Origin of the sequence: Thauera mechernichensis, from assembly GCF_029588855.1 — a bacterium.
GTDB classification, from domain to species: Bacteria; Pseudomonadota; Gammaproteobacteria; order Burkholderiales; family Rhodocyclaceae; genus Thauera; species Thauera mechernichensis.
In genome coordinates, this window is the sequence record NZ_JARQZE010000002.1 from 224668 (window position 1) to 282338 (window position 57671).

Here is a 57671-nt window from a genome sequence, read left to right on the forward strand (position 1 = left end):
TGGAACGGACAGGCGTCACCCTGTAGGCGAATCTCGAGCCGGGCGCGTGGGCGGACGGTTTGCCGGGCTGCGTCGTCGGTCATCTTCAGATAGCCGTGTCGCATGACATTATCCCAAGCGTTGCCTTCTGCGAGTTGCCAGCTATCCTGAAGTGCGGAGGTTAGGCGTCCATGCTCGGGAACTGCGCTCACACGCTCCCCCTTCATCCTATAGAGGCGCTGGCGACCGATGACGGTCGTATGCATGCGCCATGTGTGGGTGGCGAAGTTGGCTAACACGTCGAGATCGTCGGTTTCGTGGAAGGCGTCGAGGGCAAGCTCTACGGCGATGGGCCGGATGGTGAGGGGCTGATGCTTGGCTGCCAGCTCAGTAAGGCGGTTGTCCAGATCGCGCGGGCTGCTGATGTCGTGTTCATCGCGACAAATAACCGTTCCATCGGGTAGGTTCAGCTCGAACCGGATGAAGTCGAGCCATGCGCGCAGTTTGACGGGGTTTTCGGTATAATTCACGTTGTTGTGTTTGTGTTGTCTAACGCCCTTCTCTCCAGCCCTGGAAAAGAGAAGGGCGTTTCCTTTTGTGCGGTCAGTGGGCGGGTTCAGTCACGGCTGAGTGATGCAGCCTCTTCGGCTTGATCCGCTGGCCGGTCCGGTCGTGGCGCTGGTCCCGCCATGCCCACGCCTTACGCCTGCCGTCGAGATCGAGCGCGACGACGTCGATAGCGGTCGGGTCGGCGCTGGCTGCGCCGGCTGCTTTCAACTTGTTGATAAATTCCCACACGGCATCGAGACTGTATCGAGGACGAAACGCCGTGCCGTCGTGCATGCGGCAGGACGGCAAGAGGGTGTAGCCCGCAACGAATGCATCCCTGCGCCGGGCGTCGTGCAAGAACTCATACCAGTTGTTGCGCGGCCCGAGTTCGCGACGCAGCAGGAATGCAGCATCAGCCGCTGAGATGGTGTTAATGGTCGTCATTCTCTGGTCTCACGCAAAGAGATCGTCGTCATCGTCATAGCCGGCACCCTTCGGGCGCGCGATCAGATCGTCATCGGGGTACAGCGCGGCGGCAAGGTTTCGGGCCTGGGTGTTCTTTGCGGCTTGGTCGCGATTAATCCCGCTCGTTGCCGCAGCGTGAATTTGCAGGGCGCGGCAAGTGCGCTGAATCCGGCTTGTGATGTCGCTCATGACGCGCTGCTGCCGGGCGTCGTCGCTGTTCGGCTTGGCGCGGGCTGCCTCCAGCGCGGCGAAGTCGGCGGCAAGGTGCGCGGCGGTCACGTAGTCGAGCGGTGTCCATGCGTCCGGGCGCTTGGCCTTGATGATCATCGGCCAGTACCTGCGGGCGGCCTCGTCAAGTTCGATAGGCGGCTCAGGCAGGGGCTTGGCGAGCGCGGCGGCTGTGGCCTTGTCGAATTCAAGGCTCGTCGCCTTCGGTTTGCGGGGCGTCTTCGTCATTGCTGAGCCGCCCACGTGGATTGGGCCGGAATGCCCCATTTTTCGCGTCCGTCGCCGTCCCTTTCGGCAAAGTGGGCTGCGCGCTCTTCGGGCGAGAAACGCGAAGCGGTGTAAATGATGAAGTCATCAGCGAGGGCGTAGCCGGTGGCAAGGGATGCGATGGCTTCAACGGGCAGCACGTCAAGCCACGTATTGCCCGACTGCATCATGACGCGCCAATATCTGTATGCGCGCTTATCGTGGGCGTGGTGCTCGTGGTCAGCGGCTTTGCAGATCGATTGCCAGCGCTCGAAGCTAGTGTCGAGATTGGCGCTAGCCGGGATGGCGCAGGGCAGGGCGGGCGCGCTCATTGCACACCCCCAGCCATCTTTTCAAGCCAAGCGGCAACGTCCGTGCTGCGCCATGCGGAACGGCGGGCGCTGATTTTGATAGGGGGCGGGAGTGTTCCCGCTGCGACTGCGCGATAAACGGAACTGCGGCTAAGGGTGGTGGCCGCAATCACGGCTTTAAGATCAAGCAGTTGAAATGCTGCGTTCGTCATTTTTGGTGCTCCACGTTGCGCCGTGGCTTTCCAAAAACGCGAAAGCCCACGGCACCGATTAAGGGACGTGGGCTAGCTGCACCATTGCGCGGGTACCTTCGCAGCGTTTATTTCTCGGCTCGTCAGCCGTGCGCCTGTGGTACGGGCGCTAGTTGCTCATGTAGTTGATCAGCCGTGAAGCGCTGTTTGTGTTGCCGCTTTCGCCAGCCCGACGAAAGTCCCGCAGCACCATCAACTTGTGCCCTAAATCAGCACGGCCCCAATCGTATCACGATGATTCATCGAAATGCAAGTCACTGATGACTTGAGGCTATCAGGCGGCGCGGTTCAGCGTTACCACGTTCCCCGCATCGGTCCGCGTCAGCAGTTCCAGCCGTTCCCCGAGCAGGCGCCATGCCTCGCGCATTTCGTTTTCATAGCTGTGCCGCTGATAAATGCGCTTGACCTTGTTTTGTTCGGTGTGGTTCAAGCATCGCTCAGCAACTTCGGGAAGCACGCCTAGCTGAACCATCAGCGTTGCGCCTGTTCGGCGAAGGTCATGCGGCCCCCACTTGCCGCCCGGCAGGACCAGTGCATCGGCCTTGTCTTGCTTGGCGCGGCCTTTCATAGGGGCCATGCCAGGGCGCTGGCGGTCCCCGAGTTGCTTTGTAACGGTCTTGGGGCACACCGGACCATCACCTTTCCGATTGGGATACACCCACGGCATAGCGGACGCGCCGGGCTCCTTCTTGCGGCGCTCGATCAGGTCGGCATCGGCTTCGTCCTTCAGTGCGTGGAGTTGTGTCAGTGCGAAGTCGGACAGGCTGATGGTGTGCGCCTTGCCGTTCTTCGAATGATCGGCCGGGATAAGCCATGTCCCCTTGTCGAGGTCGATATGCTCCCAGCGTGCCGCCATCAGTTCCCCGATCCGGCAGCAGGTGGCCAGCGCGATCCATACGGCCGATTGCGCAGAATCCGACATGCCGGCCTTCGGTAGTTGGCGGACAAGCGCCTTAATTTCGTCTTCGCTCAGTACGCGATCCCGTTCGGTGTCCTTGCCCCCTACTGCCGCCTTGCGCAGTGGCGCAGTTGGCTCGAACTCGATCATGTCGCGATCCACGGCGAACCGGAACATCTGGCGCATCAGGCTGAAAATCACCTTCGCCATGCGGGGCACGCCACGAGCAAGCAATTTGTCAGTCACGCCAGTTACATGACCCTTGCGCACGTCCTCAACAGGCAAGGCGCCGATTATGGGCAACACATCCTTTGCGAACATTCGGCGCACTTCGGCCCCTTCGTCCTTGCGCCGGACAAGATCAACGGATGCCCAGCGCTCGAAAAGTTGGGTAACGGTGATGCGGCGGGCCGTTTCGGCTTCCAGCGCTGCGGCTGCGGCCTTTCGCTCGGCTTCCAGCGCTGCCGCTGCGGCTTCCCGTTCCGCTACCGGGTCGATACCTCGCTTCGTCAGTGCGGCGAGCTTTAGCGCTTCCTCGCGCGCACCGGCCAGCGTCATCAGCGGGAACGTACCGAGTTGCATCTTTCGAGTCTTGCCGTTCAGGGTGTAGCGAAAAAGCCACACTTTCGGGGCGTCGCCAGGGCGGACACGCAGATACAGGCCGTTACCGTCGGCAAGCATTTTCTCCTTGGTTTGCGGCTCGACCTTTGCCGCGCGAACTGTCCGGTCCGTCAGTGTTCCCATGTCTTCACCCCCCCCCGTTCAAGTTGTCCGGATTGTGCCCTTTTCGGTCAATGGGTACAAGATTGGGTACAAGGAAAAACGGGATGTCGTGGGATATTATGAAACATCAAGGAATGATGTAAAGGTGGTAAAGTGCTGTATATAAAGGTGAAAAATTGAAATCACGAGACCTTCATTGTTGTTTCGAAAGCTGTTTTTTCAATAAAAAACTTGCATGGGGTGCAAGGGGTAGCGAGTTCGAATCCCGCCGCCCCGACCAATCAAACAAACCGGCCTTTGCCGGTTTTTTTGTTTTCACCGCTCGCTGCCCGGCAGTGGCAGCACGCTGTGCTAACATTTCTTCCCCTGCCGCATCAGACGGCACTCTGCTCCGATTTCAGATGCGTATCCTGGTCAGCAACGACGACGGTTATTTCGCCCCCGGGATTGCGGCGCTCGCCGAAGCCCTCGGCACCCTCGGTGAGGTCACGGTGGTCGCGCCAGAGCGCGATCGCAGCGGGGCCAGCAACTCGCTCACGCTCGATCGTCCGCTTTCGCTGAAGCGTACGGCCAACGGGTTTTATCATGTCAACGGCACGCCGACCGACTGCGTACACCTGGCTGTCACGGGCATGCTCGAGCATCTCCCGGACATGGTTGTCTCGGGTGTCAATCATGGCGCCAACATGGGTGACGATACGGTCTATTCCGGAACCGTCGCCGCCGCCACCGAGGGCTTCCTGCTCGGCGTACCCTCGATCGCAGTGTCCCTGGTGAGCAAGTCGGCAAGCGATTTCACATCGGCTGCGCGTGTCGCGCGTGACCTCGCCGAACGCTTCATGCGTAACCCGTTTCCGCATCCTGTCCTGCTCAACGTGAATGTGCCCGATGTGGCGTACGACCGTCTGCAAGGTGTCAAGGTCACCCGCCTGGGCAAGCGCCACAAGGCCGAGCCCGTGGTGCGTAGCGTGACCCCGCGCGGCGACACGGTTTACTGGGTGGGCGCTGCGGGCGGCGCGGCCGACGCTGGTGAGGGCACGGATTTTCATGCGGTCGCCAATGGCTTTGTCTCGGTGACGCCGCTGCAGATCGATCTCACCCACACCGGCCTCATTTCGCCGGTATTCGACTGGTTGAAGCAGTGATCGCAAGGACTGGCGACGCTGGGCAGGCGACACGCGCGCGTGCGCGCATGGTGGAGCGGCTGCGCAGCCAGGGTATCCGTGACGAGCGCGTGCTCGCTGCCATGCAGGCCATACCGCGTCACGCCTTTGTCGACGAGGGTCTGGCGTTCAGCGCCTACGACGATACGCCGTTGCCGATCGGCTACCAGCAGACCATCTCGCAACCCTTCGTGGTCGCCAGGATGATCGAGTTGTTGCAGGCTGGGCGTTCGCTGGGGCGTGTGCTCGAAGTGGGGGCGGGCTGTGGCTATCAGGCTGCGGTGTTGTCCCGACTCGCGACCGAGGTTTACGCTGTCGAGCGCATACGGCCCTTGCTCGATCGTGCGCGCGCGAACCTGCGGCCCTTGCGGCTTCCCAACGTACGCCTGAAACTTGCTGACGGTAGTCTGGGTCTTCCAGAGGCGGCACCGTTCGACACCATCATCGTTGCGGCGGCGGCTCTGGGCCTGCCCCCTGCGCTGAAGGAACAATTGGCGCCCGGTGGGCGTCTGATCGTGCCGGTCGGGGGCGGCGAACAACGCTTGCTCCTGGTAGAGCGACAAGGCAACCTATTCCGGGAAACGTGGCACGAGGCAGTCCGCTTCGTTCCGCTTCTCGGAGGTACAGAATGAGAGACGGTATTTTCGGATGCAAACACGTTCAAGCTCGATAGCGATTTTGCTGGCGGTTGGCCTTCTCGCCGGCTGCGCCTCCAAGGTGACGGCGCCGGTTCGCGACGGCAGTGGTGTAGTGGCGCCGGCTGCGCCTGTCGGGGGCGTGCCGGCCCAGCCTCAGGGGCTGCATACCGTGCGCCAGGGTGAGACCCTGCTCGCGATCGCGCGCCAGTATGGGGTGACGCTCCCCGAGTTGGTGTCGTGGAATGGCATCACCGATCCCAATCAGCTTCGGGTCGGCCAGACCCTGCTCGTCGCGCCGCCGGGCACGGTGACCGCGGCCGTCACGCCCGTGCCCTCGCCTACGACCGGTGCGATCGCCACCCCTGTTCCGCCCAGCGGCGCGGACGCTGGCGTGGTGCCGCTCAAGCAGGAGCCGGTGGGTGGCCGTGTGACCATCGCCGAGCCGGTCGTGCCGCCGCCCGCGCCGACTGTTGCACCGCCCGCTGGGCCCGCGGTCAGTGGGCAATGGCGATGGCCGGCCAATGGGGCGATCCTCGCCGGATTCAACGAGGCGACCAACAAGGGTGTGGATATCGCCGGTCGTGTTGGCGATCCGGTCCATGCCGCGGCCTCGGGCAAGGTGGTGTACGCAGGCAGCGGTCTGCGTGGTTATGGCAAGCTGATCGTCATCAAGCATAATCAGGAGTACAACTCCGTGTATGCTCACAACGACAAGCTGCTCGTCAAGGAAGACGACGAGGTGGTGCAGGGACAGAAGATCGCCGAGCTGGGCAGTTCGGAAGCCGATCGACCCAAGCTGCACTTCGAGATTCGCAAGCAGGGCAAGGCCGTCGATCCGATGGGATACTTGCCCGCACGATAAGGGGGACGCATGGAGGAGCCGGCAAGTCTTGACGACCTGGAGAGTCATGAACCGGATCTTCCGCCCGAAGTGGAGGTGTTTGCCAGTCACCCCACGCCGGTCGTCGAGAACGATTTTTTCAGTGACGTCACGCAGCTCTATCTGAACGAGATCGGTGCCAACCCGCTGCTCTCGGCAGAAGATGAGTTGCGCTTGGCTCGCTGCGTGCGCAGCGGCGACTTCGAGGCGCGCCAGACCATGATCGAGCGCAATCTGCGCCTGGTCGTCAATATCGCCAAGCATTACCTCAACCGCGGCATTCCCTTGCTCGATCTGGTCGAGGAAGGCAATCTCGGGCTCATGCACGCGCTGGAGAAGTTCGACCCCGAGCGTGGCTTCCGCTTCTCGACATACGCGACGTGGTGGATCCGCCAGAATATCGAGCGCGCGATCATGAACCAGTCGCGCACGATCCGTCTGCCGGTACATGTGGTCAAGGAGCTCAACCAGGTCCTGCGTGCGCAGCGCAGTATCGAGGCCGCCTCGAATGGCATTTCGACGCTCGAGGATATCGCGGCACGGCTGGGGAAGACGGTCGAAGAGGTTCGCAGTACCCTCGCGTTGAGCGAACACACGGCCTCGCTCGACGCGCCGCTCGATATCGATCCGAACCTCTCGATCGGCGAATCGCTCGCCGACGAGCACCAGCCTACGCCCGAGATACAGATTCACTGTGCGGAGATCGAGGGTCTGGTACGTGCATGGATCAAGATGCTCAGCGAAAAGCAGCGCATGGTGATCCGGCATCGTTACGGTATCGACGAGTGCGAACTGCTGACCCTGGAAGAGCTCGCCAGCCGGCTCGAGCTTACCCGTGAGCGCGTACGCCAGATCCAGCTCGAAGCGCTGGGTCAGTTGCGTCGCATCCTGAAGCGGCACGGCATCTCGCGCGACGCACTGCTTTAGCGTTTGTCCTGCCGGCGCGGCTCAGCGCGGGAAAGTGCGCAGATAAAGCTCGCGGCTCGCGTAGGCCATGACCGGCAGGCTGACGAGCAGCAGCGGCAGGAACAGGGCGCTGGCGATGATCACCAAGGACAATACGCCGGCCCAGCACATCATCACGGCGAAGCGGCCGAACACCGCGCGTACGCTCGCGACCACGCCGGAAACAAGTTGCGCCCGGCCATCGAAGATGAGCGGTAGCGAGAACGCCGACACGGCGAACAGGATGAATGCCAGCACGGCACCCATGATGGCGCTGTAGCCGGCATAACTGACGACGATCTCCTCTAGGTGGAGCAGGCGCAGGAAGCCGATCGGCTCACGCCCGACCATGAAGCCGTAAAGAATGCCGGCGTCGGTGATCCATATGAGGAACAGCAGCCCGCACACGAACGAGATCACCCACCCGCCGCGTGGCAGTTGCCTGAAGCCGTCCCACACGTCGCCCACGCTTGGCCGTCGGCCAGCGCGGAGCTTGTCCGCCACCGAAAAGAACCCGGCAAGCAGCGCCGGCCCCACGAGCATGAAGCCGCCCGCCAGCGACAAGCTCATCGGTGCGATGGTCGCGAACTCGAGGACGACGTACATGAGCAGGCCCAGCGCGACGAAGACGCCGGCGAAGGCGCTACTGAGTCCTGGTGCAGCGCGATACTGTGCAATACCCGTCGCGATCGCCGCCTTCAGGTCGGCGAGTGTGAGCGGCGCAGGCTGCAGGGTGGCCGCGGATTCGGTGTTCGGCATCGGGCTCATCGCTGTGTTCCTCAGCGCCTCTGGGCGCGGACCTCGTCTACCAGGCGCCGCAGCCTGAGGGCCTCGGCAAGCTCATATACCGACATCGCGTAGAAGCTGCTGCGATTGTAGCGTGTGATGACATAGAAGTTGCGGTAGCCGAACCAGTACTCGGTGTCTGCGCCCGGCGTTTCGAGGTCCACCAGGGTTGCCGTGGCTGCCGCGCTGCCGCCGTCGAGGGTGGACACGCCGGCAGCGCTGAGGGTGGCAGGGTCCAGAGCTGGCTCGATGCCGGCGGCTACGAGCATTGCTGCGTCGGTGGTCGGCGCCAGCCGGGCGCGCTCGGCGACGGGGGCGCCAGTCTGCCAGCCATGCACCTTGAGGTAATTCGCTACGCTGCCGATGGCGTCGATGGCGTCGGATTCGAAGTCGATCCGGCCGTTGCCATCGAAGTCGACCGCGTAGGCAAGCACGCTGCTGGGCAGGAACTGGGGATAGCCGAGAGCTCCCGCGAAGGAGCCGGTGAAGCTGTCCGGTGCGCGGCCCTGCTGGCGTGCGAGCACGAACAGCGACTCCAGTTCGCGGCGGAACAGCTCGGCCCTGGGCGGATAGTCGAACGCCAAGGTGGCAAGGGCCGACAGCGTCTCGAAGTTGCCGGTCTGGCGGCCATACACCGTTTCCACGCCGATGATGGCTACGATGACCTCGGCAGGGACGCCGAAGCTGCGCTCGGCGCGTGCCAGTTCGTGCTCATGCTCGCGCCAGAAGGCGAGGCCGCCCTCGATCCGGGTGCGGTCCAGAAAGCGGCTGCGGTAGTTCTGCCATGACCTGGCGCCGCGGCGCGCAGGCGGGGTGATCAGGCGAATGACGCTGGCCTCGTGGCGGGCGCGGCCGAGCGCATCGTGGAGCTCGGCTGGGTCGAAATCGTGGCGGGCGGCGACCTCGGCTATGAAGCTGCGCGCATCATCGCGGTCGGCGTAGGAGGCAAGCAGGGGGGCAGGCAGGGCAAGTGCAAGCAGTGCTGCGAGCTGGCGCAGCGGCCTGGAGGCTGAGAGGCGGGGCATGGCATTCGGTGGCTACGGGTTGCGAAGGGCATCGATGCGGTGGCGCAGGGCATTGAGCGCGTCCTTGTCGACGTCCCGACCATACCGCAGGCTGGCGTAGCTTGCACAGATCGTACGTAACGCATCTGCCTGCCCGGGGCGCGCGCGAGCGAGCCGGTCGGCGTAGTCGAGCGGTCCTTCCCACGGTTCGCGCCCCAGTCCCTGGCGCGCCATGCGAGTGCAGAAGCGGGCCCACTGTCGCTCCAGAGGGTCCTGCGCACGCCGCTGCCTGATGGCCCACAGATAAAGCACGCCGAACAGTGCCGCGGTGGCCAGGCTCAGGATTGCAGCAAGCGTGGTCGCATCGACGCGCTCGAACCCGATGCGGGCGAGCAGGGCGCGCTGGCGCTCGGTGTCATAACCCAGCACGCGCTGGTTCCAGGCATTCGATACCGCCTCCCACTGATCGCGCAGCGCGCGTAGCCATTCCATGTCGGCGCGCAGCATCAGCGGCAGGCCGTCGAACTCGGCAAGCGCAGCCGCGAGACCGTCGTCGATGCGTTGGGGGGCGGCGAGCGCGGTAGGGTCGACGCGCACCCAGCCGCTGCCGGCGAGCCAGACCTCGTTCCAGGCGTGCGCATCGGACTGACGCACGACGAGGTTGCCGTCGACCGGGTTGATCTCGCCGCCCTGGTAGCCGGTCACCACCCGTGTCGGCACGCCGGCAGCGCGCATCAGCACGGCGAACGCCGAGGCGAAGTGCTCGCAGAAGCCTCTGCGTGTGTCGAACAGGAACTCGTCCGCACTATGGCGACCGAGCAGAGGCGGGCGCAGCGTGTAGATGTAGCGGCCCGAGCGCAGGTAGTCGATCACGCGCGCCAGTGTCTCCCGGTCGGATGCCGCACCCGCGGCCAGTTCGGCCGCAAGGGCGCGGCTGCGCGGGTTGCTGTCGGCCGGTAGGCGCAAGGCGGCCGACAGCACGTCGGCGTCCTCCTCGAGCCCAGTGAGGGTGTCAGGGTAAGCGGTGAGTGCAAGGCGGCTACGTACGCGCAGCGGGGTCACCGCCAGGGCGTGGTAGTCGCTTGCATGGCGTATCGCCGGACTTGCGCTGCCGGCAAAGTCGAGGGCAAGCAGCCAGCGCCGGTTGTGGGGTTCGAGGGTGAGGGTGTAGTCGAGCCGAGGTCCGGACACCACGTAGAACGGCGTCTCGGCCTCAACGAAGGGGGCTGCGCGCCAGGTGCGGCCGTCGAACTCGGTGAGCACCGGGCCGCGCCAGTAGCGTTGGGTCGGCGCGGGCGGTGCGCCGTCGAACACCGCGCGCATGACGATCGCGCTGGACAGGCTCAGCTCGCTGATCGAGCCCGGGTCCATGGTTTCGGACAGACCCGTGCGCGCGCTGAACGCATCTGCAGGCAAGCCCCAGAGCGGCCCCTGCACGCGCGGGAACAGCACGAAGAACAGCAGCATGAAGGGCAGGCCCTGGGCGACCAGGAGTGTCGCCGTCCGCAGGTGTTCGCGTTGCGGTCCGCCCGGGTCGGCAAGCGCCACCAGCGCGCCCAGGGTGACCAGGCTTGCGCCCAGTGCGAGGGCGGCGACAGGCAAGGATTGATCTTCGAGGAAGATGGCGAGTTGCAGGAACAGGCACAGCAGCACCCCGGCGCGAATGTCGCGCGCTGCACGCGACTCGAGCAGCTTGAGGCCGAGCAGCAGGGCCAGCAGGGTCACGCCTGGTTCGCGGCCGAAAAAATGGCCGAATTCGAGGCGGACCCCCACGGCAACCGCTACCGCGACGGCAAGCAGCAGCAGGCGCGCCGGTGGCCGCTTGCCTCGCCACAGCAGCAGCCCGCGCCAGCACAGCAGCAGGGCTGCAAGAGCGCTCGCCCAGGCCGGCAGCCATAGCGCATGCGGGGCGAGGGTGAGCGCGGCGCCGCCCAACAGCCAGGCGCCCTGACGACGGTCCAGGGCGCGCTCCGGCGGCGCCGTTGAGTGGCGCCGGATGGGAAGGGCGCGCAGCAGCCGGCCGATCATGCCTCCTCCCGTGGCGCGCCAAAGCGGGCAAGCTCGCCGAGGCAGCACTCGAGGTGGGCCTTGCCCTGGCCGCTCGCGACTTCGCATCCGGGCAGTTTGAGAGCGTAGCGCCGGTTGTGTTGTTCTGCCGCGAGCAGCCAGGCTGTCAGGCGCGACAACCGGCGTTCATCGTCGAGCTGCCGTGGTAGCTGCGACCAGTCGAGCACGAGGTCGGGCGAACTCCAGCTGGCGTACGATTTCGTGAGCATCGGCCCGCCGCGCGCCAGTACCTTCCATGCAACGTGGCGCGGCGAGTCCGCGCTGCGGTGGGTGCGCAGGCCGGTGAAATCGTCGTCGCCGTCGCGGCTGCGTCCGCGCATTCCGGCATCGGCACCGGCATCTTCCGGCAGCGCGGGCGGATCCGGCTCGGGCGCAGGGTATACGACGCAGTGCTGCTCGGGCACGAATACGCTCCACGCCCGGATCAGGCCAAGCGGCCAGGTCGTCTGGATGACCGTGCGCCCAGGGCTGAGCAGGCCGCGCCGCGTCGTCGGGCAGGGCAGGCATACCCGGGTGAGCTGTGCGGGGCCGGCGTCGAAGCCGACCTGCTGGCCGTGTGTGCGCAGGCTGAGCGAAGGGCGTCGGCGGTTACGCGTGTTGTCGATGCTGAACACGAAGCCGGCGGTGTCGCCGCAGAACACGGGCTCGCAGCGCTCGGCGCGGATGGACAGGCCAAGTAGGTTGCGAAACGCATGCACCATGCTCGCCATGGCCGTCCCGCCGAGCAGGAACACGAAGCCGTAGCCGAGGCTGAGGTTGTAGTTGATCGAGGCCAGCAACATGGTCGCGAGGGCGGCGGCGAAGGCGAGTCCGGCCGGGGTAGGCAGTACGTAGATGCGTCGCTGCACCAGGCGGATCGGCGCCGGCTCCGGGGTGCCGATACGGAACAGCCAGCGCTCGGCCCGTTCCAGCATGCGCAGCGCGCGGCCTTGCCCTGGCCTCATCATCAGACGAGTTTGACCGCGTGCAGCAGACGCGTCAGCGTTGCCGCCGGTACCGGGCGGCCGTCGCCGGCCAGGTGCAGCCGATGGCCGGCGACGTGGGGGAAGAGGGTCTGCACGTCCTCGGGCAGGACGTGGTCGCGACCTTCGATAAGCGCCCAGGCGCGCGCTGCCGCGAGCAGGCCCAGGCCCGCGCGCGGGCTGAGTCCGCCGGCAAGCTCGGGGTTGCCGCGACTGGCCTCGAGCACAGCCTGAAGGTAATCGACCAGGGCCGCCGAGACATGGACACGCATGGCCGCCTGTTGCAACTCGACGAGCGCCGCCGGGCTGATCACAGCAGCCTGGCGCCCGAGCATGCCGCGCCTGTCTTCGCCCATCAGCAGCGCACGTTCGGCCTCGCGGTCGGGATAGCCCAGCCTGATACGCAGCAAGAAGCGGTCGAGCTGGCTCTCGGGCAGCGGGAAGGTGCCGATCTGGTGTGCCGGGTTCTGCGTTGCGATCACGAAGAAGGGCTCGGGGAGCGCGAAGGTGCCGCCGTCGGCGGTGACCTGGCCCTCCTCCATGGCCTCGAGCAGCGCACTCTGCGTCTTCGGGGTGGCACGGTTGATCTCGTCGGCGAGGATCAGCTGGGCGAACACCGGCCCTGGATGAAAGCGGAACGCGCTCGACTCGCGATCGAACACGGACACGCCCAGGATGTCGGCCGGCAGCAGGTCGCTGGTGAACTGGATGCGCTGGAACTGCAGCCCGGTGAGCCTCGCGAAGACATGCGCGAGCGTGGTCTTGCCCACGCCCGGAACGTCCTCGATCAGCAGGTGGCCGCGGGCAACGAGGCAGGCAAGGGCGAGACGCAGCTCCCGGTCCTTGCCGAGGATGATCCGGCCTGCTGCTTCGAGCAGGCGATTCGCATGGTGCAGGGGCATCGTGGCGCGTACTGTGAAATTGGCTTGGAAGCGGTGATAATAGACGACAAAGAGCAGCGCTCCCGCGGCCAGGGGTGACGTTGCCAGGTCAATAATGGGCCCGGGCGCGCACGCGCCACTTGAGGCCGAATCATTGTTCTCGAGATGAGAGGGAGGAGTATGACGACGACGGCATTCATCACGCATCGTGACTGCTGGCTGCACGACATGGGATCGATGCACCCCGAATGCGCGGACCGGCTGTCGGCGATCAACGACCGGCTCATCGCGGCTGGTCTGGACATGTACATCTCCTTCTACGACGCGCCCGTTGCCGAGCGCGAGCAGATTCTGCGCGTACATCCGGCCGAGTACCTGGACGACCTCGTGGGCAACGTGCCCGAGCACGGCATTCGCCACCTCGATCCGGATACCGCGATGTCGCCGGGCACGATGAAGGCGGCGCTGCGCTCGGCCGGTGCCGGGGTGTTCGCCACCGACCTGATCATGAAGGGCGAGATCGAGAATGCCTTCTGCGCCGTGCGTCCGCCCGGCCATCATGCCGAGCGTGCGAAGGCGATGGGCTTCTGCTTCATGAACAACGTCGCCATCGCAGCACGGCATGCGCTCGAGGCCCATGGCCTCGAACGCGTCGCAGTTGTCGACTTCGACGTTCACCATGGCAACGGCACCGAGGACATCTTCCGCAACGATCCGCGGGTGATGATGGCGGGGATCTTCCAGCATCCCTTCTACCCCTACAGCGGAACGGACAATCCGCCCGCGCACATGTGCAACGTGCCTTTGCCGGCGGGGACCCGCGGCGATGCGTTCCGCCAGGTCTTCAGCGATGTCGTCGTACCGGCGCTGCGCAGCCACAACCCGCAAATGATCTTCATCTCTGCCGGCTTCGATGCCCACTACGAGGACGACATGGGCTCGCTTGGCCTGGTCGAGGCCGACTACGTGTGGGCGACCGAGCAGATCAAGGGGGTCGCTGCGGACTGTGGGCATACCCGCATCGTGTCCATCCTCGAGGGCGGTTATTCGCTGTCGTCGCTGGCGCGCTCGGTCGTTGCCCACATCAAGGCGCTTGCAGACCTTTGAGCCTGCCGCTGCGGGCCAGCCTCGCGTGCGTGACCTCCACGCGCGCGAGGCTGGCCCGAATCCGGCGATCGGTTAGAATCGAATCTTTTACGCACGCCCCCACGCCATGATTACCGGATCGCTTGTCGCCATCGTCACGCCCATGCATGACGACGGCAGTCTTGATTTCCCGAGCTTGCGCAAGCTCATCGACTGGCACATCACCGAAGGTACGGACGGCATCGTCATCGTCGGCACCACTGGCGAGTCGCCGTCGGTCAGCGTCGATGAACACTGCGAGTTGATCCGCTGCACCGTCGAGCACGTGGCTGGGCGGGTCCCGGTCGTCGCCGGAACAGGTGCCAACTCGACATCCGAGGCGGTCGAACTGGCTCGTTTTGCTGCCCGTGCCGGCGCCGATGCCCACCTGTCGGTCGTCCCCTACTACAACAAGCCGTCGCAGGAAGGCCTTTACCGGCACTTCCGCACCATTGCCGAGGCGGTCGAACTGCCGCTGATCCTCTACAACGTGCCCGGGCGCACGGTTGCAGATCTCGGCAACGACACCACGCTGCGGCTGGCCGAGATCCCCAACGTGGTCGGCCTCAAGGACGCTACCGGTAACCTCGATCGCGCCTGCGACCTCATCGAGCGCGCGCCGGCGGGCTTCGGCCTCTACAGCGGCGACGACATGAGCTCTGCCGCCTTCCTGATGCTGGGCGGCCATGGCGTCATCTCGGTCACCGCAAACGTGGCGCCGCGTGCCATGCACCAGCTGTGCGCAGCGGCCGCTGCGGGTGACATGAAGACCCTGCGTGAAACCAATGCTGCGCTCACGGGTCTGCATCGCGACCTGTTCTGCGAAGCGAATCCCATTCCGGTCAAGTGGGCGGTTGCTCGCATGGGCCTGATCGGCGATGGCATCCGCCTGCCGCTCACGCCCTTGGCCGAGGCGTACCACGAGCGTGTGCGCAAGGCCTTGAGCAAGGCCGGCATCCAGTTCTGAACCGAAACCCTCTGTCCAGGTATTCCATGAATCGTTCCACGCGCACTTCCCTTTCCCTGGTCGCGCTCTCGCTGGCGCTTGGCGGCTGCTCGACTTCGATGTTCGAAGGCAAGCGCATCGACTACAAGAGCGCACGCCAGATCGAGCGGCCGCTCGAGGTTCCGCCCGACCTGACCGCGCCGCGGCGCGACGACCGCTTTGCCGTGCCGGATACCGCGGGCACCGGCATCGCGACCTACTCGGCCTATGAGGCCGACCGTGCGGGACGCTCGACGGTCGCGAGCGGGAGTCCCGAAGTGCTGGCCGGCTCCGACACCATGCGCATCGAGCGCGCAGGCAGCCAGCGTTGGCTCGTGGTCGGTGGCAATGCCGCCGAGTTGTGGCCCAAGGTCAAGGACTTCTGGCTCGAGATGGGGTTCATCCTCAACATCGACAGCCCGGAAATCGGCGTGATGGAAACCGATTGGGCCGAAGACCGTGCCAAGATTCCGCAGGACTTCGTGCGTTCGACCATCGGCCGCGTACTCGACGGCCTGTTCTCGACCCCCGAGCGCGACAAGTTCCGTACCCGCTTCGAACAGGGCAAGGACGCCGGGACGCTGGAGATCTACGTCAGTCACCGCGGCATGATCGAGATCTATCCGACTGAGGCGAAGGACTCGACCATCTGGCAGCCGCGTCCTGCCGACCCCGAGCTCGAGGCCGAGATGTTGCGGCGCCTGATGGTGCACCTCGGGGCCGAGGAGGCGCGTGCCGAGGCTGCACTGGTTGCGCCAGCCGCGCCCGAGCGCGCGCGAGTCGTTTCCGCGGCCGATGGTCAGGCTGCGTTGCAGGTCGAGGAGCCCTTCGACCGCGCTTGGCGCAGGGTTGGCCTCGCACTCGACCGCATCGGCTTCACGGTCGAGGACCGCGACCGCGCACAGGGCCTGTACTACGTCCGCTACGTTGATCCGGATGCGGACAACCGCAGCCCCAACAAGGGCTTCCTGTCCCGTCTCGCGTTCTGGCGCAGTGACGACAAGCCGGCCCAGGCTGGCAGTGAATACCGCCTGCGTGTGGAAGGGCAGGGCGACGCATCGCGCGTCAGCGTGCTCAGCCGCGAGGGCGGCGTCGATAACTCGGACACCGCTCGCCGCATGCTGGGCCTGCTGCAGCAACAACTGCGCTGATCGACACTGCGCACGAAACAAAAAAGCCGGCGCAAGCCGGCTTTTTTGTTGGGTGGCGAGGGCGACTCAGTCCTTCGCCGCCTCCTTGGCAGCGCCGACGGCTGCGCCGGCCGCTTCCTTCGCCGCGTCCACCGCAGCGGCCGCTTCGGCCTTTGCTGCTTCGGCGGCGTCCTTGACCTGTTCGACCGCAGCAGCAGCTTCTTCCTTGACCGCTTCGACTGCGGCGTCGGTTGCCGACTTGGCCTCTTCGGCGCCTTCCTTCGCTTCTTCGACCGCGGCTGCAGCTTCTTCCTTGGCAGCTTCGGTTGCGGCAGCGGCGGCTTCACCCGCAGCAGCTGCGCTTTCCTTGGCGGCCTCTACGGCCTGTGCTGCCGACTCCTTCATCTGTTCCTGAGCCGAAGGCGGAGCCTGGACGGCGGGCTCTTCCTTCTTGCCGCAAGCGGCAACGGCAACGGCGACGAGGGCGGCAACGAGAAGGGGATGCTTCATCACGTGTCTTCCTTTTGTAGAAGGGATTCTTGGTTTGTGTAGGTGTCTGCCAACCTCGAGGGCTGACTGGACGCGGGCATATTAGCATGTATGGCTGCTCGGACTGCTGCAGCGCAATAGCTCTCGGGTTGTTGACAACATGCTTGTAAACAATGGCTTGGCGTTTTGGTTTCGAGCGACTTTGTATCCGGATGTCAGATGCCGGGTGTGCTCGGGTGCTGCACCGGGGTGCCGCGCGCGGTGCTGCGCTCCCGCGGTAGAATCGCCCTCCCGAGTTTCCCGCCCCGCCTGCGCACCGTCATGAGCATCGCCACCATCGAATCACTCGACCACGAAGGCCGTGGCGTTACCCATGTCGGCGGCAAGACCGTCTTCATCGAAGGCGGTCTCCCCGGAGAGCGTGTCGAGTACGAGGTCCAGCGCAGCCGGCCGAACTACGAACAGGCGACTGCGGTGCGAATCCTGCGCTCCAGCGCCCAGCGGGTCGAGCCGCGGTGCGCTCACTTCGGTGTGTGCGGCGGCTGTTCGATGCAGCACCTCGACCCGCTCGCCCAGGCCGCGGCCAAGCAGCGCATCCTGGAAGATGCGCTCTGGCATATCGGCAAACTGCGGCCCGCCATCATCTATCCGGCAGTCAATGGACCGGCCTGGGGCTACCGCTATCGCGCCCGTCTTGGCGTTCGCCTCGTGCCGAGCAAGGGCGGCTTGCGTATCGGCTTTCACGAGCGGCGTTCAAGCTACATCGTTGACATGCGCGAGTGCCCGGTTCTTCCCGCAGGCATCTCGGCCCTGCTGCCGCGCCTGCGCGAGATGATCGCCGGCTTGTCGATCGCCGACCGCCTGCCGCAGGTGGAGATCGCGATCGGTGACGACACTACGGTGTTCGTGTTCCGCAACCTGCAGCCCTTCAGCCGCGCAGACGAGAAGCGCATCGCCGCCTTCGCCGCAGCCGAGGGCATCCAGGCCTGGATGCAGCCGGGCGGGCCAGACACGGCCATACCTTTCGATCCGTCCGCCGAGCGTGCGCTGCATTACACGCTGCCCGAGTTCGACGTGCGCATGGACTTTCGCCCGACCGACTTCACCCAGGTCAACGTACACATCAACCGCCTGCTCATCCGCCGCGCCATGCAACTGCTCGCGCCGCGTGCGGGTGAGCGCATCGCCGACCTGTTCTGCGGCCTGGGTAACTTCAGCCTGCCGATCGCGCGTCTTGGGGCCCGGGTCATTGGCGTCGAGGGCAGCGATGCCTTGGTCGCGCGCGCACTCGACAATGCCCGCCGCAATGGCCTCGACAGCCTCACCGAGTTCCACGCCGCAAACCTCTTCGAGGCCACCGAGGACAGCCTGGCCGCGCTCGGCCCGCTCGACAAGATGCTGATCGATCCGCCGCGCGAAGGTGCGATTGCGGTAGCGAAGGCGCTTGGCGGTGAGCATTCGCCAGCGCGCATCGTGTATGTGTCCTGCAACCCGGCGACGCTGGCACGCGACGCCGCCGTGCTGGTGCGCGAGAAGGGCTACGTGCTGCGTGGGGCGGGCATTGCCAACATGTTCCCGCAGACCTCGCATGTGGAGTCGGTCGCGCTCTTCGAGCGCGGCTGAAAGAGTGGGCCGGGTCGCTGTAGCGAGGGTTCACATTTGCCCCCCGTGCTGGGAGAATGGCGCGCCGTTTGTCCGTAATTATGAATACAAAATGAGCTCGTGGTGAGTCCCGCATCAGACCCTCGATTCCCGTCCACTGCGGGCGAAGCGCCGAACGCTGCCTGGCAGCGCCGCAGCCTCGCCAGCGTATGGCACCCCTGCACCCAGATGCAGCGCGCGCAGACGGTGCCGCCGCTGCCGATCGCGCGCGCGAGCGGGCCGTGGCTGTACGACTACGAGGGCGGGCGCTATTTCGACGCCAACAGCTCGTGGTGGGTGAACCTGTTCGGCCATGCCGACGCCCGCCTCAATGCCGCGCTGCGCGACCAGCTCGATACCTTGCCCCATGTCATGCTGGCCGGTTGCACCCATGCGCCGGCGGTGGAACTGGCCGAGCGCCTGAACGCGCTCACTGGTGGCGTCCTCGGTCATGCCTTCTATGCCAGCGACGGTGCCTCTGCGGTCGAGATTGCGCTCAAGATGAGCTTCCATGCGTGGCGCAACCGCGGACGCGGCAACAAGCGCGAATTCGTCTGCGTGCGCCAGGGCTATCACGGCGAGACCCTGGGCGCGCTGGCCGTCACCGACGTCGCCGTGTTTCGCGACGCCTACGACCCGCTGCTGATGCGCGCCCACCTCGTCGCCTCGCCCGATGCACGGCTTGCTGCCGCGGGCGAGAGCCCGGCCGACGTGGCCGCGCGTGCGCTGGCCGAGGTGCGCGCCCTGTTCGAGTCCCGTCACGAACACATCGCTGCCTTCATCGTCGAGCCACTGGTGCAATGCGCTGCCGGCATGGCGATGCACGACCCGGCCTATCTGCGCGGCTTGCGCGCCCTGTGCGATGACTACGAGGTGCACCTGATCGCCGACGAGATTGCCGTGGGCTGTGGCCGCAGCGGCAGCTTCTTCGCCTTCGAGCAGGCAGCCGCGCCCGCCCAGCCCGCCGCATGGCCGGATTTCGTGTGCCTGTCCAAGGGCATCAGCGGTGGCTACCTGCCCTTGTCGCTGGTGCTCACGCGTGACGAGATCTATCGCGTCTTTCTCGATGACGACATCGCACGCGGCTTCCTGCATTCGCACTCCTATACCGGCAACGCGCTGGCGTGCAGGGCGGCGCTGGCCGTGCTCGACCGCTTTGCCGAGGACGATGTGATCGCGCGTAACCGCGCACCTGCCGCCGCGCTGAGCGCGGCGCTGGCGCCGTTGGCCGAGGATGAACGTATCGAACACCTGCGCCAGCGCGGCATGATCTGGGCCTTCGATGTGCGCGAGCCCCATGCCGGCGAGCGCTTCGCCGAGCGCTTCCACCTTGCCGGCAGGGCCAGGGGGCTGCTGATCCGCCCGATCGGTCGCACCGTGTATCTGATGCCGCCCTACGTGCTCGATGACGAACTTGCGGCCTGGCTGGCCGCCCGCACCCTCGGCACCCTTGAACAGACCCTGGCCGATGCGGCCCGGGCCGCGCCTCATCATGTTGCTCGAACACCTGAACCGCCGACTGCGTGAGCGCGAGGCGGCCGCACTGTGGCGGCAGCGGCGTGTCGCTGACTCAGCGTGCGCGCCCCTCCAGCATCTGGCCGAGGGCGGCGAGGGCACGCGTGCGCTGCTTGCCTTCTGCAGCAACGACTACCTCGGCCTGGCCGCGCATCCGGCGCTGATCGACGCGCTTGCCGCGGGCGCGCGGCGCTGGGGCGTGGGCAGCGGCGCATCGGCACTGGTGAGCGGCCACGCCACGCCCCATGCGGCGCTGGAGGATGAACTCGCGCGCTGGCTGGCGCCGTACATCCCGCAGGCGGCGGTGCTGGGCTTCTGTTCGGGTTACATGGCCAACCTGGCCTTGCTCACCACCCTGGCCGACGCTGAGGCGGTGATCTTCGCCGACAAGCTCAACCACGCCTCCTTGATCGATGGCGGCCTGCTCGCCGAGGCCAGGATGCGGCGCTACCCGCATGCACGGCTCGACCTGCTCGACGCCATGCTTGCCGACAGCACCGCGGCGCTGCGGCTCATCGTCACCGATGCGGTGTTCAGCATGGACGGCGACATTGCGCCGCTGCCCGAACTGCTCGCCCTGGCCGAGCGCCACGATGCCTGGCTGATCGTGGACGACGCCCACGGCTTTGGCGTGCTGGGCGAAGGCGGGCAGGGTGCGCTCGCACATTTCGGCCTGCGCAGCGAACGCATCATCTACATGGGTACGCTGGGCAAGGCTGCGGGCGTGAGCGGTGCCTTCGTCGCCGCTCACCCGCTGGTTGTCGAAGCCCTGGTGCAGGGCGCGCGCAGCTATATCTACACCACGGCGCCGTCGCCGGCGCTCGCCCACACACAGTTGGCAAGCCTGGCGCTGATCGCGGGCGACGAGGGCGCGGCGCGGCGTGGCCACCTGAATGCGCTGGTCGAAGCGCTGCGCACCGGGCTCGCCGCCGTCATCGCCGCACACCCGCACTGCGGCTGGCGGCTCGCCGAGTCCGCGACCGCCATCCAACCGCTCATCGTGGGCGACAATGCCGCCGCGGTCGCACTGTCGGCGGCGCTCGAGGCGCGCGGGCTGCGCGTCCCCGCCATCCGTCCGCCCACCGTGCCGGCAGGCAGCGCGCGCCTGCGCATAACCCTGAGCGCGGCGCACAGCCGCGCCGACGTAGACCGCTTGTGCGCCGCACTGGCGCAACTCGCGAGCGAAGGAGAGCACCCTTGATCGACGCCTCAAAAGGCATCTTCGTCACCGGCACCGACACCGAAATCGGCAAGACCCGGGTCAGCGCGGCCATCGTTGCCCTGCTCGGCAAGTGCGGCCTGCGCGCCGCTGGCCTCAAGCCGATCGCAGCCGGTACCGAGCTTATCGATGGTGAATGCATCAACGAGGATGTGTACGCCTTGCGTGCAGCAGCCTCCATGCCGATCAACGCCGCTGAGATCTGCCCCTATCAGTTCGCCGCTGCCTGCGCACCCCATGTCGCCGCCGCGCTTGAAGGCCGGCGTATCGAGCGTGCCGGCGTGCTTGCAGCGGTCGCGGCCGTGGCGCAGCGTGCCGACCGCGTCGTGGTCGAGGGTGTGGGCGGGTTCCGCGTGCCGTTGGGCGACGCCGCCGGCCCGGACGGGGCGTGGGACTCCGCCGACCTCGCTGTCGAGCTTGGCCTGCCGGTGCTGCTGGTGGTCGGCCTGCGTCTGGGGTGCATCAACCACGCCCTGCTCAGTGCAGAGGCCATCCGTGCCCGCGGCCTGCACCTGTGCGGCTGGGTGGCCAACACTGTCGACCCCGACATGCCGTGGGTTGCCGAGAACCTCGACGCACTTGCCCACGGGCTGGGCAGTGCGCCCTGCCTGGGCCTGATCCCGCGCCTGCCTGCACCGACGCCGGAGGCGATCGCGCCTTACCTCAACGTTCCCGCATTGCACACACTCTTCAAGACTCAAGACCTTACAACGGAGACACCATGAGCACTTTGGCCACCATCTCGCCCGAATCCCTGCGCCGCAGCGCCGCGCCCGCAACCCTGTCGCCCACGGGCCAGGCACGCTGGTCGGTGGAGGCGGTCGAAGCACTGTTCGCGCTGCCCTTCATGGACCTCGTGTTTCGCGCCCAGCAGGTGCATCGCGAACACTTCAACCCGAGCGAGATCCAGCTGTCGACGCTGTTGTCGATCAAGACCGGCGGCTGCGCAGAGGACTGCGGCTACTGCTCGCAGTCCGCGCACTTCGAGACCGACGTCAAGGCCGCCAAGCTGATGCCGGTAGACGAGGTGATCGCCGCCGCGCGCGCCGCCAAGGCCCAGGGCGCCAGTCGCTTCTGCATGGGCGCCGCATGGCGCTCGCCCAAGGCGCGCGACATGGAGCGCGTCACTGCGATGGTGCGCGAGGTGAAGGCGCTCGGCATGGAAACCTGCATGACCCTGGGCATGCTCGACCAGGACCAGGCGCAGTCGCTCAAGGAGGCTGGCCTCGACTACTACAACCACAACCTCGACACCGCGCCCGAGTACTACGGCAAGGTCATCGGCACGCGCACCTACCAGGATCGCCTCGACACCCTCGACAACGTGCGCTCTGCCGGCATCAACGTGTGCAGCGGCGGCATCGTCGGCATGGGCGAGACGCGCAGCCACCGCGCTGGCCTGATCGCCCAGCTGGCCAACCTCGAGCCCTGCCCGGAGTCGGTGCCGATCAACAACCTCGTGCCCATCCCCGGCACCCCGCTGGCCGGCGTCGATCCGATCGACCCGTTCGAGTTCGTACGCACCATCGCCGTCGCCCGCATCACCATGCCCACCAGCTACGTGCGCCTGTCCGCCGGCCGCGAGCAGATGGACGAGGCGCTCCAGGCGCTGTGCCTGATGGCCGGCGCCAACTCGATCTTCTACGGCGACCACCTGCTTACCACCCCCAACCCGCAGACCGGCCGCGACCGCAGTCTGCTCGAGCGCCTGGACATGCGCATCCAGGGCCAGGACGCCTGACAGAGCGTCGCACGGCGCGGCAATGAGCTGCGCCGTGCAGCACCACACCGTCAACGTCCCGCAGCCGCATGAAACCCACTGTAGGAGCGGCGCCAGCCGCGAGGGCGTGCATGAAACCCACTGTAGGAGCGACGCAAGTCGCGAGGGGTTGCGTTTGTTAGCAGCGATCCTGGCAGCCATGCCCAGTACTGCGACCATCTATTTCTGAGCTGCCTACGCGGCAGTGATCTTCAACGCCGGCAACTACGCCACCGGCTACAATTTCTGAGCTGCCTACGCGGCAGTGATCAGTTCTCTAATGTGCTGTTCGGAGAGGGCTCGTTTCTGAGCTGCCTACGCGGCAGTGATCAAGATCCCCGGCACCTACGTCATCAGCGACAATTTCTGAGCTGCCTACGCGGCAGTGATCGGGCGCTCGGCGCTGATGCGCGTCAATATCTCTTTCTGAGCTGCCTACGCGGCAGTGATCGTGTCGTCGGCAGCGCGACCGAGGCCCACGGATTTCTGAGCTGCCTACGCGGCAGTGATCTACGTACCGATCTCAAACGAATACGCGCTGTCTTTCTGAGCTGCCTACGCGGCAGTGATCTCGGAGTGGGTAATCGTGGAAGCGCCCGAGCTTTTCTGAGCTGCCTACGCGGCAGTGATCCGAATGCCCATCACGTCGCCGATCCGCTGGCCTTTCTGAGCTGCCTACGCGGCAGTGATCGATGCTGCAATGCCGGCGCCCGGCGCCGCGTCTTTCTGAGCTGCCTACGCGGCAGTGATCAGGCATGCAGAGCCAGGGTAAAGACCCCGGCAATTTCTGAGCTGCCTACGCGGCAGTGATCCTGATGCAGCGCACGCTGTCTGAAAACCAATTTTTCTGAGCTGCCTACGCGGCAGTGATCGAGTGGGCCGCCGCGGGAATCATCACGCAACTTTTCTGAGCTGCCTACGCGGCAGTGATCGAGCCTGCCGGGTCAGGGGCGCGCCCGTGTTATTTCTGAGCTGCCTACGCGGCAGTGATCCGACAGCAAGCACCAGCATGCAAGCCACCCAATTTCTGAGCTGCCTACGCGGCAGTGATCCGGGACTGCGTCGGTCATATTGTTGAGATGCTTTTCTGAGCTGCCTACGCGGCAGTGATCGCCAAGAACTGCGCAACTACCGCACCGCCGCCTTTCTGAGCTGCCTACGCGGCAGTGATCCGGATCTGCATTTCGCGGGTAAGTTGCATGGCTTTCTGAGCTGCCTACGCGGCAGTGATCTCGACCACGGTGACAGGCGTCACCACGGTCGATTTCTGAGCTGCCTACGCGGCAGTGATCGCCGCTGGTCGATTACACGGAGACGCTGGAGTTTTCTGAGCTGCCTACGCGGCAGTGATCGGCGCGGTGTCTGTGCAGATCGCGTCCGATGATTTCTGAGCTGCCTACGCGGCAGTGATCGCATAGACAACTTGTAGAGCGTGGCGGATTTTTTTCTGAGCTGCCTACGCGGCAGTGATCACGCGGACTTTGGGCAGGAGGTGTCCCGCGAATTTCTGAGCTGCCTACGCGGCAGTGATCGCGTACCCCGAGCTGCGCGAGGCAATCGGGACTTTCTGAGCTGCCTACGCGGCAGTGATCGCCCCGCGGCCGCGACCTGGCGAGACAGCTATTTTCTGAGCTGCCTACGCGGCAGTGATCGTCCTGACCGAAACCGGCAGCATCCGCTACCATTTCTGAGCTGCCTACGCGGCAGTGATCATCTCGCAATGCGAATACGGGCTGCGCGTCCATTTCTGAGCTGCCTACGCGGCAGTGATCATCATCTCGGCATCCCGGAGCCTGCCGGGTCATTTCTGAGCTGCCTACGCGGCAGTGATCAACTCTACAGCGCCGCGCTGGCCTACCTGGGATTTCTGAGCTGCCTACGCGGCAGTGATCATCGGCGCCGCGGGTGACGACCGCGACCAGGGTTTTCTGAGCTGCCTACGCGGCAGTGATCCGCTGCGCGCTTTGCGTGGGAACTTGTTCTCATTTCTGAGCTGCCTACGCGGCAGTGATCCAAAGCGCTAGCAACCCGGAGTGATTCCGGCGTTTCTGAGCTGCCTACGCGGCAGTGATCGCTGGGCTGCCGGCAACGGCCGCATACGCGATTTTCTGAGCTGCCTACGCGGCAGTGATCGCGGTCACCCGCATTCGCATCGGCGACAAAACTTTCTGAGCTGCCTACGCGGCAGTGATCAAAAAACTCGTCCGGGCTCGTGCCGATGTGCATTTCTGAGCTGCCTACGCGGCAGTGATCCGCCCCGAGTACGCATTTGATCCACGCGCGGATTTCTGAGCTGCCTACGCGGCAGTGATCACGATCCAGGCCAACGACATCGCGTTCATCATTTTCTGAGCTGCCTACGCGGCAGTGATCAGTCCGTGTTCGTCACCGCGCCCGAGCGCAAGTTTCTGAGCTGCCTACGCGGCAGTGATCAATCGGGACGGTGCCGGACGGCATCGGGACGTTTTCTGAGCTGCCTACGCGGCAGTGATCTCGGCGCCGCGGGTGACGACCGCGACCAGGGTTTTCTGAGCTGCCTACGCGGCAGTGATCGCATTGTTCGCCGCGGGCGCGCTCGCAGCCCATTTCTGAGCTGCCTACGCGGCAGTGATCGAGCAGTTTATGTGCCATGGCTAGTCCTTTGCTTTCTGAGCTGCCTACGCGGCAGTGATCCCCGGTGGCGCGGGTATCAACACCCGGCCGCATTTCTGAGCTGCCTACGCGGCAGTGATCCGCTCGAGCAGATTGCAGACGTCTGCGAACAGTTTCTGAGCTGCCTACGCGGCAGTGATCGACTACAACGGCACGTACTCGGCCCAGCGCCATTTCTGAGCTGCCTACGCGGCAGTGATCTACAGCAAGCTGGTCGCTGCAAAGCCCATCCATTTCTGAGCTGCCTACGCGGCAGTGATCACGACGACTGACACGGAAGGGCTTCGGTTCAATTTCTGAGCTGCCTACGCGGCAGTGATCGCTTCGACGCTCAGCCTGGGGCGATGCTGTCTTTTCTGAGCTGCCTACGCGGCAGTGATCGCCCGAGAGCATGGACCCTGCGAATGGGGTATTTTCTGAGCTGCCTACGCGGCAGTGATCTGTCCGATTTGCGCAGACATTGTCGTGTTGACTTTCTGAGCTGCCTACGCGGCAGTGATCCCTCACTGCAGCCGCTAGGGCCAGCGCGAACTTTTCTGAGCTGCCTACGCGGCAGTGATCGTCGGGTCGGGAGAGAGGATCAGGGCGATGTTTTTCTGAGCTGCCTACGCGGCAGTGATCGCTACAACAAGCCCGGGCGGGGTAGCGAGTATTTTCTGAGCTGCCTACGCGGCAGTGATCCAGCACGCCGGCCGGGTCGTACCACATCGCGATTTCTGAGCTGCCTACGCGGCAGTGATCCGTTCAAGGACCCGCCCGCATGAGCCTGGATATTTCTGAGCTGCCTACGCGGCAGTGATCCTGGTCGATGCTGCCGCCGGCAGCGGGGTTGATTTCTGAGCTGCCTACGCGGCAGTGATCGGCACGGCCGTACCGTTGTCGCGAATCGTGAGTTTCTGAGCTGCCTACGCGGCAGTGATCCCGCTCGGCAGTATCGACGCGCCCGGCGACCATTTCTGAGCTGCCTACGCGGCAGTGATCCTACAGGCGCCTCTTCTTCCGTTTCCTGTTGCTTTCTGAGCTGCCTACGCGGCAGTGATCAGTCGCCGTTGAGCGACTGATGGACAAGTTCTTTTCTGAGCTGCCTACGCGGCAGTGATCAAACAGGGGGCGTCGCAACATACGCAGCAACATTTCTGAGCTGCCTACGCGGCAGTGATCGGCATCCCGGAGGCGCGCCTTATGTTCCTGGATTTCTGAGCTGCCTACGCGGCAGTGATCATACCGCCCGCGCCGACATTGATGCGCTGGTATTTCTGAGCTGCCTACGCGGCAGTGATCCTGCGATGGGGGTGTCTGCAGTCCCTGATTTGTTTCTGAGCTGCCTACGCGGCAGTGATCGATGAGCCATGCGTCGATGACGGCCACGGTCATTTCTGAGCTGCCTACGCGGCAGTGATCCAACCTGACTCGGCTAAAGCGGGCGCAGGAAGTTTCTGAGCTGCCTACGCGGCAGTGATCCCGCGAGCATCCACAGCGCGCGGCGGCCATCTTTTCTGAGCTGCCTACGCGGCAGTGATCATGTGGGCAATGCTCGCCGACATATCCGCGCATTTCTGAGCTGCCTACGCGGCAGTGATCATATTGTTGTTGGACCGAGCGGCGCCGCGTTTTTTCTGAGCTGCCTACGCGGCAGTGATCGCGGCCCCCTCGACCATGCCCACTGTCGGCCATTTCTGAGCTGCCTACGCGGCAGTGATCCCAACGGGCGCGTTGTAGCAGTCTCGCGCTACTTTCTGAGCTGCCTACGCGGCAGTGATCGTGTAGTCCCGCCGGGCGGGCCTTACGTAGTATTTCTGAGCTGCCTACGCGGCAGTGATCTCCGTGCGGCCCAGCGTCTACAGGCACGTGTTTTTCTGAGCTGCCTACGCGGCAGTGATCCTCGCGCCCGTTTGAGCCGACGGCAGGATCGATTTCTGAGCTGCCTACGCGGCAGTGATCGGCGGTGATGACCGATTTGGCGCCGCCATACATTTCTGAGCTGCCTACGCGGCAGTGATCGAGATCCCGCACACGGGCGCGCAGGGTGGGCATTTCTGAGCTGCCTACGCGGCAGTGATCTCCCCATCGCAGTCCAGCCGGGTTCGTTCCAGTTTCTGAGCTGCCTACGCGGCAGTGATCCTGCAGCTGGCAGACGGCCGCAGCTTCACTGTTTTCTGAGCTGCCTACGCGGCAGTGATCGTTGTGCTTTGTTCATGCTGCGATGCTCCAGTTTTCTGAGCTGCCTACGCGGCAGTGATCCCGAAGCGCAGCCTCGAGGCGCTCGCCCGCCATTTCTGAGCTGCCTACGCGGCAGTGATCGACAAGCCCAGTGTCCGCAAGGGCAAGACGAATTTCTGAGCTGCCTACGCGGCAGTGATCGGTGTCGGCCGACGGGGACCTCGGCATCGATTTTTCTGAGCTGCCTACGCGGCAGTGATCACTCTCACCGGGCGGTTGTGGTTTGACGGACATTTCTGAGCTGCCTACGCGGCAGTGATCGCGTTGCCGCGGTCGTGTCGCGGTAACTGTACTTTCTGAGCTGCCTACGCGGCAGTGATCGCCGACCGGCGAGCGCGTCTGGCGTGTCGGATATTTCTGAGCTGCCTACGCGGCAGTGATCGAAGAGCGGCGCAGTCGCTCGACCCGTGAAGTTTTCTGAGCTGCCTACGCGGCAGTGATCTATGCCATCGAGCCTTCCCCGCTTCACGAAGTTTTCTGAGCTGCCTACGCGGCAGTGATCTAGACGTCTGGAGCAACAAGAGTCTAATTGTTAAAGTGAAATCATGAAACGAGTGTGTCGCACGCAATTCCTGGCAGGGGTCGTAACGCCTTGATTCCAGAGCATCCGTTTCCCGTGCCAGAAAAAGGGTCTAGAACCACGGAATGGTTGCGCTCGAACTGAGGCCGTAACTGCCGTAGGTGCCCTCGCGTGGCGTCGGTACGGGCTCCAGGTGTTCAATGAACAGCCTGAATCGTTGCTCCGTGCTGCGGCTGGCGATCTCGACGTAGGGCAACTCCAGCATCTCCGCCGCGCTGTCAGGTATCGCCGTTCGAGCCGTTTCAGCGTCGATCGACTTGCGGGCCATCAGGCGACGGCGCAGTCGCTCCGGGCTGCTCTTGGCTTGAACGCGGCGCACGACGCGATGCTGCACTCAGGCCGGCACAGGCTGGACTGAGGTGATCGTGACGTGGTCGCGCATGCCTTGCATCCACCCGATCGCCATGAGCCGATCGAGACTTGAACTGTTGCCATGGAGGCGCAGCCGCTGTCCGAGCGTTCGCTTGCCCTGGACGACTTCGGGGAAACTGACGCCGATGTCTTGTCCGCCGTGACCGACCAGCCCGCGGTGCAGTTTGGCGAACAGGGCGTTCATCAGCGTCGTTGCCGGCAACTCCGGGTCCGGTAGCACAGTGATGTCGATGTAGTGGTCCATGCTCAGCCCGCCTCGCCGAAGACCCCGCCACGTACCAGGGTGGCGATGACGAAGTGTTGCTGCTCTACCGGCGGGGTCTGGTCCTTGATGATCCAGTTGTCGAGGAGGTTGTAGAAGTCGAGCTTCTGCTTCGGCTGACGGTAGGCCTTGCCCTGGGTGGTGACGGAGCCGTAGGGTTCGACGGCGATTGGCCCCATTTCGTCGGCGCCTTCGTACCAGGTGTCGATGGTGCGCAGGGCGTTGCCGATCTTCTGCGAATGGATGCCGGCGATGTTGTTGACGTGGTAGAGCGTCTTGCTTTTGTCGCCTCGGCCACGGTCGAGGATGAGCTCTTGCGACGGGAAGACTTCCTGTCCGGCGCCGATGCGGACGAAGGCAGTGACTTGCAGCAGCACGTGTTGCTGCGCAGCCAAGCCATTGGTGATCAGGCTGGCGAGGCCATCGAGTGCGCTAGCGGCTTCTGAGGGGGCGTCGAAGCTGCGCAGTGGGAGCGCCAGGGCGTCGAAGGTCCAGGTTTCCTGCGCGGCTCCGCTCACCAGATGGGCGATCCGCACTTCCACCTGCTCCGCGCCGATGCGGTTGCGCCACAGGAAACGGCCATTGGCGAGGTTGAAGGCATAGCGCCGGCCGAGTTCGCCGAAGCCCTGCGTGTCTGCGTAGCCGCGCACGGTGTCTAGCAGCTTGTTCAGGTAGTCCGCGTCATTGCACGCGGACGGCTTGCCGGTTCCGCCCAGTACGCGCAGCGTGAACACCACCTTCAAGGTGTCGGCGCTACTGGGTAGTGCGGCGACATCGACGGTTTGCAGGTTGGGGTTTTCGATTGCGGCGTCGAGCTTCGCGGGATCCTGATCCTTGGTCTTCAGCCGGTTGGAGATGGTGCCGCGCACGGACTTCTCGCGGATCGACACGGCGTGCCAGTCGTTGGCGGTGTCACGTTGATCCCAGTTGCCGGCGTAGAACAGGGCGTCGGACGGGTCGAGTTTGCGTTCGAAGGCGAGTACGGAAGCGGTCTTGAGTGTCATGGTCTGGATTCCTATTGATATGGGTTCGATGAGTTCAGGCGGATTGCAAGCATGCGAAGTCGTTGCGGCAGCGGTACAGGCCGGCGGCCGGGTCGGTGCTGGCGTACCAAAGGAGTTGCTCGGCGTTGTCCAGCCGGTGCGGGCTGATCCACTGGCCGATGGAGTAAAGGCTTTCGACGAAGCGGAACGGGGTGTCGCGGTCGCGCGCGCTTTGTACTTCACCCGCGGGCAACAGCTCGGACAATGCGCCGAAGCCGACCGGGATTGGCACGATCCAGCCTGGGCGTGACTCGGGTTTCCATTCGACCTTCGCCGTTGACGCGGATGAGTCGTCCGATGCGGACTCGGGTCGAACCGGGTGCCAGTTGAAGCGTGAAAGGTCGAGCAGGGCATCCAGCGCCGTGGTCTCCGGTGCGGCTTCGCGCAGTTGATCGAGCCGCGCGTGCAACAGATCGTCTCGGCACACCAGCGCGAAGCCCGGTAGCCAGCGCCGGCGCAGATGACGGAAGCGGCGGCGAACGTCCTCGGCATCGTCGCCGAAGCGCAGGAGTGCCGGCCGACTGCGCCAGTCGTGGCTGGGCAGCACGCTGCCGCCCGCGATGCGCATGCCGGCGAGCTCGCGGGCGACGGTTTGGGCGATGGCGTCGTGCGCGTGTTCGTCGAGTTCGACAAAGCCGCCGCTGATGCCGAAGATCAGCGTGATCTCCATGTGCATGCGGCCTTCCTCGACGATGGCTGCGCTGCCGCCATCCTTGTCCACCGGGTTGCGCGTCAGGCGAAAAGCCTTCACGTAGCCGCCCTCGGTGACCTGTTCATCGAAGTCATGGCAGATCACGCCGACACTGTCGAAGGCAAGCGGCAAGTCGTGCGCTTCCAGTTTGCGGGCAAGCGCCCACATCAGGCCGAGGAAGGCCGTCATCGAGGGGAAACCGTGGGTCAGCGGGCTGGAGATGGCGTTGGCGTTCTGCACGCGCAGGCGCGGCAGGATCAGCAGGCCGTCGCTATTGGGCAAGGTAGTCATTGCACGGCCTCCCTAACCGGAATGTAGGTCGGCGCATCGCCCTGGATCCGCAGCGCGTGCAACTTGCCAGCCCATGCCGTGTGGAGCAGCAACTCATCGCGCCAGTGGCGGTCCTCGATATCGCCCAGTGGCAAGGCCTGCCCAAGTTCGTGGTTCAGCCAGTTGCCAAAGCGGCGACCGACTTCGGTGGGCCAGTCCATGAGGTGCCAATCTGAGTGGAACTTGGTGCCGGAAGCCTCTTCCTCCACTGCGCGCCCGGGGTCCAACCACAGCCGTTCGGGCTCGACCAGCCGGCAATCCGCATCGCGCGTCCAGCCAGGGGGCAGGGTGGCTTGCAGGGGATGGGCGAAGTCGACCAGTTCGTCAATCAGCCGATCGAGCAGGGCGTCCCGGCGGTTGCGGGTTTCCATGGTGGAGGGTGGGTCGCTCTCGAGGAAATCGCGCAGGATGCGCACCCTGGCCCGCACCTCCCGAATCCCGCCGAATCGGGGGAAAACCGATTCGGTGAACAGCGGTGCTTTCAACGCACGCGTCTTCCACTTTGGGGGACGCGAAGCCAGCAGGTAGTTGTTGCCCCCACGCTCGCTGTTCAACTGGCTGATGTTCTGCGGCTTGGTGCCGCCGAACTTCTGCACGGCAAGGTCGGGATATTCGCGGTAGCCCGTTTCGTGGTCACGTTGTGCGTAGCGTGCCTGTCGCGCGAGCTTGCCGGCCTCGCCGAAGCGGTCCTCGTTGATGGTCTGGAAGACGGCGTGGGCCAGCGCGCTCGAATACAGCGGAGCGAGCAGGTGATACTGAGCGTTGTCGGCGGGGTCTTCACCCGCCAGCCAGTAGAGCTGCTTGGCCAGGGCGTGCGAACTCGGCGTGGCGCTGCGCGGGGCGGTGATGCCGGTGAACGCAGTCAACCAGTCGCTTGCCTGGTCGGCATCGTTACTGAGCGCGGCGAGCAGGTCGGGGTCGCCGTCCTGCATCCAGGCGAGCAGAGGGCGCCCGTCCAGCGGCAGTTTCAGCAGCTTGAAAACGTCCAGCGCGGCGGCGTTGCCGACCACATCACTGCTGAAGTTCTGACCCAGGATGTGGCTGCCGACTTCCCGGTGCGCGGGCAACTCGTGGGGCGCGCGGAAGAGGTTGGTGCCGCGGGCGTCGGGGTGAATGGGCTTGAGGGTGTGGGTGACGATCTGGATCTGCGCCACACGCCGTGCGGCGTCGGCCAGCCAGGTCTCACGAGCGTGCTGAGCAATCAGCTCATCACGTTTCGGGTCGTCGGGCGGAAGCTTGTCCAGCTTGGCGTCGAGGCGCTCCTTCAGGAAGTGCTCGATGGCGTTGCGGAAAGCGGTCCGGCGTTCGGGGGATGTACTCATGAAGAACCCCCCGTATCGTCGTTTCGGATACTTGAACGTGATTGCATTCCAGTCCTCCCCTTGGTCAAATGCGATTGCTGGTCCAATTCATAGGTGACTCATGAAGCCTTCAGACGCACTTCAGTATCGCGAGCAGTCGATCCGCGAAGCAGTCGCACGTTTTCGTGTGCGCAATCCGCGTGTGTTTGGCTCGGTGCTACATGGGACCGACACAGACGGTAGTGATCTCGACCTGCTGGTCGATCCGCAACCCGGAACGACCTTGTTTGACCTGGGCGGTTTGCAGGTGGAGCTTGAAGACATGCTGGGCGTGCGCGTTGATGTGGTAACGCCCCGCGACCTGCCTGCCCGGATTCGTGCACAAGTCATCGGTGAAGCCCGTCCGCTATGAAGAGCGCGGAGCGTCTGACGCTTTGGGTTGAGCAGATGCACGAGGCTGCGGGGGATGCATGCCGCTACGTCGATGGACTCGACTTTGCGGCCTTCGAGCGCGACAAGCGGACTCAGCAGGCGGTCGTCCTGAATCTGCTGTTGATCGGCGAAGTGGCGTCTAGAATCGCCGAGGGTGCTCCGGGCTTCATTGCAGCCCACCCGGAGATTCCGTGGGCGGCGATGCGGGGCATGCGCAACCGGATTGCTCACGGCTACTTCGAGCTTGATATCGAGGTGGTGTGGGATACGGTGTGTGACGCCGTGCCGGAACTTGCCGTGAAGCTGCCGGGACTCTTGCAGGCTGCGGGTGAGTTCGATGCCGAATAGGCAAAGGCCACGGGTTGTCGCGCTCATTACCGATTCCTCGTAAACCCCAGTGCCGGATGAAACCGCCAACCCTGCGGGTTTTCGGGTAGCGTCACCGTGCCGTAGCGCTCGGCGCATGCTTCCAGCGTCATGTCCCGTTCCTCGGCCAGTGCGGCCAGTTCCGTCATGTAGTCGGTAACGCCCCACGGCGTGATGCGTGTGCCAGTTACCTGTACATCGTCGATGCGGTGGTTCCGGCCGTCCTCGATCTTCACGTACAGCTTGCGATAGCGCTCCTCTGCGGGCGCGACGCGGTGGAGGACGTAGTTTTCGTCTTCCTCGTCGGGCAGCAGAACGACGTCAATCTTGGGCTTTGGGTCGTAGCGAAACGGCTGTTGCTGGGGCAGAACCGCGGTCAGTGAGACACCAGGCCGCAGCCAGTGAGTCGTGGCATTGATCGCCGATTTCGGTTTTACCCCTTTCTTCAATCGATGTTCACTGATCACCTCGTTGCTTGATTGCGGGCGCATCTGGAACTGGATGCGGGCGTGTTCGAGATCCACCAGTCTCGCCGTTGGCTGCAGTGTTTCGTCCGGCTTGGGTAGGATGCGCGGGCGGGCGTCGATGACCTCACGTTGTTCGGCTTCGAGCAGGTCTGCGAGCGAATGGGATTGCAGCTTGAAGCGAGGGTCGGGCGTCTCGAAACCGGGCTTGCAATAGGCGGGTTCGCCGGGGTGTTCGAAATGGCGCAGGTTGCTGTCCAGCACCATCATGTTGGGCGTGTCTACTGCACCTGGCCGGTGGCGGCGGATGCGGCCGGCAAGCTGGATCAGCGAGCGCATTGAGGACGGTTCGACCACTGCCCAGTCGTAATCGTGGTCGCGCCCGACTTCAGTGACCGGGCTGCCGAGCACGATGAAGAGGTGGTCGGTCTCCGGGTTGGTATCGAGTCGGCTGCGGATTTCCGGTAGCGCGAAGACCGCGTCGGGTGTGCGGCGGTTGAGTGCGGCGTCCAGCCGGTGCTCGATGGCCGAGCGGATCAGTAGTGGATATTGCGAGTGGTAGGTGCAGAGGTGTATTCGGGTGTTGTCCGGCGCGCCGAGGACGTAGAGGGACAGTGCGACATCGACAAGCGGGTCGATGTTGGCCATGCGGATCAGGCCGAAGCTGACGCGCTTGCCGGACTGGGGGTCGATGGCGTGGTGCGCGGCGTGCAGGCTTATGGCCGCTTCGCGCATGCTCGCCGCCATGGTGGGGCGCAGTACATCGTGCGCCTTGCCTGAGAGCGGAAGGGGCAGGAGTTCGGCACGTCGTCGTGCGGCCTCTTTGGCGAGGCGCGCATGGCGGCGCTGCGCGAACGACAGCTGTTGGCTGGCAAACGCGTCGCCCTCGCCACAGTCATGCCGGGTCTGGTCGAACTCATCCACCCACATGCAGCAGACCTCGGGTGCGGTGCCGGGCCGTTCGCCGCGATTGCGCTGGAACCAGCGCCGCCCGTCGAGATAGGCTTCGAACAGCCCTTGCACCAGTGCCGGCGGCAGGGTGGCGGAGGACAGCAGTACGCGGCTGCCGAGCAGGCCGGCCCAATGCACCAGGCGGCTAAGAGCGGGCAGGTCGTCGATGTCGAAGTCGTCGGGTTCATCCAGCACCAGGTCGCCGCTCATCAGGCGCAGCATCGGCGCGATCTGGCCGCCGCCGCGCTGGCTTTCGGTGGCCGGGGTGAGGTGGTCGATGGTGCAGACGAGCAACGGCGCGGCGATCAGCGCATGGATGCGCGGGTCGTGGGACAGGCGCTGCAGCAAGGGGTGAGCAGTGTTGCCCTCGAACACCACGCCCGCGTCTTCCGGTAGCAAGGCCTGGGTGGAAGCTGACCCGCTCTGCTCGGCGAGTTGTTCGTAGTGCTCGAACAGTTCGCGGTTGGCGGTACCGCCGACGCGGATCGCCAGCGCGTTGTCCGATAGCTGCAGTTCGTCGCGGAAGGCGCGGCCGGTCTGCAGCGTGAGGGTGCGCAGGCCGAGCGCGAAGGCGCAGCGCAGCCCGCGCGACGGGTCGGCCAGCGCGTTCATGATGCGGGCGTTGGCCAGCGTCTTGCCGCAGCCGGTGGAGGCCATGTTGACGATGAATGCGCCATGGCGGGCGGCGGTCTCGCGCATTGCCCCGGCGAGGTCAGTCGCACGGTCCTGCCAGCGGAAGCGGGCGTCGGCGCTGCGTTTGCGCAAGCCCTTGTGGCGGACGAGCCGTGGCAGGTGATGCTCGAAACTGGGGAGCGCATGGGCGACCATGCCGGCGTGCCGCGCGACGCCGAGCAGGTGTTCGTCCAGGGTCTGATTGAAGGTGCCGGTCTTGCGGTCGGTATTGGCGAACAGTGGATAGGCCGGATTGAGGTCGCTGCGCGCGGTCGGGTCGGTGAGGCTGGAGTAGTGGTGGTCTGCCAGCATCAGGCCGAGACGGCCGAGGTGCATCACGTAGGGATCGTGCAGCCAGTCGCGCGCATCGGCGCTTTGCACGATTGCCAGCAGCCGGCATGCCACGCGTGCGCTGCGCTTTCGCCAGGCATCGGTTGTGACTGGAAGGCCGTGGGGGAACGTCCAGTACGGCTTGATCTCGTCCTTGTTCGCTCCATTAGAAAGCTCGTTCCAGTTCGCTTCCACCTTCTCCAGCAGGTTGTCCAGTTGAGCGGCGCTCAGGTCGGTTACACGTGCCCCCAGCCACTTCCATTGCCCATTGGCATCCTTAGTCGGCATGAGCGGCAGACGGTGATGGGTTAGCACCAGCCACGCGACCGTCCGCGCTAGCGGTGGTAGGACGGAGAACGGCTTATTGTCACGGGCCTTGGGGTCGTCACCGTCACGCAATAGCCTTTCGGTCCAGCTCTGGTCATCCTCCGCAGACGGAGCAATGAGCCGCTCCAGCCATTCGGCGTCGGTGCTGTTGCCGACAAAAGCCTGGAACAGACGCAGGGATACCCATTCGTGGCGATACAGGTTGCGTGCGATGGGTCCTTTTGCGGCAAGCCTCTGCTGAAACGCTTGGCAGGCCTTGCCGAGGTCGTGCAGCAGCGCCGCGAGCGAGGCCGACAAGTGGATGACGGTGAGACTGTGCCAGTCGTTCTCCGACTCGGTGCGCAGTACGTTGCGCCGCGTCATGTTGGTCGGCGTCGCCCCCCGCTCATTGAACTGCCGCGCATCGCCCACGATCCACAGCAGCTCGCTGTGATCCTTGCCGCGTATCCAGTGGCAGGCCACGGCGGTGTTCTTGCGCGCGGTCTTGCGCAGCAGACGATAGAGGGTTTCCAGCCCGGCCTGGGTGATGGGCGTCTGCCAGGTGCGATCACCACGGCGTTCGGCGAACTGGTCGAGGATGCGCCGGGTTTCGGTGAGCGCGTTCTTGCTGCATTGGGAGATGAGTAGCACGTTCATGCGGCGTGCTTCCCGGTTTCGGTGGCGATCGCCTTCAGGGTGTCGATCATGAAGTCCAGCGACTCGGCCTGGACCAGGGTCTCAATGCAGTTGTCGCGGAATTCCTGTTCGCTGTCACCGCGCATTGCCGAGACGAAGGCCTGTGGCAGGATCACGGCGTCCTTGACCAGGTCGGCGGCGTCGAACACCAGCCCGCCGCGGCGCGTCTTGCCGTGCAGCACCGCCAGGCCGTGCGGCAGGCCGAGAACCCAGGTGGCAGTGGCGCCCAGCCCGTAGGCGAGGTAGTTGCCATGGTCGAGAAAGCGGTTGGCCGGGTCACCGCCGCTGCCGCCCTTGGCGCGGGTGAATTCACCGTAGTCGGTGGCGTCGCAGGCGAGCTTGAACAAGGTCTTGGTGAGGCGGGCTTCCTCGGTGAGCAGGGCGGTGTTGTCCGGCGCCGCGACGATGGCGCGCCGTGAGGCTTCCAGTGCAGAGTTCAGCCGCTCACGGGGGACGACGAAATCCGCCTCTGAAAGTTGTCGGTTGTTTGTCCAGTGCGCCGCGATGCGCGTGAGCCGGGCCTGCTGGATGGCTTTGGCGGCACTCAGCCGCAGCGAGTCGTCGAACCAGAAGCGCACCCAGGATTGCAGGTATTCGGTCGGGCGGTATTCGCTCTGCGGCGAGAACCACGCGACTTCGAAGTCGACCTCGTTGGCGGTGAACAGCGGCGTGCCGCCTCCGCCACAGAAACCCACCAGCACCCCGGCCTTGGCCAGCTCGCGCATCGCCGCTTGAGTGATCGAGGTGCCGGTGCCGAGCAGCAAAGTGGTGGTGTTGGCGATGGGGATGTTCCAGTACAGCGACTGCTTGCCTTCGTCGGTGACGTACTCGACGCGGCCACCGTTCACAAGGACCCGGCAGTGTTCGAGGTAGTAGAGGTTTGCTCGCTTCGAATGCAGGATGGTCTTGAGATCCGAGGATGTAAGAACATTCATGGCGGCCTCGTGATGTTGGGAAACGCGAGTGGCATTGCTGACGAGTATATGAGCATCAGTGTTGGCTGGTAACGCATCGACAAGGCGGATCTTCTACTGAGGTCTATGGAGGTGAGTGGGCATGCCAGGAAGATCTCACGGCTGGCGCCGCTCCAACAGTGGGGGCAAACGCTGGGGGGGTCGCTAGCATGGCTGCGGGAAATGGGTGACGCTTGCGGCAAATGCGCACCGTCGGCCCTTGCGCTATAATCCGCGGCCTTGCGGAGGCGTGGCAGAGCGGTTGAATGCAACGGTCTTGAAAACCGTCAGGGGTTTACGCCCCTCGTGAGTTCGAATCTCACCGCCTCCGCCACCCCCGTTTGCATGGTTCCGGCTCCTGCGCGCCCTTCTGTCGTGCGCACCTCAATCATCAATCGCCCTCCATCGTGCGGGCGAAAGCCGCCCACATCGAGCCTCCCCCTTGGTCGACCGAGCCCCGCGAAGGGGGTGTCGCCGCTTCGCGGGTGGTGTCTCGCGGCGATCGGTAGCGGACGATCAATCCGGTCGCGCAGTTTGATCTTCGGGTGGGACGCTGCTATATCTTTGTCATGAGCATGGCTGTCGATGCCGCGCAGACCGAATTGATCGTCGGCTTGAGCGTCCGGCCCTTTGCCTCCTGTGCAGCTGCAGATTCCACAACCTGGCAGCTTGTGGGCAAGCGGGTGCGGCAGCTTGCGGAGGGGGTAGGCATGGCAACCGATGCGTGCGGACTTTTTCTCGAAGAGGGTCCCGATGCCGTCCTGGTGGTTGATCCGAGGGGGACGGTGCTGTACTGGGGCAGTCGTGCCGAAGAGATCTTTGGCCACCGCGCGGATGAGGTGGTGGGGCGCGCGCTGAGCGAGATCCTGGTGCCCGCCGACGGTCTCGACGATGAGCGCGGGATGATGCGCGAGGTGCTCGAGAATGGCTACGCCGCGATCGAGTCATTGCGCCGGCGCAAGGATGGTTCGCTCCTTTACGTCTCCATCTTGTGCAGGACGGTGCCGGATGCCTCGGGGCAAGCCGAGCACGTCGTCGTCACCATCAAGGACGTCACCGAGCTCAAGGCCGCCCGCGATGCGAAGCTGATGAATGCGCGCTATCGGAACCTGCTCGAATCCATGCCGGACGGGATCGTGATGATCAATGCGGCCGGGTACATCGTGTTCTCGAACAGTCAGGCCGAGTCCATGTTCGGTTATGCCTCGGGCACGCTACACGGGAGGATGGTCGAGTCGCTGTTGCCCGAGCGCTTCCGTGGCGCGCATGTGAGGCATCGCGTCACTTATTTCGGCCAGCTGCGCACGCGTACGATGGGGAGTGGCCTGGAGTTGTTCGGTCTGCGCCAGGATGGTACGGAGTTTCCGGTCGAGATCAGCTTGAGTCCGCTCGCGACGGATGAGGGCGCCTTCGTCATGAGCGCGATCCGCGATGTCAGCGGGCGAAAGAAGGCGGAGCAGAAGTTCCGGGGCTTGCTCGAGTCGGCTCCTGATGCGATGGTCATCGTCGACCGCGCGGGCCGCATCGTGCTGGTCAACACCCAGGCCGAGAGGCTGTTCGGCTACACGCGCACGGAGCTTGCCGACGAGTCGATCGAGATGCTGCTGCCCGAGCGCTACCGTTCGCAACACCCGGGGCACCGCAAGGCCTTCTTCGCCGATCCGCGCGTGCGGCCGATGGGCGTGGGACTTGAGCTGTATGGTAGGCGCAAGAACGGCGACGAGTTTCCGGTCGAGATCAGTCTGAGCCCGCTCGAGACCGAGGATGGGATGCTGGTCTCCAGTGCCATCCGCGACATCACCGAGCGCAAGCGCTTCGAGTGCGCATTGCAGCAGAAGAACGTCGAACTGGCGCGGGCGAATGCGGCCAAGGACCACTTCCTCGCCAACATGAGCCATGAGCTGCGTACCCCGCTCAATGCGATCATCGGCTTCACCGGCACGCTGCTGATGAAGCTTCCGGGCCCACTCAACGAGGCGCAGCACAAGCAGTTGCGCACCGTGCAATCGAGCGCCCAGCATCTGCTTGCGCTGATCAACGACCTGCTCGACATTGCGAAGATCGAGGCGGGCAAGATCGAACTCAGCCCCGAGATCATCGATTGCCGGGCGCTCATCGACGATATCGTCGGGACCTTGCGCCCCGAGGCCGAGCGGCGGCGCCTGGATCTGAGCGTCGAGGCGCCGCCCGGAGCCTGCCCGCTCAGCACCGACCGGCGTGCGTTCAGCCAGATCGTGATCAACCTCGTGCAGAACGCCATCAAGTTCACCGAGGAAGGCTGCGTGGTCCTGCGCCTGGCGCGGATGCGGGAAGGTGCGGCGGAGGTGGTCGCAGTGACCGTGAGCGACACCGGCATGGGCATCAGCGAGGAGGACCAGACACGCCTGTTCGCGCCCTTCTCGCGCATTGCCGCGAAACGCGGCAAGGGCGCCGAGGGGGCCGAGGGCACCGGACTCGGTCTGCACCTCAGCCAGAAGCTTGCAGAGGCGCTGGGCGGGCGGATCATTGTGCAGAGCGCGCCGGGCCGGGGCAGCAGCTTCACACTCGTGCTGCCGGGAGGATGACCATGGCTGCCCGCATCGTCATCGTCGATGACAACGAGGCCAACCTGGAACTGGTCGGCTACCTGCTGGAGGCGGGCGGCCACACCGTACTGCGTGCCGAGGACGGGGAGCAGGCGCTTGCGCTCGTGCATCAGCTGCCCCGCCCGGATCTGGTCATCAGCGACCTGAGGATGCCGGTGATGGACGGCTTCGAGCTGCTCAGCCGGATCCGTCAGGACGCGACCCTGGACGGGCTCCCCGTGATCGCGGTCACCGCGTTCTCGATGGCGGCCGATCGTACACGCGTGATGGATGCGGGCTTCGACGGCTACTTGTCGAAGCCCATCGTGCCCGAGTCTTTCATCGGCGAGGTTGAGAAGTTCCTGCAGGCCGGGCGGCGCCACGCGGGTTCATCGTCTGGGCCGTAAAGGAGCAGTGAGATGGCGAAGCTTCTGATCATCGATGATCATCCGGCGAATCGCGAGCTGATCGCCACCCTTGCCGGCTACGATGGTCATGAGACCTTCGAGGCTGGCGATGGCGCCGAGGGACTCGCCATCGTGCGGGCCGAGCGCCCGCAACTGGTGATCTGCGACATCCTGATGCCGACGATGGACGGATACGAATTCGTGCGTAGGCTGCGCGCGGAGCCGGCGATTGCCGACACCCAGGTGATGTTCTACACCGCGAACTACCATGAGCGCGAGGCGAGCAAGCTGGCGACGATTCTTGGCGTGTCGCGGATCCTTGCCAAACCCTCCGGCCCCGAGGCGATCCTCGCAGCCATTGACGAGGCTCTCGCGAACGAGCCCAAGGGGGCGGCTGCCGTAGGCACCGACGAGGCGTTCGACCGCGAACACCTGCGGGTGCTGACTGACAAGCTGGCCGAGAAGGCTGCCGAGCTCGAGCGTGCCAACCAGCGCCTCGCGGCGCTCACCGAGCTGAACCTGCAGTTGTCTGCCGAGCGGGATACTTTAGTGCTGCTCAACAAGGTGTGCCAGGGCGCGCGTTCGCTGACGGGAGCGCGCTACGCAATTCTCTGCTTCGAGCACCGCGGCAACGGCCGATCGATTTTCGTGCTCGGTTGCGGCCTGTCGCCGGAGCAGGCACAGGGGCTGCAGGGGCGCAGATTCGACGAGGGGCCGTTTCGGCGCGTGCTCGCCGAGCGCAGGCCCGTGCGCTTCGTCAATGCCGACGGGCGGCCTGAAGGTGTGGGGCTGCCGCGCGATTTCCCGGCCGTGCATTGCGGCGTTGCAGCGCCAATCGCTTCGGCGACCTCGGTGTTCGGCTGGGTCTGCTTGCTGGACAAGCTCGGTGCGTCGGAGTTTACCGCTGAGGACGAATGGATCTCGGGCGCCCATGCTGCGCAGGCAGGCCACATCTACGAAAACTGGAACCTCTACGGCCAGCTCGAGCGGCGGGCCGCAGACCTTGCGGGCGAGGTCGCGACCCGTGAGCGCGCCGAAGGACAATTGCGGCGGGTGCTGCGTGCCCGCAGAGTGATGGCCGAGTGCAACCGCACGCTCGTGCGTGCGACCGACGAGCGCCAGTTGCTTGAGGAAATGTGTGGTTTTCTCGTCGCGCTAGGCAACTACGGCTCGGCCTGGATTGGGATGGCGCGGCATGATCGGGATTGCACGATCGAGACCGTCGCGAGTGCGGGGGACGACACCGGGCAGCTGAACTCGTTCCGCCTCTCGTGGGCCGACAACGAGTTCGGCCGCGGCCCGGCGGGTGAGGCAGTGCGCACCGGCAAGCCTCAGGTGGTGCATGACATCGTCAGCGACCCGCGTGTCGTGCGCTGGCGGGCGGTGGCGCTCGAACGTGGCTTCAATGCTGCGGCCGTGCTTCCGCTGGCCCACGAATCCGACAGCTTTGGCGTGCTGTGCATCGTCGCGGCCGAGAAGGATGCTTTCGACGCCGACGAGGTCGAGCTTCTCGTCGAACTCGCCGACGACATCGCCTACGGCATCCGCACCCTGCGCGCGCGCGCTGCCCAGCAACGCACCGAGGCGACGCTGAGGCTGCACAATCGTGCGATCGAAGAGAGCATCAATGCGATCGTCATCAGCGCGGCCGACCAGGCGGCCGACAATCCGATTCTCTACGTGAATCCCGCTTTCACGCTGATGACCGGTTATGGGCCCGATGAGGCGATCGGTCGCAATGCGCGCCTGCTGATCGGTCGCGACTGGGACCAGGCCGACATCGAGCGGCTGCGCGACGCTGTCCGCTGGGGACGCGATGCCCGCGTCACGCTGCGCTGCTATCGAAAGGACCGCAGCTTGTTCTGGAACGAGATCGCGCTGGCGTCGGTGCGCGATCACGGTGGCCGGGTGACGCACTTCATCGCCATCCTTAATGATCTGACCGAACGCATGCGCTACGAGGAGCAGCTCGAGCAGCAGGCCAATCACGATGCGCTGACCGGCCTTGCGAACCGCAATCTCCTCAACGACCGACTGCAGCAGGCGATTGTCAATGCCGAGCGTAGTGCCTGGGCGGTGGCAGTGATGCTGCTCGACCTGGATCGCTTCAAGCTCGTCAATGACAGTCTCGGCCATACTGTTGGCGACGAGCTGATCTGCGAGGTCGCTCGTCGTCTCGCCGCTTGCGTGCGCCAGGGCGACACGGTGGCGCGGCTGGGTGGGGACGAATTCATGATCGTGCTGCCGGAACTCGGCGCCGAGGATGACGCGGCGACCATCGCGTCCAAGCTGTTGGTGGCCGTGGCGGCGCCGATGAGGCTGTCGGGGCATGACCTGGTTGTCAACGGTAGCCTTGGCGTGTCGCTCTACCCGCGTGATGGTGCGATCGTCCCGACCCTGGTGAAGAATGCCGACGTCGCGATGTACCGCGCCAAGGATCTTGGCGGTAATCGCTTCCAGTTCTACGCCCCCGAGATGAACGCGCGCACGCTCGAGCGGCTCGAGCTCGAAAACGGCTTGCGTTACGCACTTGAGCACGACGAACTGGAACTGCACTACCAGCCCAAGGTCGAGCTGCGCACCGGCTGCGTCGTCGGCGCCGAGGCGCTGATCCGTTGGCGCCACCCGTCCCTCGGGCTGATCCCGCCCGGCGACTTCATTCCGCTTGCGGAGGAGACCGGGCTGATCGTACCCGTCGGTGAGTGGGTGATTGCGACCGCGTGCCGGCAACTGCGCGACTGGCGCGAGCAGGGGCTGTGCGATGTGAGCGTCGCGGTGAATGTGTCGGCCCGCCAGTTCCAGCACGAGAACCTCGTCGGTGTGCTCGGAGCGGCGTTGTGCTCGTCCAAGGTCGCGCCGAAGCAGCTGCATGTCGAGGTCACCGAAAGCGGTGTGATGCGCAGCCCTGCGGCCACCATCGCCACGCTACGGGCTCTCAAGGCGCTCGGTGTGCAGATTTCGCTGGACGACTTCGGCACCGGCTACTCGAGCCTCAATTACCTCAAGCGCTTTCCCATCGACAGCATCAAGATCGACCGGACCTTCGTGACCGACCTCACGACCTCAGCCGAGGATGCCGCAATCGCGCTGATGGTGATCTCGCTCGCCCACAGTCTCGGCCAGACGGTGGTTGCCGAAGGGGTCGAGACACGGGCCCAGCTCGACTTCCTGCGCCGCCACAACTGCGATGAAATGCAGGGTTACCTTTTCAGCGCTCCGCTCGAGGCGGACGCCTTTGCCGCACTTGTGCGCGAGGGCCGCCGGCTGGGCTTCGGGTAGAGGAGGATTGACCTTCAAGGGGAACTCCTTTCGCACGTAAACTAAGGTCCTGCCCCGCGACCCATTGGCCCCGAGCCGCCTCCGTTTCATGCTGCGGCACGGGGCGATCGCGCGATAATCCGCCCTCCCGCACGCCTCGGTCCGCCTGCCATGTCCCGTCTCATCCTGCTCAACAAACCCTACGGCGTGCTGTGCCAGTTCTCTGACGAGGATGGGCGTCGCACGCTGAAGGACTATGTCGCCGTGCCGGGCGTCTATGCGGCGGGCCGGCTCGATACCGACAGCGAGGGCCTGTTGCTGCTGACCGATGACGGCGGGCTGCAGCACCGCATTGCGGATCCTCGCCACAAGCTGCCCAAGACCTACCTCGTACAGGTCGAAGGCGAACCCGACGATGCCGCCCTGGCGCGCTTGCGCGCGGGTGTGGACCTGGGCGACTTCCATACTAGGCCATGTGATGCGCGGCGCGTTGGCGAGCCTGACTGGCTGTGGCCGCGCGAGCCGCCGGTGCGTTTCCGCAAGAGCGTGCCGACAAGCTGGCTCGAGATCGTGCTGCGCGAGGGCAAGAACCGCCAGGTAAGGCGCATGACCGCGAAGGTGGGGTGCCCGACCCTGCGCCTGGTGAGGCTGGCGATCGGGCCGTGGACCCTGGACGGACTGGCGCCGGGGCAGTGGCGCGAGGCGGCTGCCGCCGACCTGCCGCCGCTACCCGGGGCGGGCGGGGGCGCGACGGCGCGGGGCGGGTACGGCAAAGGGGAGCGGGCTGCGGCTCGTCAGCCCATGCAGGGCGCAGGTAAGATGCGGCGCACGATGTCTCGAACGGGGTCCCGAGGATGATGATTCGCCGCCTGCTTGCCCATGCCTGCCTGTCGTTTGTCGCGCTTGTGCCCGGCGCTGCGGCACTGGCGCAGATTGCCATGCCGGTCGCCGAACTGGGCGCGGGCATGTACCGCATCGAGGCCGAGGTTGCGCATACCTTCGAGATGCGCCAGGTCGGCCTGATGAACCGCGAGGCGATGGCCTTGCATCGTGGCATGGTGTTCGTGTTCCCTGAGGATGCGCGGCACTGCATGTGGATGCGCAATACCTTTCTGCCCTTGTCGGTTGCCTTCCTCGACGCCGAGGCCAGGATCATCAACATAGAGGACATGCAGCCACAGACCGAGACCAGCCACTGTGCAGCAGCCCCGGCGCGCTTCGCGCTGGAGATGAACATCGGCTGGTTCGCCGAACGAGGCATCCAGGCGGGCGACGTGCTGCGCGGCTTTGCTGCGCTGCCCCCGGCACGCTGAACAGCGGCCTGCCGAGGCGGGCCAAGACAGGAATTGGCTGGCTTTCCGGGCTTTTATCGGGCGGCAGATATTGCCGCCGTGCGCCGATAATCCGCACACGTCTTCTCGCGTCCAGGTCCATCCGGGCGGAGCGGGGGGCGGACGGAGCCGGCCGTGGCCGAAGAAAGCGACCTCGAGAAGACAGAAGCCCCCTCACCGCGACGTCTGGAACAGGCGCGCGAGGAAGGCCAGGTCCCGCAATCGCGGGAGCTGTCGACCTTTCTCGTCACCGTGACCGGCGCTGCGGCGCTGCTGCTGCTGGGCAACTGGATGGCGACGCGCATCGCAGGGGTCGTGCGCAACGGTTTCGCCTTCGATCGTGCGACGGTGTTCGACCATGTGCTGATGCTCGACGTGCTCAACCGCATGCTCAGCGGTGCCCTGCTGACGTTGATGCCGTTGTTCTTCATCCTGCTGATCGCGGCGGTTGCGGCACCGGTGCTGCTCGGTGGGCTGGTCTTCGCGCCCAAGGCGCTGGGCCCGAACTTCGGGCGCATGAATCCCATCCAGGGCCTGGGCCGCATGTTCTCGGTGCATGGTCTGGCGGAGATGGTGAAAGCCATCCTCAAGTCGCTGGTCGTGGGCGGGGTCGCGTCGCTGGTGCTGTGGATGAACAAGGACCGTCTGTTCGACCTCATGGTCGAGCCGCTCGAGGTCGGCATGGCCGACTTCTCCAGCATCGTGGCCTTCGCGGCGTTGCTGATCGTGCTCAGCCTGGGCCTGCTGGCGCTCATGGACGTGCCTTTCCAGCTCTGGCAGTACCAGAAGAAGCTGCGCATGACCAAGGAAGAGGTCAAGCGCGAGAACAAGGAGCAGGAGGGCGACCCGATGGTCAAGGGGCGCATCCGTGCCTTGCAGCGCGAGATGGCGCGCAGGCGCATGATGGCCGAGGTGCCCAAGGCCGATGTAGTGGTCACCAACCCGACGCACTTCTCGGTTGCGCTGCGTTACGACGCCGAACGCATGGGGGCGCCGGTGGTGGTCGCCAAGGGGCGTGGCGAGCTGGCGCTGAAGATCCGCGAGATTGCCGCCGAACATGGCGTGCCGATGCTCGAGGCGCCGCCGCTGGCACGTGCGCTGTACGCCCATTGCGAACTCGAAGCCTCCATCCCGGCCGCGCTGTACACCGCGGTGGCCGAGGTGATGGCCTATGTGTACCAGCTCGACGCCTGGATCAAGCAGGGTGGCCTGCCGCCGGTCGTGCCGGCTGCGCTGCCGGTTCCGGCCGGCATGGATCCCGGCGTGCCTGGGGAATGAACGCCTGACTTATGCCCATGAACGACATCCTGAATCTGCGCCAGCTGCTGACTTCGGCCAACCTGCGCCAGCTTGCCGCGCCAATCCTCATCGTCATGATCCTGTCGATGATGGTGCTGCCGCTGCCGGTGTTCCTGCTCGACGTGTTCTTCACCTTCAACATCGCGATCTCGGTGATGGTGATGCTGGTGGCGATGTACTCCAAGCGCCCGCTGGACTTCTCGGTATTCCCCACGGTGCTGCTCGTCACCACCTTGCTGCGCCTGGCGCTGAACGTAGCGTCCACCCGCATCGTGCTGCTCGAAGGCCACGGTGGCGGCGACGCGGCAGGCAAGGTGATCGAGGCCTTCGGCAGCTTCCTGGTGGGCGGCAATACGGCGGTTGGCCTGGTGGTGTTCGTGATCCTCACCATCATCAACTTCGTGGTGATCACCAAGGGTGCGGGGCGTATCGCGGAAGTGTCGGCGCGCTTCACCCTGGATGCGATGCCCGGCAAGCAGATGGCGATCGATGCCGATCTCAACGCCGGCCTCATCGACGAAAAGGAGGCCAAGCGCAGGCGCAAGGAGATCGCCCAGGAGGCGGACTTCTATGGTGCGATGGACGGTGCCTCCAAGTTCGTGCGCGGTGACGCCATTGCCGGCATCATCATCCTGGTGATCAACATCCTCGGCGGCCTCTTCGTCGGCGTCATGCAGCACGAGATGGCGGTGGGCGAGGCGGGGCGCACCTACACCCTGCTCACCATCGGCGACGGGCTGGTGGCGCAGATTCCGGCGCTGATCATCTCGGTAGCCGCTGGCCTGGTGGTGTCGCGCGTCGGCGACGAGGGCGACATTGGTGGGCTGGTCATTGCCCAGGTGTTCTCCAACCCCACGGTGATGACCCTGACCGCCATCATCATCGGCGTGCTCGGCCTGATCCCGGGCATGCCCAACCTGGTCTTCCTGCTGATTGCGGCCTGCCTCGGGGCGCTGGCGTGGCTGCGCTGGCAGCGCGTTGCCGAGGAGGTAGCGGCAGCACGGCCCGAGTCCGAGGCGCCCGTGCAGCAGCCCCAGGCCGATGCGATGGAGGCGAGCTGGAACGACGTCTCGCAGGTGGACGTGCTCGGCCTCGAGGTCGGCTACCGCCTGATCCCGATGGTGGACAAGGGCCAGGACGGCGAGCTGCTCAAGCGTATCCGCGGCCTGCGCAAGAAGTTTGCCCAGGAGGTCGGATTCCTGTCCTCGCCCGTGCATATCCGCGACAACCTGGAGCTCAAGCCCAACGGCTACCGCATCGCGCTCAAGGGCGTCGAGGTCGGTGCTGGCGAGGCCTATCCAGGCCAGTTCCTCGCCATCAACCCGGGGCGGGTGTCCGGTCCGTTGGCCGGGCGCGAGACGACCGATCCCGCGTTCGGCCTGCCCGCGGTGTGGATCGACACGGCTACGCGTGACCAGGCGCATGCGCTGGGCTATACGGTGGTCGACGCGAGCACGGTGGTGGCCACCCACCTCAACCATGTCATCCTCAACCATGCTGCCGAACTCCTCGGCCGCCAGGAAACGCAGGCGCTGCTCGATCACGTGGGCAAGGATTCGCCCAAGCTCATCGAGGATCTCGTGCCGAAGACGCTGGCGATCGGCACCCTGCAGCGCGTGCTGCAGAACCTGCTCGAGGAAGGCGTCAACATCCGCGACATGCGCAGCATCATCGAGGTGCTGGCCGAGCATGCACCGCGTACCCAGGACCCGTTGCAGCTCACCACCCGCGTGCGCGAGGCGCTTGGGCGCGCGATCATCCAGAGCCTCTTTCCGGGCAATGGCGAAGTCCAGGTCATGGCGCTGGAGCCTGGGCTGGAGCGCATCCTGCTGCAGGCCATGAGCGTGGGCAGTGAAGGCGGGGCGATCGAACCCGGGCTGGCCGACACCCTGCTGCGCCAGACCGCGCAGATCGCCCAGCGCCAGGAGGACATCGGCCTGCCGCCGGTGCTGCTGGTCCCCTCGCAGTTGCGCACGCTGCTGTCGCGCTTCCTGCGCCGTGCGGTGCCCAGCCTCAAGGTCATCTCCAACTCCGAGGTGCCCGAGAGCCGCACCATCCGCGTCACCGCCATGGTGGGGGCGCAGGGCTGACCGCGGGCGCGCGCCAGGGTATCGCGCGGCGCGCGCAGTGAGGTCCGAATAGACGGGGTAAAGCCGCTTTATTCGGCCCCTGGGCATTGACGGGGTGTGGCGATAATTCCCATCAAGCAGTGGTCGACATCGACCGCCGGGAGAACCGCCATGAACGTCAAACGCTACTTTGCCCCTACCGCCCGTGAAGCCCTTCGCGCTCTGAAGGAGGCGCTCGGTCCCGATGCGATCGTGTTGTCGAACCGTGCGGTCGACGGCGGCGTCGAGATTCTTGCCCTGCCCGGCGACGCCGTCGGTGCGCTGCAGGCAGCCAACCGCGCCACGATGGGTGCGCGCAGCGGTGGCCAGGGCAGGGTGGCGGACGAGTCTGCGTCCGGTTCCCGCCTCCAGGCCGAGGCCGTTCAGCGTGCGTCCGCCCCCTTGGCCGATGAAGGCGATTTCCAGGTCAGTCTGTCTGCCCTGGCGGCGAGCGCAGCGCGCTCGGCGGCGCGCGGCGGACAGCGTGCGGAGCCGAGCGCGGAGAGCGCCGGCCCGGTGGTGCGCCCGTTCAACCCGCCGCGGATCGAGACCGCCGATTACGCCATGCGTGGCCGCGAAGCCGTGCTGCGGTCGGCATCGGCGCGCGGTCGCAGCGATCAGGCGAGTGCGCCGGCGGTCACCCGTGCGGCGGCGCAGGGCGACGAGTTTGGTGGCGCACGTGTGCGCGAATTGCAGGAGACCAACGCCCGGCTGATGTCCGAACTGGCCGGCATTCGCGGCATGATCGAGCGTCAGCTGGCCGGATTCGCCTGGGGTGAGACCCGGCGCCACGCGCCTGCGCGCGCAGCGATGCTGGGCGAGCTGCTCGAGGCGGGGTTCTCGGCGGCCATCGCGCGCAAGCTGGTCGAGGCCGTTCCCGAGGATGCGAGCCGCACCGAAGCGCGCGAGGCCGTGGGCAGCATGCTCGACCGCATGATGCGCGCGCGCTCGTCCGACGAGGATCTGCTCGATCGCGGCGGCGTGTACGCCCTGGTGGGGCCGACCGGGGTGGGCAAGACCACGACCACGGCCAAGCTGGCGGCGCGCTGCGTGGTGCGCCATGGCGCCGGCAAGCTGGCCCTGATCACCACCGACGGCTACCGCATCGGCGCCCAGGAGCAACTCCGCATCTATGGCCGCATCCTCGGGGTGCCGGTGTATTCGGTGCGTGATGGTGCCGACCTGCGCCAGACCCTGGCGGGTCTGCGCAACAAGCACATGGTGCTGATCGATACGATGGGCATGAGCCAGCGCGATCGCCTGGTCGGCGAGCAGGCGGCGATGCTGTCGGCGGCCGGAGACGTGCGCCGTCTGCTGCTGCTCAACGCCACCGCGCGCGGGGATACGCTCGACGACGTCGTCCGCGCCTACGCCGGCAACGACCTCGCCGGCTGCATCTTCACCAAGGTTGATGAGTCCGCTGCGCTGGCGCCGGCGCTCGACGTGGCCGTGCGTCATGAGCTCGACATCCGCTATCTGACCAATGGTCAGCGTGTGCCCGAGGATCTGCACCTGCCCAATCGCGCCTACTTGCTGCACCGCGCGCTGCGCGAGCATGCGGGCGAGTCGCCGTGGCGCCTCGATGGCGACGAGGCGGGCATGCTGCTCGCCGCAGCCGGCATGGGAGCCTGACATGATCGACGGACGCGAAGACCAGGCGGCAGGCCTCAGGCGCCTGTTCCGCCGCGCGCCGCCGGTGGTGGTGGCGCTGTATGCGTGTGGCCGGCAGCGCAGCCACACGGCCGTGCTCGCCGCGCATCGGCTGGCCGGCCGCGCCGAGCGCGTGCTGATTCTGGACGAGGCCCAGGGCCAGGACGCCCTGGGCGGCGTGCTGGGTACGGGCGAGGGTACGGACCTGCTGCAGGTCCTGGACGGACGTACGACCCTTGCCGCGGTGGTGCAGCCGGTGCCCGGTCTGGTGGGGCGGGTGCCCGTGGCGGCGGCCGCACTGGCCTTGCCGCTGCTCGACGATGCACGCCGTGCCTGCCTGGTCGAGGCGCTTCGCTTGCTGCACCGCCATGCGGGCTTCGTCCTCGTGCATGGCGCGGGCGAGGCGGCAGCACAGCCGTCGCCCTTCGTCAATGCGGCGCCATGCCGGCTGGTGGTGGCAGAGGCCTGCGCGAGCGGTGCGACCGAGGCTTATCGGGTGATCAAGGGTCTGGCTTCGGCAGGTGCAGGTTCGGTGCATGTTGCCGTCAGCCGGGCGCGCGACCGCAGCGATGCGCAAGCCTTCTTCGCCACGCTCGAAGCACTCGTGCGCCGACATGTCGGTGTGCCGCTGGCCTGGCTCGGCGAGGTCGAACGCGATGACATCGCCAATGGTCTGCGCCAGCCGCTGCAGTGGAATTCGCGCGACGCAGGCGCTGCATTCATGCGTCGTATCAATGCCATGGCACGCGCACCACGTGTGATGCGTGCCTGAGTCCCGTCATGGCTTTCAATATTCCCGCTGGTAATCCCGCCCCCGCTGCGGGAAAATCACCGCCTCCGGTTAGCGGAGCCAGCGCGGGCAGGGGCTCGCGTCGTCCCAAGATACAGGTTGAATGGATGTACGACGCCAACGGCAACCTCGACAAGAGCAGCCTCATCGAAGCGTATGCGCCGCTCGTCAAGCGCATCGCCTTCCAGCTCATGTCCCGGCTACCGGCCAGCGTGGATGTGGATGACCTCATCCAGAACGGCCTCATGGGGCTGCTCGATGCGCTCGGCCGCTATGAAGAAGGCCTCGGTGCCCAGTTCGAGACCTATGCGGTGCAGCGTATCCGCGGCGCCATGCTCGACGGCTTGCGCGAGAACGACTGGCTGCCGCGCAGTTTGCGCCGCGACATGCGGCGTATCGAGGCGGCGATCCATGCGCTCGAGCAGCAGTTCGGCCGCCAGCCTTCGGAGACGGAGCTTGCCGAGTCGCTCGGGGTCTCGCTCGACGAATACCAGCGCATGCTGCAGGAGGCACGCGGCCACCAGCTCGTCTATCTCGAGGACTTCAACCGCGACGAGGACGACGATTTCCTCGAGCGTCACCTGGCCGCCACGGACAGCAATCCGCTCGACCTGCTCGAGGACAGCGAGATGCGCGAACGCCTGGTCAACGCGATCTGCGCGTTGCCCGAGCGCGAGCAGATGGTGATGGCCCTGTATTATGACGAAGAGCTCAATCTGCGCGAGATCGGTGCGGTTCTCGGCGTGACCGAGTCGCGGGTCTGCCAGTTGCACGGCCAGGCCGTGGCGCGCCTGCGTGCGGGGCTCTTCGAAGGCAGCTCCACGCTGCCACCACAACGCCGACGCGGGCGACCGCCCAAGAAGGCGGCCAACTGAACACAAGCCCTGACAAGGATGCGTGTGCGTATCTTGACGCCTCATCATGGATAAGATCAGCCTCGTCGGCCTGACGCTCGGCATTGCGGCCATCGTGATCGGCCAGGTGCTAGAGGGCGGGCATATATCCTCGCTGGTGCAGCCCACGGCCTTCCTGATCGTGATCGGCGGCACGCTGGGTGCGGTGATGCTGCAGAGCCCGCTGCGCAGCTTCGTCGAAGGCATGCGCATGGCGCGCTGGGTGTTCGTTCCGCCGGCGATGAGCGCCCAGGCGGTCATCGAGCAGGTCGAGAACTGGAGCCATGTTGCGCGCAAGGAGGGGCTGCTGACGCTCGAGAACCAGATCGAGAGGCTGTCCGACCCCTTCATGCGCAAGGGGCTGCAGCTGCTCGTCGACGGTGTCGAGCCCAACCGTCTGCGCGAGATACTGGAAGTCGAGGTCGGCGTCTGGGAAGGGCAGCTGCGCCAATCCGCGCGGGTGTGGGAAGCGGCCGGCGGTTACGCCCCCACCATTGGCATCCTGGGCGCAGTCATGGGCCTGATCCACGTGATGGAGAACCTTTCCGATCCGTCACGGCTCGGCGCCGGCATTGCCGTGGCCTTCGTCGCGACGATCTATGGCGTCGGCTTCGCGAACCTGGTGTTCCTGCCGATTGCGAAGAAGCTCGTGGCCCATATCATCACCCTCACGACCCAGCGCGAGATGTTCATCGACGGGCTGGTCGGCATTGCCAACGGCGACAATCCACGCATCATCGCCAGCCGCATGCAGGGCTACGTCGTCTGAGGGCGGGGCGGCCATGCGGCGCAGGCGCAAGCTCGACGAAGAACATGACAACCACGAGCGCTGGCTGGTCTCCTATGCCGACTTCATCACGCTGCTGTTTGCCTTCTTCGTGGTGATGTATTCGCTGTCCTCGATCAACGAGGGCAAGTATCGTGTGCTGTCCGATTCGCTCGTCCAGGCGTTTCGCAACGTCACCGTCAACGACAGCAGCGAGCAGATCGCGCTGCCCCAGGTCACCGTGGTGCCACCCCGACCGGTCACTGCGCAGGCCGTCCCGGCCGTCGATCCGCAGGCCGAGGTCCGGCGCCGGGAGATGGCGCAGCGCATGCGCAACATGGCGGACGACATCCGGCGCGTGCTCAACCCGTTGACGCAGGCCGGCCAGGTCAACGTCACCGAAGGGGCATTCGGCGTCAGCGTCGAGATCAACGCCAGCCTGTTGTTCGCACCCGGCGATGCAGCGCTCGGCACGCAGGCGGTCAATGCGCTGCGGGCCGTTGCCCAGGTGCTGGCGCCGGCGGGGTTTCCGATCACCGTCGAGGGCCATACCGATGCAGTGCCGATCAGTACGTTCCGCTTTCCGTCCAACTGGGAGCTTTCGGCGGTGCGTGCATCCACGGTGGCGCGGCTCTTCATCGACAGTGGCGTGCAGCCCGATCGCTTGACGGTGGCGGGCTACGCGGACCAGCGCCCTGTCGCCGGCAACAGCACGGAAGAAGAGCGTGGCCGCAATCGGCGGGTGACGATCCTGATCGAGTCGAGGACGGCCGACGTCGCCCCCGATCCGCGGCCGGCCAGCATCCCTGCGGGCGATCCGATTCGCTCGATCCTGCCCGACGGATTCTGAGCCGCCGGGCAACGCCGCACGCCTCAGCTTGCAGGCCGCCTCCAGGGAGCAGGACATGTTCGCAGGCGCCCTCAAGTTGGTCGCTGGCAGGCCGATATGAGCGATGATACGGCCATGCGGCGTATGGCCTGGACCTGCACTCGCAGGCCCTCGCTGCATGCGTTGCGACTGGTTTGCCCGCGTCCTGCTTCCTGGAGTCGTACCTGAATGAAGAGCGGCATTATCCCGGTGGATCGAGAGGTGCGTTTCGATGCGCATGAGATCATCGTCTCCAAGACCGACGTCAAGGGCATCCTCACCTATGCCAACCGCGTCTTCATGCGTGTTGCCAATTTTTCGGAGCGGCAACTGCTTGGCAAGCAGCACAACGTGATCCGTCATCCCGACATGCCGCGTGGCGCGTTCCGCTTGCTCTGGAAAACCCTGGGCGAAGGCCGCGAGTGGTTCGGCTTCGTCAAGAACATCACCGCTGATGGCGCCTACTACTGGGTGTTCGCGAACGTCACGCCCGACCATTCCGACGGCCGGCTGATCGGCTACTACTCGGTGCGCCGGCAGGCGCCGACCGGCGCGATACGGGAGATCGAGCCGCTGTATCGCGAGATGTGCGCAATCGAGGCCCGCGCCGGCGCCAAGGATGCGCCGGATGCCTCGATCGCCTGGCTCACGCGTCAGCTCGAGGCCCGCAGCACGAGCTACGAGGCCTTCGTGCTCGATTGCTACAAGCGCCACCTGAAGAACGGGGAGTGAGTCGATGAGCAGCACGAGAGTTCTCGCACAAACGAGCGGGACCAGCCGCGGGCGGCTATTTGCGTCGCAGCAGTTCACCCTGATGTGTGCAATCTACATCGGCACCGTCTGGATGCTGGCTGGCTTCAATGTATGGACGTCGGGCTGGAACGTCCTCAACACCTTGCTGCCGCTGGGGACGCTGGCCTACGTCGTGTTTTCCTTCGTGCATCACCGCCGTACGCTGGACGCGGTGACCCGCCTCAACGAGGCGATCGTAGCGGCGCGCCAGGGCAATACCCACCATCGCATCACCAATGTCTCGGGTTTGGGCGAGATCGGCCACGTTGCGTGGAACTTCAACGACCTCATGGATGTGGTCGAAACCTATTTCAAGGATGTGTCGAACTGCTTCGAGCGCGCAGCACGGCGCGACTTTACCCGTCCGGCGATGCCGATGGGCATGCCGGGCGATTTCGGCCGCTCCGAACACGAGATCAATCACGCGCTCGAGGCCATGCTCAAGGCGGACGAGTTCTCACGGCGCAACCGCCTGTCGGCCAACCTGCACGAGATGAACGCCGGCTCGCTGTTCAAGAACCTCAGGATCAACCAGAACGACATGCTCAACGTGTCCGAGCTGATGAGCGACGTGCTCGACATTGCGGAGCGCAATGGCCGGGGGGCGCGTGACAGCAGCGAGACGGTGGCCGACCTGCGCGCCACCATGACCTCGATGCATGGCCGGATGCAGCGCATGGGGAGTGCGGCGGGGGAGTTGGGTGCCTCGAGCCGGGAGATCGACCACACGGTGAAGCTCATCTCCGAGATTACCGAGCAGACGAACCTGCTCGCGCTCAATGCAGCCATCGAGGCAGCCCGCGCCGGAGAGGTCGGTCGCGGCTTTGCCGTCGTTGCCGACGAGGTGCGCAAGCTCGCGGATCGTACGCGCCAGGCCACCGAGGAGATCGGCAAGGTCGTACGCAGCCTGCGCGCCTGCGTGGATGAGATGGTCGACCAGACAGGTGGGGTCAGCGGCCAGGTTGCAGAGGTCACCGACCGTGTGAGGCTCTTTGCCGATGGGTTCGCCGACGTGGCCCAGTCAGCCGACGAGACCATCCGCCTGATCGGTACTGCCCGCGAGCGAGTCTTCGGCACGCTGGTCAAGGTCGACCACATCATCTACATGCAGAACGCCCATGTCGCGGTGGAGAGCGGCGGACGCGAGCGCGTCGAGGAGGTCTCGGTGACGGCGCGCACGTGCCGGCTCGGCCACTGGTACTACGAAGGCGACGGGGCACGGGCGTTCGCGGGAGCACCCGCCTATCGCAGCCTGGAGAGGCCGCACCATGCGGTGCATGACGGCGTGCAGCGTGCGGTGGAGGCTTCGCGGGGAGACTGGCTGCACGACGAGGCCGTCTTCAAGCGCATCGTGGACGAGATGCGCGCCGCCGAAGCGGCCAGCAGCGAGGTCATCCGGCTGATTGGCGAGATGATCGAGCACAAGCGGGTGGAGCAGGGGCGCAACGGGAACACCCGGCACTAGCTTGTGTCCGGGCATGCCGGCCGTGCCCGGCCCGAAGGCTGGGGGCACGGGGCGCTGCTTCAGTAGAGCTGTTCCGGCTTCACCTTCGGGGTCAGCGGCACGCCCTTGCGTGCACGCCGGTGGCGCAGGGGTTCGCGCTGCGAGGGCTTCAGTTCGATGCTCACCGCCTTGCCGCCGCGGCCTGAGCCCTTGACCGTGAGCACTGCGTCGTCTGCAGGTACGGCCACGGCGGCGAGCGTCTCGCCCTCGTCCAGTGCCATGACGATCACGCCACGTCCGCCGCTCTGGGTCTTCATTTCGGGGCGGGGGAAGACCAGCAGGCGGCCGTTCTCGGACGCCGCTGCGATCCAGTCGCCGAACACCCTGGCCGGCGCCAATACCTTCTCGCCCTTTTCCAGGCTCATGAAGGCCTTGCCCGCGCGCTGGCGGCTGCTGGCGTCCGCAACGCTGCACAGGAAGCCGTAGCCGCCGCTGTTGGCGAAGAAGTACACCGCGTCCGGCGTGTCGGTGACCACCTGGGCGAGCTTGCCGCCGTCCTGGAACTCGACCAGGGTGGTGATCGGCGCACCGTCGCCACGCCCGCCGGGGAGGTCGGACACCTTTACCGTGTACGCGCGGCCATTGCTGTCGATGACGATCAGCGGCCAGGTGGTGCGCGTCTCGATCACCGCGAAGCCGAAGTCGCCGGCCTTGTAGGCGATGCCTGCGGGGTCGATGCCGTGACCCTGGCGCGAACGCACCCAGCCGTTCTTCGACACGATCACGGTGACCGGCTCGTCCGGCACGCTGATCTCGGCAGGAGCCACCGCGGCCACCGCTTCGACCAGGGTGCGGCGGTCGTCGCCATACTTCTTCGCGTCGTCCTGGATCTCCTTGAGGATCAGCTTGGTCATCGCCGCGCGGTTGTCCAGGATGTGCTGAAGGCCGGCGCGTTCGTCCTTGAGCTCGGCGAGTTCCTTCTCGATCTTGAAGCCTTCGAGGCGGGCCAACTGACGCAGGCGGATCTCGAGGATGTCCTCGGCCTGGGTCTCGGACAGGCCGAAGGCGGCGATCAGCGCCGGCTTGGGCTCGTCCGACTCGCGGATCACGCGGATCACTTCCTCGATGTGCAGGAAGGCGATCATGCGGCCCTCGAGGATATGGATGCGGCGGTCGACCTCGTCCAGGCGGTGGCGGGTGCGGCGCTCGACGGTGACATAGCGGAAGTCGATCCATTCGCGCAGGACCTGCACCAGGTTCTTCTGCTGCGGCCGGCCATCTCGGCCGATCATGGTCATGTTGACCGAGGCCGAGGTCTCCAGGCTGGTGTGGGCGAGCAGCACCGCCATGAACTCGTCGCGGTTCTGGCGGCTGGACTTGGGCTCTAGCACGATGCGCACCGGGGCCTTGTCGCTGGATTCGTCGCGCACGGTGTCGAGCACGCCGAGCACGAGCTGCTTGAGGTTCTTCTGCTCCTGCGAGACCTCCTTCTTGCCCGCGCGCGGCTGCGGGTTGGTCAGGGTCTCGATCTCGGACAGCACCTGCGCGGCGGAGACGCCGTGCGGCAGCTCTTCGACGATCACCCGCCACTGGCCACGGGCGAGTTCCTCGATCTTCCAGCGTGCGCGCAGGCGCAGGCTGCCGCGGCCCGCCGCGTAGGCGTCGCGGATGGTCTCGGGCGTGGAGATGAGCTGGCCGCCGCCGGGGAAGTCGGGGCCGGGGATGATGCCGAGCACGTCCTCGAGCGTCGCCTCGGGGTGGCGGATGAGGTGGCAGGTCGCTTCGGCCACCTCGCGCAGGTTGTGCGGCGGGATCTCGGTCGCCATGCCCACGGCGATGCCCGAGGCGCCGTTGAGCAGCACGAAGGGCAGGCGCGCTGGCAGCAGCTGCGGCTCTTCGAAGGCGCCGTCGTAGTTGGGGATGAAGTCCACCGTGCCGCGGTCGATCTCGGACAGCAGCAGCTCGGCGATCGGCGTCAGCCGGCACTCGGTGTAGCGCATCGCCGCCGCCGAGTCGCCGTCGCGCGAGCCGAAGTTGCCCT

At 65.5% G+C, this 57671-nt stretch carries 46 protein-coding genes, 1 tRNA gene, 1 pseudogene and 1 CRISPR repeat array (2 of these 49 only partly in view); of the genes and pseudogenes, 29 read left to right on the forward strand and 19 right to left on the reverse strand.

Annotated elements, in window-relative coordinates:
* The 6 genes from P7F68_RS03970 to P7F68_RS03990 form a co-directional block, all read right to left on the reverse strand.
* A protein-coding gene (locus P7F68_RS03970; RefSeq protein WP_277830882.1) for a hypothetical protein crosses the window boundary here: on the reverse strand, positions 1 to 509 show its beginning. The gene continues 952 nt to the left of window position 1, outside the view; only the first 509 of its 1461 coding nucleotides appear in the window; it begins with the start codon at positions 507 to 509; the stop codon falls past the left edge of the window.
* Between the two features lie 73 nt (positions 510 to 582).
* The gene (locus P7F68_RS03975; RefSeq protein ID WP_277830883.1) at positions 583 to 972 is read right to left on the reverse strand and encodes a hypothetical protein; all 390 of its coding nucleotides are present in this window, start codon (positions 970 to 972) and stop codon (positions 583 to 585) included.
* 9 nt (positions 973 to 981) lie between these two features.
* Positions 982 to 1449, reverse strand: coding sequence for a hypothetical protein (locus tag P7F68_RS03980; RefSeq protein WP_277830884.1), 468 nt, complete (start codon positions 1447 to 1449; stop codon positions 982 to 984).
* Entirely contained in the window at positions 1446 to 1799 is a 354-nt protein-coding gene (locus P7F68_RS03985) for a hypothetical protein (RefSeq protein ID WP_277830886.1), read from the reverse strand. Before P7F68_RS03985 ends, P7F68_RS03980 begins: the two co-directional genes overlap by 4 nt.
* Positions 1796 to 1990: a helix-turn-helix transcriptional regulator gene (locus tag P7F68_RS19935; protein WP_386041079.1), complete on the reverse strand. Its 195-nt coding sequence runs from the start codon at positions 1988 to 1990 to the stop codon at positions 1796 to 1798. Before P7F68_RS19935 ends, P7F68_RS03985 begins: the two co-directional genes overlap by 4 nt.
* 313 nt (positions 1991 to 2303) lie before the next feature.
* Positions 2304 to 3671, reverse strand: coding sequence for a tyrosine-type recombinase/integrase (locus P7F68_RS03990; RefSeq protein WP_277830887.1), 1368 nt, complete (start codon positions 3669 to 3671; stop codon positions 2304 to 2306).
* A gap of 380 nt (positions 3672 to 4051) precedes the next feature.
* Here P7F68_RS03990 and surE point away from each other — a divergent pair, with 380 nt between their 5' ends.
* The 4 genes from surE to rpoS are packed head-to-tail and all read left to right on the forward strand — an operon-like array spanning position 4052 to position 7258.
* On the forward strand, positions 4052 to 4795 hold the full coding sequence (surE, locus tag P7F68_RS03995; protein WP_002923920.1) for a 5'/3'-nucleotidase SurE: 744 nt from the start codon (positions 4052 to 4054) through the stop codon (positions 4793 to 4795).
* Positions 4792 to 5445 carry a protein-L-isoaspartate(D-aspartate) O-methyltransferase gene (locus P7F68_RS04000; RefSeq protein WP_088178726.1) on the forward strand — a complete coding sequence of 218 codons (654 nt, stop codon included), beginning with the start codon at positions 4792 to 4794 and terminating at the stop codon, positions 5443 to 5445. The genes surE and P7F68_RS04000 overlap by 4 nt, the downstream gene beginning before the upstream one ends.
* A gap of 16 nt (positions 5446 to 5461) precedes the next feature.
* Positions 5462 to 6313, forward strand: a complete 852-nt coding sequence (locus P7F68_RS04005; protein WP_277830888.1) for a peptidoglycan DD-metalloendopeptidase family protein — start codon at positions 5462 to 5464, stop codon at positions 6311 to 6313.
* A 9-nt stretch (positions 6314 to 6322) separates the two neighbouring features.
* Positions 6323 to 7258, forward strand: coding sequence for an RNA polymerase sigma factor RpoS (rpoS, locus tag P7F68_RS04010; RefSeq protein ID WP_277830890.1), 936 nt, complete (start codon positions 6323 to 6325; stop codon positions 7256 to 7258).
* Positions 7259 to 7279: 21 nt separating this feature from the next.
* Here the strand turns inward: rpoS and P7F68_RS04015 are convergent, their stop codons facing one another.
* The 5 genes from P7F68_RS04015 to P7F68_RS04035 are packed head-to-tail and all read right to left on the reverse strand — an operon-like array spanning position 7280 to position 12997.
* Positions 7280 to 8044 carry a DUF2189 domain-containing protein gene (locus tag P7F68_RS04015; protein WP_002923929.1) on the reverse strand — a complete coding sequence of 255 codons (765 nt, stop codon included), beginning with the start codon at positions 8042 to 8044 and terminating at the stop codon, positions 7280 to 7282.
* An 11-nt stretch (positions 8045 to 8055) separates the two neighbouring features.
* Positions 8056 to 9087: a lytic murein transglycosylase B gene (gene mltB, locus P7F68_RS04020; protein WP_277830892.1), complete on the reverse strand. Its 1032-nt coding sequence runs from the start codon at positions 9085 to 9087 to the stop codon at positions 8056 to 8058.
* A gap of 12 nt (positions 9088 to 9099) precedes the next feature.
* Complete coding sequence (locus tag P7F68_RS04025) at positions 9100 to 11094, reverse strand: transglutaminase TgpA family protein (RefSeq protein ID WP_277830894.1); 1995 nt, start codon at positions 11092 to 11094, stop codon at positions 9100 to 9102.
* Positions 11091 to 12080 (reverse strand): DUF58 domain-containing protein, encoded by a 990-nt coding sequence (locus tag P7F68_RS04030; protein ID WP_277830896.1) that lies wholly within the window; start codon positions 12078 to 12080, stop codon positions 11091 to 11093. Before P7F68_RS04030 ends, P7F68_RS04025 begins: the two co-directional genes overlap by 4 nt.
* Positions 12080 to 12997, reverse strand: coding sequence for an AAA family ATPase (locus tag P7F68_RS04035; RefSeq protein WP_002923939.1), 918 nt, complete (start codon positions 12995 to 12997; stop codon positions 12080 to 12082). Before P7F68_RS04035 ends, P7F68_RS04030 begins: the two co-directional genes overlap by 1 nt.
* Before the next feature lie 159 nt (positions 12998 to 13156).
* On the opposite strand from P7F68_RS04035, the gene P7F68_RS04040 reads away from it, so the two are divergent.
* The 3 genes from P7F68_RS04040 to bamC all read left to right on the forward strand — a co-directional run bounded on the left by P7F68_RS04040 (position 13157) and on the right by bamC (position 16237).
* Positions 13157 to 14083 (forward strand): histone deacetylase family protein, encoded by a 927-nt coding sequence (locus P7F68_RS04040; protein WP_277830899.1) that lies wholly within the window; start codon positions 13157 to 13159, stop codon positions 14081 to 14083.
* A gap of 106 nt (positions 14084 to 14189) precedes the next feature.
* Positions 14190 to 15068, forward strand: a complete 879-nt coding sequence (dapA, locus tag P7F68_RS04045; RefSeq protein WP_002935715.1) for a 4-hydroxy-tetrahydrodipicolinate synthase — start codon at positions 14190 to 14192, stop codon at positions 15066 to 15068.
* Positions 15069 to 15094: 26 nt separating this feature from the next.
* Positions 15095 to 16237 carry an outer membrane protein assembly factor BamC gene (gene bamC / locus P7F68_RS04050; RefSeq protein ID WP_002923942.1) on the forward strand — a complete coding sequence of 381 codons (1143 nt, stop codon included), beginning with the start codon at positions 15095 to 15097 and terminating at the stop codon, positions 16235 to 16237.
* Between the two features lie 66 nt (positions 16238 to 16303).
* Here the strand turns inward: bamC and P7F68_RS04055 are convergent, their stop codons facing one another.
* On the reverse strand, positions 16304 to 16726 hold the full coding sequence (locus P7F68_RS04055) for a hypothetical protein (RefSeq protein ID WP_002935714.1): 423 nt from the start codon (positions 16724 to 16726) through the stop codon (positions 16304 to 16306).
* A gap of 300 nt (positions 16727 to 17026) precedes the next feature.
* Between P7F68_RS04055 and rlmD the strand changes: the two genes are divergently transcribed.
* The 5 genes from rlmD to bioB all read left to right on the forward strand — a co-directional run bounded on the left by rlmD (position 17027) and on the right by bioB (position 22821).
* Complete coding sequence (gene rlmD / locus P7F68_RS04060; RefSeq protein ID WP_037982199.1) at positions 17027 to 18328, forward strand: 23S rRNA (uracil(1939)-C(5))-methyltransferase RlmD; 1302 nt, start codon at positions 17027 to 17029, stop codon at positions 18326 to 18328.
* 102 nt (positions 18329 to 18430) lie between these two features.
* Positions 18431 to 19873, forward strand: coding sequence for an adenosylmethionine--8-amino-7-oxononanoate transaminase (bioA, locus tag P7F68_RS04065; RefSeq protein WP_277830904.1), 1443 nt, complete (start codon positions 18431 to 18433; stop codon positions 19871 to 19873).
* Positions 19839 to 21062 (forward strand): 8-amino-7-oxononanoate synthase, encoded by a 1224-nt coding sequence (gene bioF / locus P7F68_RS04070; RefSeq protein ID WP_277830906.1) that lies wholly within the window; start codon positions 19839 to 19841, stop codon positions 21060 to 21062. The genes bioA and bioF overlap by 35 nt, the downstream gene beginning before the upstream one ends.
* Entirely contained in the window at positions 21059 to 21805 is a 747-nt protein-coding gene (gene bioD, locus P7F68_RS04075) for a dethiobiotin synthase (RefSeq protein WP_277830908.1), read from the forward strand. Before bioF ends, bioD begins: the two co-directional genes overlap by 4 nt.
* Complete coding sequence (gene bioB, locus P7F68_RS04080) at positions 21802 to 22821, forward strand: biotin synthase BioB (RefSeq protein ID WP_002923952.1); 1020 nt, start codon at positions 21802 to 21804, stop codon at positions 22819 to 22821. The genes bioD and bioB overlap by 4 nt, the downstream gene beginning before the upstream one ends.
* A 201-nt stretch (positions 22822 to 23022) precedes the next feature.
* Positions 23023 to 28213: direct repeats of the CRISPR family, unit length 28 nt; unit sequence TTTCTGAGCTGCCTACGCGGCAGTGATC.
* Positions 28214 to 28343: 130 nt separating this feature from the next.
* Here the strand turns inward: bioB and cas6f are convergent.
* The 4 genes and pseudogenes from cas6f to csy1 all read right to left on the reverse strand — a co-directional run bounded on the left by cas6f (position 28344) and on the right by csy1 (position 32311).
* Positions 28344 to 28907 (reverse strand): annotated as a pseudogene (cas6f, locus tag P7F68_RS04085) (type I-F CRISPR-associated endoribonuclease Cas6/Csy4).
* 2 nt (positions 28908 to 28909) lie between these two features.
* The gene (gene csy3 / locus P7F68_RS04090; protein WP_277830910.1) at positions 28910 to 29929 is read right to left on the reverse strand and encodes a type I-F CRISPR-associated protein Csy3; all 1020 of its coding nucleotides are present in this window, start codon (positions 29927 to 29929) and stop codon (positions 28910 to 28912) included.
* A 34-nt stretch (positions 29930 to 29963) separates the two neighbouring features.
* Positions 29964 to 30950, reverse strand: a complete 987-nt coding sequence (gene csy2 / locus P7F68_RS04095; protein ID WP_277830912.1) for a type I-F CRISPR-associated protein Csy2 — start codon at positions 30948 to 30950, stop codon at positions 29964 to 29966.
* Positions 30947 to 32311, reverse strand: coding sequence for a type I-F CRISPR-associated protein Csy1 (csy1, locus tag P7F68_RS04100; protein WP_277830914.1), 1365 nt, complete (start codon positions 32309 to 32311; stop codon positions 30947 to 30949). The genes csy2 and csy1 overlap by 4 nt, the downstream gene beginning before the upstream one ends.
* A gap of 100 nt (positions 32312 to 32411) precedes the next feature.
* Between csy1 and P7F68_RS04105 the strand changes: the two genes are divergently transcribed.
* Together P7F68_RS04105 and P7F68_RS04110 are read left to right on the forward strand one after the other, a co-directional pair.
* On the forward strand, positions 32412 to 32702 hold the full coding sequence (locus P7F68_RS04105) for a nucleotidyltransferase family protein (protein ID WP_277830916.1): 291 nt from the start codon (positions 32412 to 32414) through the stop codon (positions 32700 to 32702).
* Entirely contained in the window at positions 32699 to 33070 is a 372-nt protein-coding gene (locus tag P7F68_RS04110; RefSeq protein ID WP_277830917.1) for a HepT-like ribonuclease domain-containing protein, read from the forward strand. The genes P7F68_RS04105 and P7F68_RS04110 overlap by 4 nt, the downstream gene beginning before the upstream one ends.
* A gap of 26 nt (positions 33071 to 33096) precedes the next feature.
* Here P7F68_RS04110 and cas3f read toward each other — a convergent pair whose 3' ends face one another.
* Together cas3f and cas1f are read right to left on the reverse strand one after the other, a co-directional pair.
* Complete coding sequence (cas3f, locus tag P7F68_RS04115; RefSeq protein ID WP_277830918.1) at positions 33097 to 36468, reverse strand: type I-F CRISPR-associated helicase Cas3f; 3372 nt, start codon at positions 36466 to 36468, stop codon at positions 33097 to 33099.
* Positions 36465 to 37442 carry a type I-F CRISPR-associated endonuclease Cas1f gene (cas1f, locus tag P7F68_RS04120; RefSeq protein WP_277830920.1) on the reverse strand — a complete coding sequence of 326 codons (978 nt, stop codon included), beginning with the start codon at positions 37440 to 37442 and terminating at the stop codon, positions 36465 to 36467. The genes cas3f and cas1f overlap by 4 nt, the downstream gene beginning before the upstream one ends.
* Positions 37443 to 37704: 262 nt before the next feature.
* Here cas1f and P7F68_RS04125 point away from each other — a divergent pair.
* The 15 genes from P7F68_RS04125 to P7F68_RS04195 all read left to right on the forward strand — a co-directional run bounded on the left by P7F68_RS04125 (position 37705) and on the right by P7F68_RS04195 (position 55651).
* Positions 37705 to 37794, forward strand: a tRNA-Ser gene (locus P7F68_RS04125).
* 376 nt (positions 37795 to 38170) lie between these two features.
* Positions 38171 to 40024 carry a PAS domain S-box protein gene (locus P7F68_RS04130; protein ID WP_277830921.1) on the forward strand — a complete coding sequence of 618 codons (1854 nt, stop codon included), beginning with the start codon at positions 38171 to 38173 and terminating at the stop codon, positions 40022 to 40024.
* 2 nt (positions 40025 to 40026) lie between these two features.
* Positions 40027 to 40431 carry a response regulator gene (locus P7F68_RS04135; protein WP_270069612.1) on the forward strand — a complete coding sequence of 135 codons (405 nt, stop codon included), beginning with the start codon at positions 40027 to 40029 and terminating at the stop codon, positions 40429 to 40431.
* Between the two features lie 12 nt (positions 40432 to 40443).
* Complete coding sequence (locus P7F68_RS04140) at positions 40444 to 43710, forward strand: EAL domain-containing protein (RefSeq protein WP_277830923.1); 3267 nt, start codon at positions 40444 to 40446, stop codon at positions 43708 to 43710.
* Between the two features lie 150 nt (positions 43711 to 43860).
* The gene (locus P7F68_RS04145) at positions 43861 to 44547 is read left to right on the forward strand and encodes a pseudouridine synthase (RefSeq protein WP_277830926.1); all 687 of its coding nucleotides are present in this window, start codon (positions 43861 to 43863) and stop codon (positions 44545 to 44547) included.
* Positions 44544 to 45002, forward strand: coding sequence for a DUF192 domain-containing protein (locus P7F68_RS04150; protein WP_002923995.1), 459 nt, complete (start codon positions 44544 to 44546; stop codon positions 45000 to 45002). Before P7F68_RS04145 ends, P7F68_RS04150 begins: the two co-directional genes overlap by 4 nt.
* Positions 45003 to 45155: 153 nt before the next feature.
* Positions 45156 to 46298, forward strand: coding sequence for a flagellar biosynthesis protein FlhB (gene flhB, locus P7F68_RS04155; protein ID WP_002944027.1), 1143 nt, complete (start codon positions 45156 to 45158; stop codon positions 46296 to 46298).
* A 17-nt stretch (positions 46299 to 46315) separates the two neighbouring features.
* Entirely contained in the window at positions 46316 to 48409 is a 2094-nt protein-coding gene (gene flhA / locus P7F68_RS04160; RefSeq protein ID WP_277830930.1) for a flagellar biosynthesis protein FlhA, read from the forward strand.
* A 150-nt stretch (positions 48410 to 48559) separates the two neighbouring features.
* A complete protein-coding gene (flhF, locus tag P7F68_RS04165) occupies positions 48560 to 50059 on the forward strand; it encodes a flagellar biosynthesis GTPase FlhF (protein ID WP_277830932.1) in 1500 nt (499 codons plus the stop codon).
* A gap of 1 nt (position 50060) precedes the next feature.
* A complete protein-coding gene (locus P7F68_RS04170; protein ID WP_002924001.1) occupies positions 50061 to 50849 on the forward strand; it encodes a MinD/ParA family ATP-binding protein in 789 nt (262 codons plus the stop codon).
* 125 nt (positions 50850 to 50974) lie between these two features.
* Positions 50975 to 51742 (forward strand): RNA polymerase sigma factor FliA, encoded by a 768-nt coding sequence (locus tag P7F68_RS04175; protein WP_002944024.1) that lies wholly within the window; start codon positions 50975 to 50977, stop codon positions 51740 to 51742.
* 46 nt (positions 51743 to 51788) lie between these two features.
* Positions 51789 to 52529 (forward strand): flagellar motor protein, encoded by a 741-nt coding sequence (locus P7F68_RS04180; protein ID WP_002944023.1) that lies wholly within the window; start codon positions 51789 to 51791, stop codon positions 52527 to 52529.
* A 13-nt stretch (positions 52530 to 52542) separates the two neighbouring features.
* On the forward strand, positions 52543 to 53376 hold the full coding sequence (motD, locus tag P7F68_RS04185) for a flagellar motor protein MotD (RefSeq protein WP_002924004.1): 834 nt from the start codon (positions 52543 to 52545) through the stop codon (positions 53374 to 53376).
* 207 nt (positions 53377 to 53583) lie between these two features.
* Positions 53584 to 54126, forward strand: a complete 543-nt coding sequence (locus tag P7F68_RS04190) for a PAS domain-containing protein (RefSeq protein WP_002944022.1) — start codon at positions 53584 to 53586, stop codon at positions 54124 to 54126.
* 82 nt (positions 54127 to 54208) lie between these two features.
* Positions 54209 to 55651, forward strand: coding sequence for a methyl-accepting chemotaxis protein (locus tag P7F68_RS04195; RefSeq protein WP_277830940.1), 1443 nt, complete (start codon positions 54209 to 54211; stop codon positions 55649 to 55651).
* 59 nt (positions 55652 to 55710) lie between these two features.
* On the opposite strand, the gene parC is transcribed toward P7F68_RS04195, so the two are convergent.
* Positions 55711 to 57671, reverse strand: the 3' portion of a protein-coding gene (parC, locus tag P7F68_RS04200; protein ID WP_277830942.1) for a DNA topoisomerase IV subunit A. 496 nt of this gene lie beyond the right edge of the window; only the last 1961 of its 2457 coding nucleotides appear in the window; its start codon lies beyond the right edge, outside the window; it ends in the stop codon at positions 55711 to 55713.

Coding starts and splice junctions, on each gene's coding strand:
- P7F68_RS03975 (WP_277830883.1), bottom strand. CDS start 972: ATGACGACCATTAACACCATCTCAGCGGCTGATGCTGCATTCCTGCTG.
- P7F68_RS03980 (WP_277830884.1), bottom strand. CDS start 1,449: ATGACGAAGACGCCCCGCAAACCGAAGGCGACGAGCCTTGAATTCGAC.
- P7F68_RS03985 (WP_277830886.1), bottom strand. CDS start 1,799: ATGAGCGCGCCCGCCCTGCCCTGCGCCATCCCGGCTAGCGCCAATCTC.
- P7F68_RS19935 (WP_386041079.1), bottom strand. CDS start 1,990: ATGACGAACGCAGCATTTCAACTGCTTGATCTTAAAGCCGTGATTGCG.
- P7F68_RS03990 (WP_277830887.1), bottom strand. CDS start 3,671: ATGGGAACACTGACGGACCGGACAGTTCGCGCGGCAAAGGTCGAGCCG.
- surE (WP_002923920.1), top strand. CDS start 4,052: ATGCGTATCCTGGTCAGCAACGACGACGGTTATTTCGCCCCCGGGATT.
- P7F68_RS04005 (WP_277830888.1), top strand. CDS start 5,462: ATGCAAACACGTTCAAGCTCGATAGCGATTTTGCTGGCGGTTGGCCTT.
- rpoS (WP_277830890.1), top strand. CDS start 6,323: ATGGAGGAGCCGGCAAGTCTTGACGACCTGGAGAGTCATGAACCGGAT.
- P7F68_RS04015 (WP_002923929.1), bottom strand. CDS start 8,044: ATGAGCCCGATGCCGAACACCGAATCCGCGGCCACCCTGCAGCCTGCG.
- mltB (WP_277830892.1), bottom strand. CDS start 9,087: ATGCCCCGCCTCTCAGCCTCCAGGCCGCTGCGCCAGCTCGCAGCACTG.
- P7F68_RS04025 (WP_277830894.1), bottom strand. CDS start 11,094: ATGATCGGCCGGCTGCTGCGCGCCCTTCCCATCCGGCGCCACTCAACG.
- P7F68_RS04030 (WP_277830896.1), bottom strand. CDS start 12,080: ATGATGAGGCCAGGGCAAGGCCGCGCGCTGCGCATGCTGGAACGGGCC.
- P7F68_RS04035 (WP_002923939.1), bottom strand. CDS start 12,997: ATGCCCCTGCACCATGCGAATCGCCTGCTCGAAGCAGCAGGCCGGATC.
- P7F68_RS04040 (WP_277830899.1), top strand. CDS start 13,157: ATGACGACGACGGCATTCATCACGCATCGTGACTGCTGGCTGCACGAC.
- dapA (WP_002935715.1), top strand. CDS start 14,190: ATGATTACCGGATCGCTTGTCGCCATCGTCACGCCCATGCATGACGAC.
- bamC (WP_002923942.1), top strand. CDS start 15,095: ATGAATCGTTCCACGCGCACTTCCCTTTCCCTGGTCGCGCTCTCGCTG.
- P7F68_RS04055 (WP_002935714.1), bottom strand. CDS start 16,726: ATGAAGCATCCCCTTCTCGTTGCCGCCCTCGTCGCCGTTGCCGTTGCC.
- rlmD (WP_037982199.1), top strand. CDS start 17,027: ATGAGCATCGCCACCATCGAATCACTCGACCACGAAGGCCGTGGCGTT.
- bioF (WP_277830906.1), top strand. CDS start 19,839: ATGTTGCTCGAACACCTGAACCGCCGACTGCGTGAGCGCGAGGCGGCC.
- bioB (WP_002923952.1), top strand. CDS start 21,802: ATGAGCACTTTGGCCACCATCTCGCCCGAATCCCTGCGCCGCAGCGCC.
- csy3 (WP_277830910.1), bottom strand. CDS start 29,929: ATGACACTCAAGACCGCTTCCGTACTCGCCTTCGAACGCAAACTCGAC.
- csy2 (WP_277830912.1), bottom strand. CDS start 30,950: ATGACTACCTTGCCCAATAGCGACGGCCTGCTGATCCTGCCGCGCCTG.
- csy1 (WP_277830914.1), bottom strand. CDS start 32,311: ATGAGTACATCCCCCGAACGCCGGACCGCTTTCCGCAACGCCATCGAG.
- P7F68_RS04105 (WP_277830916.1), top strand. CDS start 32,412: ATGAAGCCTTCAGACGCACTTCAGTATCGCGAGCAGTCGATCCGCGAA.
- P7F68_RS04110 (WP_277830917.1), top strand. CDS start 32,699: ATGAAGAGCGCGGAGCGTCTGACGCTTTGGGTTGAGCAGATGCACGAG.
- cas3f (WP_277830918.1), bottom strand. CDS start 36,468: ATGAACGTGCTACTCATCTCCCAATGCAGCAAGAACGCGCTCACCGAA.
- cas1f (WP_277830920.1), bottom strand. CDS start 37,442: ATGAATGTTCTTACATCCTCGGATCTCAAGACCATCCTGCATTCGAAG.
- P7F68_RS04130 (WP_277830921.1), top strand. CDS start 38,171: ATGGCAACCGATGCGTGCGGACTTTTTCTCGAAGAGGGTCCCGATGCC.
- P7F68_RS04135 (WP_270069612.1), top strand. CDS start 40,027: ATGGCTGCCCGCATCGTCATCGTCGATGACAACGAGGCCAACCTGGAA.
- P7F68_RS04140 (WP_277830923.1), top strand. CDS start 40,444: ATGGCGAAGCTTCTGATCATCGATGATCATCCGGCGAATCGCGAGCTG.
- P7F68_RS04145 (WP_277830926.1), top strand. CDS start 43,861: ATGTCCCGTCTCATCCTGCTCAACAAACCCTACGGCGTGCTGTGCCAG.
- P7F68_RS04150 (WP_002923995.1), top strand. CDS start 44,544: ATGATGATTCGCCGCCTGCTTGCCCATGCCTGCCTGTCGTTTGTCGCG.
- flhA (WP_277830930.1), top strand. CDS start 46,316: ATGAACGACATCCTGAATCTGCGCCAGCTGCTGACTTCGGCCAACCTG.
- flhF (WP_277830932.1), top strand. CDS start 48,560: ATGAACGTCAAACGCTACTTTGCCCCTACCGCCCGTGAAGCCCTTCGC.
- P7F68_RS04170 (WP_002924001.1), top strand. CDS start 50,061: ATGATCGACGGACGCGAAGACCAGGCGGCAGGCCTCAGGCGCCTGTTC.
- P7F68_RS04175 (WP_002944024.1), top strand. CDS start 50,975: ATGTACGACGCCAACGGCAACCTCGACAAGAGCAGCCTCATCGAAGCG.
- P7F68_RS04180 (WP_002944023.1), top strand. CDS start 51,789: ATGGATAAGATCAGCCTCGTCGGCCTGACGCTCGGCATTGCGGCCATC.
- motD (WP_002924004.1), top strand. CDS start 52,543: ATGCGGCGCAGGCGCAAGCTCGACGAAGAACATGACAACCACGAGCGC.
- P7F68_RS04190 (WP_002944022.1), top strand. CDS start 53,584: ATGAAGAGCGGCATTATCCCGGTGGATCGAGAGGTGCGTTTCGATGCG.
- P7F68_RS04195 (WP_277830940.1), top strand. CDS start 54,209: ATGTGTGCAATCTACATCGGCACCGTCTGGATGCTGGCTGGCTTCAAT.